Consider the following 54818-nt stretch of genomic DNA (forward strand, 5'->3'; position numbering starts at 1 on the left):
GCTTGCGCGCGACGGGATCGTACTTCTTCTTGACCAGCTTGTCGGTCATGGTGCGCGAATTCTTCTTGGCGACGTAGTAGAAGCCGGTGTCGGCCGAGGACACGAGCTTGACCTTGATGGTGACCGCTTTGGCCATGTTCAGAACCTCAGGAATGAAGGGAATCTGGAGCCGGCCAAATGGCCCGCGTTGGCCGGCAACCTAGCCAGAAACGGCCTGATGTCAAGATTTTAGGGCTCGAAAAGCACCCAAATCGGCCCGATCAGGCCTCGAAGAACCGGTTTTTAGGCCGCGGCAGGCCGAGATTCTCCCTCAAAGTGGGCCCTTCGTACTCTTTCCGGAAAATCCCGCGGCGCTGCAGCTCCGGGACCACCTTGTCGACGAAATCGTCGAGGCCGGCGGGCAGGAACGGGAACATGATGTTGAAGCCGTCGGAGCCGCGCCCGACCAGCCATTCCTCCATCTGGTCGGCGATGGTTTTGGCCGTGCCGACGAAGGATAGCCCGCCATAGCCGCCGACGCGCTGGGCGAGCTGGCGCACCGTGAGCTTGTCGCGCGCGGCGAGGTCGACCATCCGTTGGCGGCCGCTCTTGCTGGCGTTGGTTTCGGGGATTTCGGGAAGCGGTCCATCCGGATCGAAGCCGGAGGCATCCGTGCCGAGGATGACCGAGAGCGAGGCGATGGCGCTGTCGTAATGCACGCGGCTGTCGAGCAGCGCACGCTTCTCCCTGGCCTCGTCGACGCTGTCGCCGACCACGACGAAGGCGCCGGGGAGAATCTTGAGGTGTTCGGGATCGCGGCCGACCTTCTCCATGCGGCCCTTGATGTCGGCATAGAGTTTCTGGCTGTCGGCAAGGCTGCCGCCGCCGGTGAAGACTGCTTCCGCGGTCTCTGCAGCGAGCTGCCTGCCGTCCTCGGAGGCGCCGGCCTGCACGATCACCGGCCAGCCCTGGACCGGGCGGGCGATGTTGAGGGGGCCGCGCACTTTCAGATATTTGCCGTGATGGTCGAGCACATGCATCTTCGCGGGATCGACGAACACGCCGCTTTCGACATCGCGCACGAAGGCGTCGTCGGCAAAGGAATCCCACAGGCCCGTGACGACGTCGTAGAACTCGCGGGCGCGCTTGTAGCGCTCGGCGTGCTCCATGTGGTCGTCGAGGCCGAAATTCAGTGCCGCATCCGGGTTCGAGGTGGTGACGATGTTCCAGCCCGCACGTCCGCCGCTGAGATGGTCGAGCGAGGCGAAGCGCCGCGCGACGTGATAGGGCTCGTCGAACGTGGTCGAGCCCGTCGCGACCAGGCCAATCCGCCCGGTCACGGCCGACAGCGCCGACAGCAGCGTGAACGGCTCGAACGAGGTGACCGTGTGGCTGCGCTTGAGCGCATTGACCGGCATGTTCAGCACGGCGAGGTGATCGGCCATGAAGAAGGCGTCGAACTTGCCGGCCTCGAGCTTCTGGATCAGCGTCTTGATGTGGCCGAAGTTGAAATTGGCGTCCGGCCAGGCCCCGGGATAGCGCCAGGCGCCGGTGTGGATGCTGATCGGGCGCATGAACGCGCCAAGCTTGAGTTGCCGTTGTGCCATCGCCCGGTGTCCGTTCTTGGTGTCGTTCCGGAAGACATAGGCATGCCGCGGAACTCCGCCATCGGGGAAGGCGGGAAGATTATTTTGTTTTTGAGTGGCCGCTCAGCACATTCCCGTCATTCCCGGGGCGCGCGCGCCAACGCGCGAGCCGGAGGGACGGATCAGCTCAAAATATCCTTCTGCATCTTGCCGCCGTAGAAATGGAAGAACGGCACCGGCGCATCGTGGCGGAGCGGGCCGGTGGCGAGGCGCGCGTCGAGTTCGTTGAGCACGTTGCGCGTCATCGGATGCAGATCGGCGAGCGGCTTTGAGCCGAGCTCGACCCAGACCAGCTCGACCAGCTCGGCATCGGCATGGATGACGCCGTCGACGCGATGGGCGATCGCGGAGGCGTCCGCCGTGAAGAAGCGCGTGTCGAAGCGCTTGACGCGACCGGGCGGGGTGATCGCGCGCGCGATCAGGAACAGGCTGGACGGGTCGGGCAGCAGGCCCGCATCCGCGAACGGCCTCCAGGCGCCTTCGAGCTTGGCCTTCACCTCGGCTTTGCGCCCGAGGCAGAGACCGGTCTCCTCGCAGGCCTCGCGGATCGCGGCAATCGCCAGCGACTTCGCGCGCGAGGCGGGCGTCTTCGGACTGCCCTTGGCGAGATTGGCTTCAAGCTCGGCGGTGACGGGCGCCGCGCACGGCACGCGATAATCGTCCTTGTCGACGCGGCCGCCGGGGAAGACGAACTTTCCGGGCATGAACACCACGTTGTCGTGGCGCTTGCCGACCAGCACTTTTGGAATGGCTCCGCTGCGATCGACCAGGATCAGTGTCGCGGCATCTTTCGGGCGGAAATAGGGATGGTGATCGGCTTCCTTGCCCTCGTGGATCTTGGCCTTGTCGGCTGTCTGCGACGTATCCGTCATGTCCTCACCCAAACCACTTCTTGCTTACTTTGCTTACACCGGCGGAATACCATCCGTCGGGTTGTCGTCAAACCCATGCATGCGCAGAGCCCATTGCAATCCGACCACGGCTCCCTTCACCGGCTGCAGCAGTGCCAGCGAGGCGGCGAAGGTGAAGGGCAGATAGGCCGCGAAGCTGATCCAGACCGGCGTGGAGTAATTGGTCTCGATCCAGAGGACGGTGGGCACCACGATGTGGCCGACGATGACGATGACGAGATAGGCGGGCAAATCGTCGGCGCGGTGCGGCGTGACATCGAGGCCGCAGACCGAGCAATTGTCCGCGGTCTTGAGAAAGGCGCGGAACAGCTTTCCCTTGCCGCAGCGCGGGCAGCGGCCGCGAAAGCCGCGCCTCATCGCAGCAAAGACGTCGCGCTTCTCGACGAGGCCGGTCTCGCGGGTCCAGATCTTCGGCGCCGTGCTCACCATGCCTTGCCCTTCTGGCCCTTGCCCTTGCTTTTTCCCTTGGCTTTTTTGCCCTTCCCGGGCTTTTTCGGCCTGTCCGGCTTGCGCTTTTTGTCGGGGCTGCGCCCGGGATGCGCCTTGAACGAGGGGCGGCGCTGCGGACCGGAGGACCTGCGACCGCGGGGCGCGGTCTCACCGGTCGAGGACAGCAGCTCGAAGCGCAGCGCACCTGCGATGGGAGCTGCTTCGATCAGGCGGACGTCGACGACGTCACCGAGCTGATGCATGGTGCCGCTGCGTGTGCCGACCAGGGCGTGGCGGCCTTCGTCGTAATTGAAATATTCCGTGCCGAGGGATCGGATCGGGATCAGGCCGTCGGCGCCGGTCTCAGCCAGCTTGACGAACAGGCCGGCGCGCGTGACGCCGGAGACACGGCCCTGGAAGCTCGACCCGATGCGGTCGGCGAGGTGATGGGCGATCAGGCGGTCGACGGTCTCGCGCTCCGCTTTCATCGCGCGCCGCTCGGTCACCGAGATGTGGGCTGCGACTTCGCTCAACGTTTCCGGCGTCTCGGTGTCGGGCAGCGCGCCTTCGCCGAGGCCGAGCGCGCGAACCAGCGCACGGTGCACGACAAGGTCGGCATAGCGGCGGATCGGCGAGGTGAAATGCGCATAGCGGCGCAAATTCAGGCCGAAATGACCGTAATTCTCCGAGGAGTATTCGGCCTGCGCCTGGGCGCGCAGCACGACCTCGCTCACCAGCGGAAAGTGGTCGTGACCTTCGAGCTGCGCCAGCACGCGGTTGAACAGAGCGGGGCGCAACGCGCCGCCCTTTGCGAACGGAACGTCCAGCGTCGCCAGGAATTCCGCGAGCGCGTGGACCTTTTCCAGGGTCGGCTCGTCATGCACGCGGTAGATCAGCGGCAGCGATTTCTTCTCAAGCATCTCGGCTGCCGCGACATTGGCGAGGATCATGAACTCCTCGATCAGCTTGTGCGCGTCGAGCCTGTCGGGCACGACGACGCGGTCGACCGTGCCGTCACTCTTCAGCAGGATCTTGCGCTCGGGCAGATCGAGATTGAGCGGATCGCGCTCGTCTCGCGCGCGCTTGACGCAGGCATAGGCGGCATAGAGCGGCCTCAGGATCGGATCGAGCAGGGGGCCGGTGGTGTCGTCCGGCCTTCCGTCGATTGCGGCCTGCGCCTGGGCATAGCTCAGCTTGGCTGCAGAGCGCATCAGGATGCGATGGAAGCTGTGCGATCGTTTCCGCCCGTCCGGGGCGATGATCATCCGCACCGCGAGCGCGCCGCGCGGCTCGCCCGGCACCAGCGAGCACAGATTGTTGGAGATGCGCTCGGGCAGCATCGGCACGACGCGGTCGGGGAAATAGACCGAGTTGCCGCGGTCGAGCGCGTCGCGGTCGAGCGCGGTGCCGGGCCGCACGTAGAAGCTCACGTCGGCGATGGCGACATCGACGATGAAGCCGCCCTTGTTGTTGGGATCGGGATCCGGCTGCGCGTGCACCGCGTCGTCGTGATCCTTGGCATCCGGCGGATCGATGGTGACCAGCGGGACGTCGCGCCAGTCCTCGCGCCCCTTCAAATTGGCCGGCTCCGCCGCTTCGGCCTCGCGCTCCGCCGCGGGGCGGAATTGCAGCGGGATGTCGTGCGCGTAGATCGCGATCAGGCTGATCGCCTTCTCCGACTTGACCGAGCCGAGCTTCTCCTTGACGCGGCCTGACGCCAGCCCAAAGCCGCGCGAGCGGATGATGTCGACGCTGACGAGATCGCCGTCCTGCGCGCCGTGCGTCTCGGTCGGGGCGATGTTCAGCTCGCGGTCGGCGGACTTCTTGTCGACGGGGATGATCCGTCCGCCGCCCTCGGGCAGGCTGCGGAAGACGCCGAGGATGCGGCTCTTGGTCTTGTCGAAGACCTTGATGATGTGGCCGCGATAGGCCGGGCCTTCGGTTTCATCCGAGCGCTCAACGCGCAGCAGCGCGCGATCGCCAACGCCGGCCGCGGTGCCGGGCTTGGGCCGGCGCGGCATCGTGATGAGGATTTTTGGCGGTTCGCCGCTTTCGACTTCGTCCCATTCGGTGGGGGAGGCGACCAGCTCGCCGTCGGCATCGCGGCCGGTGATGTCGGCGACCAGCGTCGGCGGCAGGCTGTCCGGCTCTGAAATCGTATGGCGCTTCTTCTTGACGAGGCCGTCGTCGGCGAGCTCGCGCAGCATGCGCTTGAGCTCGACGCGATCGGCGTTCTTCAGGCCGAACTCGCGCGCAATTTCGCGGGTTCCGACCTTTCCGGGATTTGCCTTGATGAAGGCGACGATGGCTGCCCGGTCGGGAAAGCCACGGTCATTCTTGCGTTTCACTTAACCTCTATTTGGTGCCGGCACTCTTCTTGGCCGGAGCTTTGGCGCCAGCTGCCTTGGTCGGCGAAGTCTTGATGGCCGAAGTCTTGGCCGTCGACGACACGGCGGCGCGCGCCTTGCTGGTGGATTCGGATTTGGGTTTGGCCGCCTTCTTCGCGGCCGGCTTTTTGATTTTTGGCGCGGCGTCATCGCCGTCGGCGGCCTTCGCCGCAGCCTTCTTGGCCTTGGCCGGCTTAGCCGCCTTCTTCGGCTTCTTGCCGCCGCCCTTGGCCGCGCGCTCGTCGATCAGCGCGATCGCCTGCGGCAGCGTAATGGCGTCTTTCTCGATGTCGCTCGGGATCGTCGCGTTGACGCCGCCCGCCGTGACATAGGCGCCGTAGCGGCCGCCCTTCACCGTGACGGTGCCGAGGGTGGGATGATCGCCGATCGCCTTGCCGGGATCGGCGCCGAAGCGGCGGCTCGGGCCCTTGGCGATCTTCTCCGCGATCAGGGTCACCGCGCGGTTGATGCCGATGTCGAACACTTCGTCGCCGGCCTCGAGGCTGGCATAGGTCTTCTCGTGCTTCACGAATGGCCCGAAGCGGCCGAGACCCGCGGTGATCGGCTCACCGGTTTCCGGATGCTTGCCGATCTCGCGCGGCAGCGACAGCAGTTTGAGCGCAAGCTCGAGCTCGACATCTCCAGGGGACGTCCCCTTCGGAATGCCTGCGCGCCTCGGCTTCTCGCCCTCCGCATAATCCTTCTGCTCGCCGAGCTGGATGTAGGGGCCGAACCGGCCGGCCTTGACCCAGACATCGCGACCCGTATCAGGGTCCTGGCCGAGCGAACGATCGGCCGTTGCCTCGCCGTCGGCGGCGAGCTGACGGGTGTAGCGGCATTCCGGATAGTTGGAGCAGCCGACGAAGGCGCCGAACTTGCCGGCCTTGAGATTGAGCCGTCCGTTGCCGCAGCTCGGACATTGCCTGATGTCGCCGCCGTCGGTGCGCGCCGGATAGATGTGCTGTCCCAGCATGTCGTCGAGCACGTCGAGCACCTGCGCCACGCGCAGATCCTTGATCTCGTCGACGGCGCCGATGAAGCCGGTCCAGAAATCCTTCAGCACCTGCTGCCAGGAGATCTCGTTGTTGGAGATGCGGTCGAGCTGCTCTTCCAGATTGGCGGTGAAGTCGTATTCGACGTAGCGGGCAAAGAAGCTTTCGAGGAACGCGACCACGACGCGGCCCTTGTCCTCGCCGTGCAGGCGCTTCTTCTCGAGCTTGACGTAGCCGCGGTCCTTGAGGACCTGGAGGATCGAGGCATAGGTCGAGGGCCGGCCGATGCCGAGCTCTTCCATGCGCTTGACCAGCGAGGCCTCGGAGAAGCGTGGCGGCGGCTCGGTGAAGTGCTGGGTGACGGCGAGCGACTGCCGCTTCAGCGCGTCGTTGGGGCTCATCGCGGGCAGGCGGCGGGAGTCCTCGTCCTCCTCGTCGTCGCGGCCTTCCTGATAAAGTGCGAGGAAGCCGTCGAACTTGACGACCTGGCCGGTGGCGCGCAGGTCCAGCGTGCGGCCGCCGACCTTCGCCGTGATGTCGACCGTGGTGCGTTCCAGCTCGGCCGATTCCATCTGGCTCGCGATGGTGCGCTTCCAGATCAGTTCATAGAGTCTCGCCTGGTCGGATTCGAGCTTGCGGCTCATGCTGTCGGGGCGGCGCGACATGTCGGTCGGCCGGATCGCTTCGTGGGCTTCCTGGGCGTTCTTGGCCTTGGCCTGGTACTGGCGCGGCGCGTCCGGCACGTAAGCGTTGCCGTAATCCTCGCCGATCACCTTGCGTGCCTGGGTGATCGCGGACGGATCGATCTGCACGCCGTCGGTACGCATATAAGTAATGAGTCCGGTGGTCTCGCCGCCGATGTCGATGCCTTCATAGAGCCGCTGCGCGATGCGCATGGTGTGCGCCGGCGCAAAGCCATATTTGCGGCTGGCTTCCTGCTGCAGCGTCGAGGTCGTGAAGGGCGCCTGCGGATTGCGCCGGGCCGGCTTTGCATCGACCGCGGTCACTGCGTAGGCGGCTGCTTCCAGCGCCTTCTTGAAGTCTTCGGCTTCCGCGCCGGTGCCGATGTCGAGGCGCTGGATCTTCTTGCCGTCGGCGCCGACCAGACGTGCCTCGAAGGCGTCGCCGCGCGGCGTCAGCAGGGTCGCGATCAGCGACCAGTATTCGCGCGCGACGAACTTTTCGATCTCGAGCTCGCGGTCGCAGACCAGCCGCAGCGCCACCGACTGCACGCGGCCGGCCGAGCGGGCGCCCGGCAGCTTGCGCCACAGCACGGGGGAGAGGGTGAAGCCGACGAGATAGTCCAGCGCGCGCCGCGCCATATAGGCGTCGACCAGCGCACCATCGATCTGGCGCGGATGCTTCATGGCGTCCGTGACCGCCTGCTTGGTGATGGCGTTGAACACCACGCGCTCGATCTTGTGGTCCTTGATCGCACGCTTCTCTTTCAGGACCTCCAGTACGTGCCAGGAGATGGCCTCGCCCTCGCGATCAGGGTCGGTTGCGAGAATCAGGCGATCGGCGTTCTTGAGGGACTTGGCGATGTCGTTGAGCCGGCCGGCCGCCTTGGGGTCGACCTCCCAGATCATCTTGAAATTGGCGTCGGGATCGACGGAGCCGTTCTTCGCGGGCAAGTCGCGGACATGGCCAAACGAGGCCAGAACCTCGTAGGACGAGCCCAAATACTTGTTGATCGTCTTGGCTTTCGCCGGCGACTCCACAATGACGATATTCATGTAGTTCCAGTAACTTATGGGGAAATTTGGGGCCGAATTCGATGAGATTCGGGTCGGCCCTTTCGTCCCGAACATGGGTGGTGAGGCCCTCGCTGTCAAATCGAGGGGTGTTGAAAGCCATCCCGATGGGAAAAGTTTCATATCGAGAAAGTTGCAAATTACCACCTTTGAGTTGCGGCCGATGTCGGCGTAATGTTTCTGCGGGGCGATGGATTCGGGTGGGGGCTGGTGACTAAGCCAGGAAAGAAACGGGCGGGCGCCGCAGCGCGCGCGGCGGGAGGCTCGCGTCACGAGGAACCGGGGGAGGGCGGCGTCGAGGAGGCGGTCGCCTTCATCGCCGAGCAGGTCGGGGCACTGCGCAAGCTTGCCGAGCGGCACAAGCTGGACGTGCTGCATTATCTCCTGGGAATGACCAAGCTGGAGGCCGACGAGCATCTGCGGCTACGGAGCAAGCGCAAGCTGTCGTAGCGGCGAAGACCGAGCGGATCCGTCACGCACGCTCTCTTTCTCTCTCCGGAGTCGTCCTGGCGAAAGCCAGGACCCATACCGCGAGGTCCATCGACCTGAGCGCGGTGCCAATTCCGGGGGACGCGGCTTCGCCAAACTCCTCCTTGTGGTAATGGGTCCTGGCTTTCGCCAGGACGACGTTGGAGAGACAGCGCGCGCCCGCTGACCGCCGCGCGGCGGCGGCCGCGACTTCAGCGTGGTATCCGCGTCGGCAAGGTACCGCGGGCCCTTTTCCGTCAGCACATACGCCTGATAGGTGCTGCGCCCGCAGTGACGCTGGGGTTAGCCGTTGCGGCTTGCCATTTTGGCCAATCGCTGGCCGAGATATTCGGCCGTGCTGAGGTCGCTTTGAGGCAAGGTGCTGTCGACCAAATGCGTCGCAAGGCCAAGCTGGCTGCCCAAACGATTGCGGCCGCTCGGATCCTCCCCGCCCGGAATATCCAATCCGCACCACAGCATTCCGTGCTGCGCGGCCAGAATGGAAAAGTAGGACAGTGTGTGGAGTTGATCGCCGCTTGCGCAGGCGCCCGTGGTGAATCCGGCTGCGATCTTGTTGCCCCATTGCTGCCGGCTCCATCGATCGCTCGAAGCGTCGGCAAGCGCTTTGAATTGAGCGGCTGGTCCGCCCATGTAGGTCGGGCTGCCAAACGCAACTGCGTCGGCGCGGTCGATCGTCTCCAGTAAGCTCTCATTCTGGAAACGGCCTGACACGATGTCCTCGCCGGTGATGCGACATAGCGTGACCCGCGCCCTGCCATCCGCGCCGCGCGCAACCGCATGCGCCAGCTTCTCCGTGGTGCCGGAGATGGAAAAATAGACGATGGCGAGCAGGGGCATGGTGGTGCCACTTTGCGGTGTCCCCCATCTTTGACGCCGTCGATGGTTTGTACAAGCCCTGCCGCGCAACGTTCGCACTCTCTCCGGAGTCGTCCTGGCGAAAGCCAGGACCCATACCGCGAGGTCTGTCGACCTGAGCGCGGTGCGAATTCCGGGTGACGAGGCTTCGCCAAACTCCTCCTTGGGGTAATGGGTCCTGGCTTTCGCCAGGACGACGATGGAGAGACAGCGCGCCGCTATCCCGCCGACCGCCGCCGCGGCGCCGGCCGCGGTTTCAGCGTTGTATCGGCTTGCGTCAGCAATCGCCCATCCTCGGCGCGCAGCTCGAGCTTCTTCACCGGTCGGCCTTTCTCGCGATCGACCAGGATGGTCGCGATCTCCGACGGGCGATCGTCGAAGGCCTCGCTCCATTGCCGCAGGGCTACCAGGATCGGGAAAGTACCGCGGCCCTTTTCCGTCAACACATACTCCTGATAGGCGCTGCCGTCCGACGCGGGGGCCGTTGTCAGGATTCCGTGGTCGACCAGTGCGCTCAGCCGCGTCGACAAGATGTTTTTGGCCATGCCGAGCTTGTTCTGAAACTCGCCGAAGCGGCGCAGGCCGAACAGCGCCTCGCGGATGATCAGCACCGACCACCGGTCGCCGATCGCTTCCAGCGATCGCGCGATCGGACACGCATCGCCCTCGAAGCTCGTTCGTTTCACCATGGCCTGGTCCTTTCGCGATCGCACGGTCCTGTCGCCGATCACGCGCTCGTGTGGTTGCATCATAAAACCATATGTCCTAGATGGCAATCATAGTTTTATGATGCAACCACTGGAGGCGAACGTGAGACTGAAGAACAAGACGGCCCTGATCACCGGCGGCAATAGCGGCATTGGACTGGCAACGGCAAAGCTGTTCGTGGCCGAGGGCGCCAAGGTGGTGATCACCGGGCGCAACAAGGAGACGCTCGAGGCGGCCGCGAAGGAGCTCGGTCCGAACGCGCTCGCGCTGGCCGCGGACGCCACCGACATCGCCGCCACCGAAGCTGCGATCAAGAAGGGCGCCGAAAAGTTCGGCAAGTTCGACATCGTGTTCGCCAATGCCGGCATCGCCGGCGGCACGCCGCTCGGTTCGGCCACGCTGGAGGTCTTCGAGAAGGTCATCAGCACCAATCTGACCGGCGTGTTCTTCACCGTTCAGTCCGCGCTGCCTTATCTCAACGACAACGCTTCGATCATCCTCAGCGGCTCGGTGATCTCCGTGCTCGGCATTCCCGGCTATTCGGCGTATGGCGCCGCCAAGGCCGGCGTGCGGGCGATGGCGCGGATCATGGCATCAGAACTGTCGCCGCGCGGCATTCGCGTCAACGTGGTCGCGCCCGGTGCGATCCGCACGCCGATCTGGGGGCCTGCGACCGCGACGCCCGAAGCCGAGAAGGCGTTCGAGAAGCGGATCGCACTGACGACGCCGCTGGGGCGCATTGGTGAAACAGATCACGTCGCGAAGACGGTGCTGTTCCTCGCCTCCGACGATTCCGCGCATGTGCAGGGCCAGGAAATCTTCGTCGATGGCGGCGCGGTCGCCTCGCCGAGCGGCGCGCCGATCTATCGCGGCTGATCGATTGAAGTGAAAATTGAATCGGTCGGCGCGCGCAAACCGGTTGCGCCGGCCGGTTCCCACGCCTCGCGAGCTGTATTTTCTGAACCTTGCGTGAGGCGTTGAACCTTCGCTTGCGCTGCCAAGACACTTTTACGGGCAGGGTCACGAAGACTCATTTTCAAGGGAGCCCGATATGCCAAAGGCAGCTCGTATTATTTCCCCGATTTCAGCACCGCGTATTTACACCGAAAACTCCGCAGCTCCCGCCAAGCGTTCCGACACCTCCGAGTTCATCGGGATCGTTCTTTTCTCCGGCATCGGCCTGTTCGTTTCGCTGGTCGCCGTCATCCTGGGCATTCAGGGCGCCTGGTTCTAACTTCGCCGAGCGGGCCCCGTCGATCAGCCGCCGCTACTTGAGTTGCGGCGGCTGATGATTGACGCGTTCGCTCAGGCCGCGCGCAGCGTGGTCGCCGCCTCGAGCGCGCTTGCGAGCGACTTCTCGCGATGCTCCGGCCCGACCTGGATGCCGTCGGCACTGATGAATTCGGGACTGTGAATGCCCATGAAGCCGAACACGCCGCGCAGATACGTTTCCAGATGCTCCAGCGACGAGGCGGGCGAGCCAGCGCCGTAATAACCCCCGCGCGAGATCGCGAAGATCACGCGCTTGCCGCCGGCGAGACCCTGCGGTCCGTTGGCCCCGTAGCTGAACGTCTTCCCCGCCACCAGGATCCGGTCGATCCAGGCCTTGAGCTGGCTCGGAATCGTGAAATTGTACATGGGCGCGCCGATCACGACGATGTCGGCGGCAAGGAATTCGGCCAGCGCGGCCTTGCTGGCGGCGAGGTCGGGGCCGAGTTCCTCCGGGGCAGGCGCGCCTTGCGCGGCCGCGAGATGCGAACCGGAGAGATGGGCGAGCGGGCTCTGCGTCAGGTCGCGATAGACGATGTCGAGCGATGGCGTCGCCTGCCTGAGACGATCGACGATGGCGGCGGAGACCTGCCGGGAAACGGAGTGGGAGCCGAGCACGCTGGAGTCGATGTGGAGGAGTTTCATTCGGGATCACCCTGGTATAAGTTTGTAACCAGAGCTACATGAGTGACTATCGAAATCCCCGCAAGAACGCACCTTTTTGAGCCATGGGCACATCCCTGAAACCTGCGCACATCGATTTGCCTGCCACGCCGATGCCGGATCCCAACCATGCGGACTGCCGCGGCGTCGCCTCGATCCTCGCGCGCGTCGGCGACAAATGGAGCGTGTTCGTCATCATGATGCTGAGCGATGGGCCGAAGCGCTTCAACGAGCTCAAGCGCATGATCAACGGCATCTCGCAGCGGATGCTGACCTTGACGCTGCGCGGGCTCGAGCGTGACGGCCTGGTCACACGCACGATCTTCCCGACCATTCCGCCGCGCGTGGACTACGAGCTGACCGATCTCGGCCGCGGGCTGCAACAGCCGGTGAAGGCACTCGGCGAATGGGCGATCACGCATCAAGAGCAGATCGCCTCGGCGCGGACGCGCTTCGACAAGCGGAACACTCCTTAGAGCAGCGAGACCAAGCCTCCGCCGTGGCGTTCGAGCCGGCCGGCGAGTTCGAGCTCCAAGAGCACGGTGCGCACGATCGCTGGCGAGGCGCCGGACATCCGCACGAGATCGTCGATCGTGACAGGGGCAGGGCCGAGCAGGCCGGTGATCTGGTCGCGGTCGTGTCCTTGCGGATCGCTTTCGAACGGCTCGCTGCTGGGCTCGCTCGCGGTGCGCATCAGCGGCCGCTCCATGATCGGTGCGACAGCGTTGACGACGTCGGCGGCTTCGGTGACGAGCGTCGCGCCCTGCTTGATCAGATCGTTGGTGCCGGCGGCGCGCGGATCGAGCGGCGAACCCGGCACCGCGAACACTTCGCGCCCCTGTTCGGCGGCCATTCGCGCGGTGATCAGTGAGCCCGAGCGATGCGCCGCCTCCACCACGACGACGCCGAGCGCGGCGCCCGAGATCAGCCGGTTGCGGCGGGGGAAGTCGCGGGCGCGCGGCTCGTGGCCGAGCGGCATCTCGGAGATCGCGGCACCCTTGCGGTCGAGGATCGAGGCCAGCAGGTCGCCATGCTCCGGCGGATAGATGCAGTCATGGCCGCCGGCGAGCACGGCGATGGTGCCGCTCTCGACGCTGGCGCGGTGCGCGGCCTGGTCGACGCCGCGGGCGAGGCCGGAGATGACGACAAAGCCGGCTTCACCAAGTTCGCGGGCGAGCTGACCGGCGAATTTCAAGCCTGCACCGGAGGCGTTGCGCGAGCCGACGATTGCGATCATCGGCCGCATCAGCGTTGCATTGTCGCCGCGCACGGCGAGCAGCGGCGGCGCATCGTCGAGCGTTGCCAGCCGCGCCGGATAGCCGTCCTCGCCGGGCGCGAGCCAGGCGATGCCGAACTTGCGGCTCGCGGCGAGTTCGGCTTTCGCCTCGTCGGCGCTACAGATGCGCGCCGATCGCTGCGCACCGCCGCGGCGTGCGAGATCCGGCAGTCGCTCCAGCGCCGCGCGCGCCGTGCCGAAATGATCGACCAGCGACCGGAACGTGCGCGGCCCGACATTGTCGGACCGGATCAGCCGCAGGCGGTCGATCCTGTCGGCCTCGGTCAGCTCTACGCTGGGATTGATGGCGTCCACGGCAGCTCCTTGCATGCGTAGCATGGAACAACCTGAGGGCGTGGGCAATAGTGACGTGCGCTTGCGCGGCCTTGCGCCGATGCTAAAAGCGATCCCAATAAGAAGGGTATTGCCATGATCTCACTCGCCGATCTCCAGCGCCGCATCGAAGCGGGCGAACTTTCGCCCGAGGCCGCCATCGCGCAATCGCATGCGGCCATCGAGGCCAGGGAGAAGGACGTCCACGCCTTCGTCCGTCACGACAGCTCCGCGAAGGCGCAAGGCGCCGGGCCGCTGCGCGGCATCGCGGTCGGGATCAAGGACATCATCGACACCGCCAATTTCCCGACCGAGATGGGATCGTCGATCTATCGCGGCTGGCAGCCGCGCGCGGACGCGCCTGTCGTGATGATGCTGAAACGGGCGGGCGCCACCATCATCGGCAAGACCACCACCACGGCGTTCGCCTCGCGCGATCCGACCCCGACGCTCAATCCGCACAATCTCGGCCATACGCCGGGCGGCTCGTCCTCGGGCTCGGCCGCGGCTGTCGGCGCCGGCATGATCCCGCTGGCGCTGGGCACCCAGACCGGCGGCTCGGTGATCCGCCCCGCCGCCTATTGCGGGACCGCCGCGATCAAGCCGTCGTTCCGGATGCTGCCGACGGTCGGCGTCAAATGCTATTCGTGGGCGCTCGACACGGTCGGCCTGTTCGGCGCGCGCGCGGATGATCTCGCGCGCGGACTGCTCGCGATGACCGGCCGCACCGAATTCGCCGGCATCGTCCCGGCGAAAGCGCCGCGCATCGGCGTCGTCAGGCAGGAGTTCGCCGGCGACGTGGAGCCGGCCGCGGAGGAGGGGCTGCAAGCCGCGATCAAGGCGGCGACGCGGGCGGGCGCCAGCGTGCAGAACATCGATCTGCCGCAAGCGGTGCAGGAGGCCTGGCGCATTCATCCGATCATTCAGGACTTCGAGGCGCATCGCGCGCTCGCCTGGGAATTTTCCGAACGCCACGACGAGATCGCACCGATGCTGCGCGCCAGTCTCGATGCGACGGTCGGTCTCACACCCAGGGACTACGACGACGCACGCCGGATCAGCCGTCGCGGGCGTCGCGAGCTTGGCGAGTTGTTCGAGGGGTTCGACGTGCTGCTGACCTATTCGGCGCCGGGCACGCCGCCGGCCAAGGAGCTCGCGAGCACCGGCGACCCCCGCTACAACAGGCTGTGGACGCTGATGGGCAACCCTTGCGTCAACGTGCCGGTGCTCAAGGCCAATGGCCTGCCGATTGGCGTGCAGGTGATCGCGCGGTTCGGCAACGACGCGCATGCGCTGGCGACGGCGTGGTTCCTGGAGCGGGCGCTGGCGAAATCAGGCTAGCGCAGGTTCGAGGGCGACGGTGCGCTGGCCGGATGCGGCCGGCGCTGCGCTGTGATCGGTACCTTGCTTGAGCCAGCGACCGGCGGCCTCGCGGCCGCTCCGGTGCAGCGCGCGAATGAAGCCGCGGCCGAGATCGGTGGACGAGCGCTGCGCCAGGCCGTCGACGAAATCCTCTGCGGCGATCCTGGAGAGCCGCAACGACGATGCGGCCTGCGATTGCGCCCATTCAATCGCCGCGATCTCGGCATTGAGGGCGGCGTTGGCCGCGATCTGGTCCAGCCTGCGGTCGATCGCGGCGAGCGTGATCGGCACGTAGCTGTCGCGCGCCGGCGTGACCTGGACCAGCAGGATTTCGGCGCTCGTCGTGTCCTGCAGGAGCCGCAGCAGGGGCGGGTTGCCGCCGAGGCCGCCGTCCCAATAAGCCTCGCCATCGATCTCCACCGCGCAATGAACCAGTGGTGGACAGGTCGAGGCCAGCGCGACGTCTGCGGTAATCACGTCGTTGCGGAAGATCTGCTGCTGGCCGTCGCGGATCCGGGTTGCTGCGATCAGCAGTTTCGGGCAGCGCGGGTCGCGCAAGGCGGAAAAGTTGATGTCGCGCGACAGCGCCTGCCGCAGCGGATCGAGGTCGAACGGATCGAACTGGCCGGAGCGTAGCGTCGGACCGAACGCGACCGAGCTTCCCGCCGGCGAGAAGCCGCCGATCAGCATCAGCGATCGGAACGAGGCCTCGTGCATCAGCCGGATCCAGAACCGGTTCAGCCGCGCGCGGGCGCCTTCACGGCCACCCTCGGCGAAACCGGAGGCGAGCAGCAGTGCGTTGATGGCGCCGGCGCTGGCACCGCTGATGGTCTCGATCGCGATGGATGGCTCTTCCAGCAGCCGCTCCAGCACGCCCCAGGTGAAAGCGGCGAAGGTGCCGCCGCCCTGAAGCGCCAGCGACAGTTTTTGCGGCGGCCATGGGTTGGCGCGGAGCCGCGCGGGTGCAACTGGCGCCGCAGCGATCACGGCCTCAACTGTCAGAGGAGCTTGCGCGATGCGAGCAGGCGGCGGCGCTGGTGGCGCAACGGGCAGAGGCTTGGGAGCAGGAGCCGGCGAGGGCCCAGCGGACCAGATATCCGTCGTCGAGAGCAGCCGGCTTGCTGCGGTGCAGGCAGCACCTCGCAAATCGCCATCGTCTTGCGCGCTGACAATCTTCTCGCTCATTCTGAGCAACCGCTTAGAGCCATGCCCACGATCAGGGCCAAGGCCTGGAACCCGTTCGTCCATACAGCCGTGATTCGGCTGCAAGTTGCGAACACCATTTGCGATATAACGCAGAAGGGGTGCCGCGGTATCCGTGGATTCCCGGCTTATGCCTTCTCGCCGATGCGGCTTTCCTTGCCCGATTGCAGCCGCTTGATGTTCTCGCGATGAGCGTAGAACAACAGCAGCGTCAGCACCGCCGCCAGCGCGGCGAGCGCGGGTTGGCCGAACCATAACAGGAACAGCGGGGTGATGAACGAGGCCACCAGGGCCGAGAGCGAGGAATAGCGGGCGGTAAAGGCAGTCGCCAACCAGAGCAGGCAGAACACCACCGCGGCCGGCCAGAACAGCCCGAGCATGATGCCGATATAGACGGCGACGCCTTTGCCGCCTTTGAACTTGAGCCAGACCGGGAAGAGATGGCCGAGGAAAGCGCCAAGCCCGGCCAGCATCGCGGCATTGGGACCGGCGATGTAGCCGGCGATCACCACCGCCACGGTGCCCTTGAGCGCGTCGAACAGCAGGGTCGCGGCGGCAAGGCCCTTGCGCCCCGTGCGCAGCACATTGGTGGCGCCGATGCTGCCGGAGCCGATCGAGCGGATGTCCTGGGTGCCGCCGAGCCTGGTCAGGATCAGCCCGAACGGAATCGAGCCGAGCAGGTAGCCAATGGCGAAAGCCACCGGCAGAAACAATTCAAGCGCCATGTCTGCAAATTCCCTGGCTGCAGCTCCGCACGTCAGACATGCTCGTACACCGTCCGTCCGCCGACAATGGTGCGCACCACGCGGCCTGTAAAGCGGGCCTCGTCGAACGGGGTATTCTTGCAGGGCGATTTGAGGTCGGCGGGATCGACCACCCAGGGCACATCGGGGTCGATCACGATGACGTCGGCGGGGCTGCCCGTGCGCAGGGTTCCGCCAGGCAAGCCCAAAATCTCGGCCGGCCGGGTCGACATCGCCCGGATCAGCGTCTTGAGGTCCAGCTCATCATTGTGCACGAGGCGAAGGCCCGCCGGGAGCATGGTCTCCAGGCCGATGGCGCCCGGGGCTGCTTCCGCGAAAGGCAGGCGCTTGACCTCGACGTCCTGCGGATTGTGGTCGGACATGATGACGTCGACGAGGCCGGAGGCGACGGCGGCGACCAGCGCGCGGCGGTCGTCCTCGGTGCGCAGCGGCGGCGACAGCTTCAGGAACGAACGGTAAGGGCCGATGTCGTTCTCGTTCAGCGCAAGGTGGTTGATCGAGGCCGAGGCGGTCACGGCGAGGCCGGCGTCGCGGGCGCGCTTGAGCACGTCGAGCGACTCGATGCAGGTCAGTGAGGCCGCGTGATAGCGACCGCCGGTGAGCGCGACCAGGCGCATGTCGCGCTCCAGCATCACGGCCTCCGCCGCGTTCGGGATGCCCATCAGGCCGAGCCGCGAGGCGAACTCGCCCTCGTTCATCACGCCTTCGCCGACGAGATCGCGATCCTCGGTGTAGTGCACGATCAGCGCGTCGAAATCGCGCGCGTAGGTCAAGGCGCGGCGCATCACCTGCGCATTGATCACGCTCTTGTCGCAGTCGCTGAAGGCGATCGCGCCGGCCGCCTTGAGCAGGCCGAACTCGGTCATCTCCTCGCCGCGCATGCCCTTGGTCAGCGCCGCCATCGGCTGGATGTTGACGATGGCGGTGTCACGGGCGCGACGCATCACGAAGTCCACCGTCGCCGAATTGTCGATCACCGGCAAGGTATCGGGCTGGCAGATGATGGTGGTGATGCCGCCGGTCGCAGCCGCCTGGCTCGCGGAGGCAAAGGTCTCGCGATGGCTGAAGCCGGGCTCGCCGACGAAGGCGCGCATGTCGATCAGGCCGGGTGCGACGATCTTGCCGGCGCAGTTGACGACGTCGGTGCCCTCGGGGACGCCGGCAGCGCCAATGCCGCGGCGGGCCTCCCGGATGATGCCGTCGGCAATCAGGACATCGCCGGGGCCGTCGAAATCCCTGCTGGGGTCGACGACGCGGGCGTTGGCAAGCAGGATGGGTCGGCGGTCGGTCAACATGAGCATCACGCGTTCGGCAGGTTGCGGGCGAGCGCTTCCAGCACCGCCATGCGCACGGCCACGCCCATTTCCACCTGTTCGCGGATCAGGGACTGCGCGCCGTCAGCAACCGCAGTGTCGATCTCGACGCCGCGGTTCATGGGGCCGGGATGCATGACGAGGGCGTCTGGCTTGGCGTAGGCGAGCTTCTTCTGGTCCAGCCCGAAATAATGGAAATACTCGGAGGTCGACGGCACGAAAGAGCCGTTCATGCGCTCGCGCTGGAGCCGCAACATCATCACGATGTCGGCACCGTTGAGCCCCTCGCGCATGTCGCGCGCGACCTCGACGCCCATCCGCTCGATGCCGGGCGGCAGCAGCGTGGAGGGGCCGACGACGCGGACGCGGGCGCCCATCGCGTTGAGCAGGATGATGTTGGAGCGGGCGACGCGCGAATGCAGCACGTCGCCGCAGATCGCGACCACGAGGCCTTCGAGCCGGCCCTTGTTGCGGCGGATGGTCAGCGCATCGAGCAGGGCTTGCGTCGGATGCTCATGCGCGCCGTCGCCGGCGTTGATCACGGAACCGTCGACCTTGCGGGCCAGCAGTTCCACCGCGCCCGAGGCGTGATGGCGCACCACCAGGATATCCGGGTGCATGGCGTTGAGCGTCATGGCGGTGTCGACCAGCGTCTCGCCTTTTTTGATGGATGAGGAGGACACCGACATGTTCATGACGTCGGCGCCCAGCCGTTTACCGGCGAGCTCGAACGAGGATTGGGTCCGGGTGGACGCCTCGAAGAAGAGGTTCACCTGCGTCCGTCCACGCAGGACGGTGCGCTTCTTGTCAACCTGGCGGTTGAGCTCGACATATTCTTCGGACAGGTCGAGGAGGCCGGTGATGTCGGCCGCGGAAAGGCCCTCGATGCCCAGCAAATGCCGGTGGCCGAGGACGAAGGTCGATTTCGATGTCATTAAAGCGAGAGCTATAGGCGGGGATGGCCGGGGGGGCAAGGGCCAAAGCCCGGGCGGGGAGTTATCCCCCGACACTTGCCGGAGGGAGGGCTCCGCCCGCCCGTGTTCGGGGCTACCGCTTTGCGCTAGACTCGCGCCATTCGTTGCGTCACGGGCCGGAGCATGACGGGCATGCGGTATTTTAATCGACTGGTGCGCAATGCTGCTGCGCTGGCGGCGGTTTGGCTTGTCGGCGTGGCGACACCGGCGCTGGCGGAGAAGCGCGTGGCGCTCGTGATCGGCAACGACCTCTATCCTAAGCTCCCGCCGGACCGTCAATTGAAGAAGGCGACCAATGACGCAACCACCATCGCGGATGCGCTGCGATCACTCCGTTTTGAGATCGTGCTGGGGACCAACCTCGGCCGCCAGGGCATGATCGACCGGCTCGCGGATTTCACCGCGCGGCTCGAGCCGGGCGATACCGCTGCCGTGTTTTATGCGGGGCATGGCGTTGCGATCGCCGGTGTGAACTACCTCGTGCCGAGCGATGTGCCTGCTGTCACCGAGGGCGCTGAAGCGCGGGTGCGCGGCGCCTCAATCGCGGAGCCCGATGTGATCGCGGAGCTCCAGGCGAAGTCGGTGCGCGTGGCCTTCGTCGTCATCGATGCCTGTCGTGACAATCCGTTTCCGCGCGCCGCGGGTCGTTCGATCGGGAACACACGAGGGCTCGCTGATGCCCGGCCCGCGCGCGGGATATTCACACTCTATTCGGCGGGGATCGGCCAAACCGCGCTCGACCAGCTCGGTAGCAACGACACGGCTCATAATTCGGTGTTCACGCGGATATTCGTCGAGCAGCTGAAACGGCCCGAGCTGCATCTCGGAGATCTCGCGGTTGAGGTGCGCGAACGCGTGGCAGCTCTAGCGCTGATGGCGACCGATGGCGGCGGCCAACCCGCGCCGCACGAGCAAACACCGGCCTATTACGACCAGACCCTCGGCGGGCGCATCTATCTCTGGGCGCCGCTGTCGTCGGAGCGGCCAGTGGCGGGCATGCTGGTGAAGCCGCAGGCCGGGCCTGCGGTCGCGGAGCGCGCGACCATGCGTCCACCGCGCCCTTCCGCGCCTGGTGAAAGCTGCGCCCGCAGCGGCTTTGAAACTTATTGCGTCAGTTCGATGCTAAAGCCGCAATTCGGCAATTCATACGGCGCGACGAACCTGTTTGACGCCTCGACGGGGACGGCCTGGGTCGAGGGCGCGCCAGGCAACGGTATTGGCGAATGGGTCACGGTCGAGTTCGAAACCCTGCGGCGGGTCAAATCGATCCATGTGCAGAACGGCTACCAGAAGAGCCCCGACATATTTGCCAAGAACAACAGGGTTCGCCAGCTCCGCGTGTTGTTCTCCGGCGGCGAGTCGCAGATCTTCATCCTCGACGACAAGCTGTCGGCGCAGCTGCTGGGATTGCGCTCGCCAATAGCCGCCTTTTGGCTGAAATTCATCATCGACGACGTCTGGGCCGGCAATAAATACACGGATACCGCGATCACAAAACTTCTGGTCAACTCGGATACGGTGCAATGACCGCAAAGACTGGGATCGCGGCGCGCGCAGCGCTTATTGGGCTGCTTGCGACGTCAGCCCTCGCGCCGGTGCGGGCACAGACATTGCCCGGCGGTTTCGTCTATTTGCGCGACATCGACCCCAGCATCATCCAGGACATCCGCTACGCCACCGCGAACAATTTCGTCGGCCGTCCGCTCGCCGGCTACGGCGCCGGCGAATGCGTGGTGAAGCGGGAGGTGGGCCTGCGGCTGAAGGCGGTGCAGCAGGAACTGGCGGCGCAAAATCTCTCGCTGAAGATGTTCGACTGCTACCGGCCGGCGCGGGCCTCGCTCGACATGGTCAAGTGGTCGCAGAACGGCCACGAGACCGCCGCCGAGCGGCGCTACAATCCCAAAATTCCCAAGACCGAGCTGTTCCGCCTCGGCTACATCGCAAGCCGCTCGCAGCATTCGACGGGTGCTGCGCTCGACCTCACGCTGGTCGATCTCAAGGCCGACAATTCAGGCAAATACGACCCGTCAAAGGCCTACGCCGACTGTACCGCGCCGGTCGAGTCGCGCCCGCCCGAGGGCAGCGTCGACATGGGCACCGGCTATGACTGCACCGACGTGAAAGGGCACACCGCCGCACCGTCGATCAGTCCGGACCAGCGCGCCTGGCGCAAGCGGCTCGTGGCAGCGATGGCGAGGCAAGGCTTTGTGAACTATGCGAAGGAGTGGTGGCACTTTTCACTGCCGGGGGCGGGAGGGGCGGCCTATGATTTCCCGATCCAGCCCCGGCGGAACTGATTCCGCGCCGAGGACACGAGATGACCCAGCCCAGCTTCGCGACCCACGAGGTCTTCAACCAGTCACCGCCGTTCGAGGACGTCGATCTGTTCGCCGTGGACCAGCCGCTGGTCGCGGCGGTCAGGACCAATGGCGGCGCGGCTGCGGAGCGGGAACTATCCGAGTTCGGCAAGCATTGGGGCTCGGCTGCGATGGCCGACCGGGGGTGCGCCGCAAACGAGAACACGCCGAAGCTGCGCAGCTTCGATGCCAAGGGCAATCGGCGCGACCAGGTCGAGTTTCATCCGGCCTATCATGAACTGATGGCTCACAGCGCCCGGGCCGGCGTGCACAATTCGACCTGGACCGCGGATGGAAGACCCGCGGGCGATGCCGCCGAGGTCGTCCGCGCGGCAAAATTCTACATGGCCGCGCAGGTCGAGACCGGCCATCTCTGCCCGATCACGATGACGCGCGCCTCCGTGGCGGCGCTGGCGATGCAGCCTGATCTGCTCGCCAGGGTGATGCCGGTGCTGTCGACGAAAAGCTACGATCCCACCTTCGCGCCGTGGTGGGAGAAGCGCGGCATGACGCTCGGCATGGGCATGACCGAGAAGCAGGGCGGCACCGACGTGCGCGCCAACATGACGCGCGCGGTGCGCGACGGCGATGCCTACCGCATCACCGGCCACAAATGGTTCATGTCGGCGCCGATGTGCGACGCCTTCCTTGTGCTGGCCCAGGCCGACCAGGGACTGACCTGTTTCTTCATGCCGCGCTTCGCGCCGGATGCGTCGGTGAACGCGATCCAGTTCCAGCGGCTGAAGGACAAGCTCGGCAACCGCTCCAATGCGTCGTCCGAGGTCGAGTTCGTCGGTGCCTATGCGGAAGCCGTCGGCGACGAGGGCAAGGGCATCCGCACCATCATCCAGATGGTGCAACTCACCCGGCAGGATTGCGCGATCGCCTCGGTTGGCCTGATGCGCTCGGGGCTCGCCCACGCGCTGCATCACGCCCGGCACCGCAGCGTGTTCCAGAAACATCTGGCCGATCAGCCCTTGATCCAGGCCGTGCTCTCCGACATGGCCTTGCACGTCGAAGCAAGCACAGCCTTGGTGATGCGGCTCTGCCGCGCCTTCGATCGGACGCCGCACGATCCGGCGGAGGCCGCCTACATGCGGCTGCTGACGCCTGCGATCAAATACTGGACCTGCAAGAGCGCGCCGCCGTTCCTCTACGAAGCCATGGAATGCCTCGGCGGCAACGGCTATGTCGAGGACGGCATTCTGGCGCGGCACTACCGGGAGGCGCCGGTCAACGCGATCTGGGAAGGTTCGGGCAACGTCATGTGCCTCGACGTGCTGCGTGCGCTCTCGCGCGAGCCGGAGGCGGCGATGGCGGTGCTGCAAGCGCTTGCTGCCGAAACGAACGGTCTGCCAGGGGCAGGTGATGCCGTCTCGTTCATCGGCAAGACTTTCCGACGCTCGGACGGCGAACGCGTCGCGCGCCTTGCGGTCGAGAAGCTGGCGCTGCTTGCGGCCGCCGCCGCCCTCAACGGCGTGTCACCGCGTCAAGCCGAACTGTTCGCCGCCACGCGCCTCGCCACGAACCACGCCAGCATGTACGGCGCGGTCGATCTCGAGAGCGGCGATGTACGCGCGCTGCTGGAGCGGGCGCTGCCGTGAGCCTTCCTAACGAAAGCGCTTTAATGGACTCTCTCAATCCCGATCAGCCTCCGCTCACCGAGACGCCGGCGCCACCGCGGGTCTGGAAATTCTGGGGCACGGCACTGTGGGGCATCGCTATCTTCGCAGCCATGTTCGTCGGGCAGATCGGGGCCATCGTCTATCTGGTCTGGGTCGCCCGCGACCCCATCGACCTCGCGTCGATGCAGCACGTCGGCGGCGAGCCGGCGTCGCTCGCGTTGTCGGTCACGATGGGCCTGCCGGCGACGCTGGTCGCCGTGTGGCTGGCGATCCGCATCAAGAAGGCCTCCTTCGTCGACTATCTCGCGTTCTATTGGCCGTCCTGGAAGCAACTCCTGTTCGGCGCCGTCGGGCTGATCCTGATCGTGGTGGCCTGGGAGACGATGTCGCGGAGTCTCGGCCGCGAGGCGACGCCGGGCTTCATGACCGATCTGTTGAAATCCGGCCGTGACAAGGGCGCCGCCGTGATGCTGCTGTTCGCCTTCAGCGTGGCGGCGCCGATGTCCGAAGAGGTTTTGGCGCGCGGCTTTCTCTACCGCGGCTGGTCGGCGAGCTTCCTGCGCGTCCCCGGCGCGATCATCCTCTCGTCGCTGGTGTGGACGGTCGTGCACCTGCAATACGACCTGTATTTCCTCGCCGAGGTCTTCTCCATCGGCCTCTGGTTCGGCTACATGCGCTATCGCAGCAACTCACTGTGGCTCACGATCGTGCTGCATGCGCTGAACAATCTGACGGCGGTGGTGCTGACGATGTGGTTGGGGAGCTGAGGCCCCATACTCCGTCATTGCGAGCGAAGCGAAGCAATCCAGAATCTTTCGGCGGAGACAGTGTCTGGATTGCTTCGTCGCAAGAGCTCCTCGCAATGACGAGTTCTAGGCCACCAGCGCGATCGCGATCGGCATGGTGATCGCCGCCAAAATCGTCTGCAGCGTGATGATCTGCGCCAGTAGCGGTGCATCGCCGCCCATCTGGCGGGCCAGCACATAGGCGCTGGTCGAGGTCGGCACCGCGGCACAGATCGCGACGATCGCGAGGCTGTCGCCGGACAGTCCGAACCAGACGGCGAGCACCAGCGCGATCACGGGCATCAGCACCAGCTTGAACACCACGCCGATAGCGGCACCCGTGCTGGGGCGCAGCAGGCCTTCAAGATGCAGGCCGGCGCCGGTGACGAGCAGGCCGATGGCGAGCGAGGAGCGGCCAAGTGCGTCCGCCACCTCATGCCAGATCTTCGGCAGGGGCAGATGGATGACGTTGACGACGAGCCCGATCACGCAGGCCCAGATCAGGGGATTGCGGACAACCGTCATGACAACGGTGCGCGCGGATTGCTTCTCCGGCGCTGCGTAGTGGGCGAGCACCGCGACGCTGAGGACGTTGACCAGCGGAATGATCGCCACCATCGCAACGGAGGCGAGCGCCAGCCCGACCTCGCCGAACATATTGGCGGAGACGGACAGCGCCACATAGGTCTGCCAGCGGATCGCGCCCTGGAAGATCGAGGTGAAGGCGGGGCCGTCGATATCGAGCCGCGACAGGGCCGGGCGGAGCGCGAGGCAGAGCAGCGACATCGCGAGCGCCGAGAGCAGCAGCGCGCCGCCGACGCCTGCGACCGGGACCCTGGACAGGTCGGCCTTCACCAGCGTCTGGATCAGCAGCATCGGAAACAGCACGAAATAGGTCAGCCGCTCCAGCCCGTTCCATTGCGTATCGAGCCGCATCAGCGTGCGCTTCAGCACCACGCCAAGCACGATCAGGATAAAGACGGGGAGGAGCGCCGCGATCACGACGGCCATGGATCAGTCAGGCCCCGGGGCTGCGCGCAGATTGGCGAGGCGGTCGAGCGCGCCTTGCAGGATGAAGATCGCGGCGTGCTCGTCGATCACTTCGGCGCGCTTGGCGCGGCTGACGTCCATGCCGATCAGTTCGCGCTCGACCGCGGCGGTCGACAGGCGCTCGTCCCAGAGGCCGATCGGCAGCGCGGTCAGGCCGGCGAGGTTGCGGGCAAAGGCCCGGGTGGATTGCGCGCGCGGGCCCTCGCTGCCGTCCATGTTGATGGGCAGGCCGAGCACGAAGCCGACGGCCTTGCGTTCACTGGCAATCGCGAGCAGCCGAGCGGCATCCTGCTTGAACGCCTTGCGCTGGATCGTCTCGACTCCGGTCGCCAACCGGCGGTCCGGATTGGACACGGCAACGCCGATGGTCTTGGTACCGAGATCAAGGCCGACCAACCCGCCGCGTTCGGGCCAGTGGGTTGCAGCATCGACGAGAGGCAGGATAAGAGCCGGCATGGTGTTAGCGCATATCACGCGTCGCGCTACGGAGTGAACCCGGAACATGGATGCGCTGACATTATTCGGCTTGTTCGCCGTGACAGCCATGCTGGTCACTTACGCTCTGGAAGACCGCAGCCACTGGTTCGTGCTGCTGTTCGCAATGTCCTGCGTGCTCGGTTCGGCTTACGGCTTCCTGCAAGGGGCCTGGCCGTTCGGCGTGGTCGAGGCGATCTGGGCCGTCGTGGCGCTGCGGCGGTGGCATCTCAGGCCGGAGAGATAGGCCGGGCGAGGGCATCTGCGGACTGCAGGCTCCTCGCCCGGTATCGGATCAACGGATTGCGATCGGGTTGATCATTGCCTGCACGCCGCCGGTCCAGCGCGGCTGGCCCAGCACGAACAGGAATTCATAGCCCTTGTCCCGGGCGAGCGCGGCCGTATCCATGTTCTCGAGAATGTAGGTCCCGTTCATCGCGAGCAGGATCTGGTGCACCTCGAACACGTTCTTGGACTCGAACGGCAGCACCTCAAGCGCCCAGGTGTCGGCACCGATGGCGACGACACCCTTGCTGGTCAGGTATTTTGCGCCTTCGACGCCGAGACGGGCTCGCCCGCCGAATAGCGCTTGTCGTCCTTCCCGATCAGGCTGAGCCAGCCGGTGTGGAAGATGACGACGTCGCCCTGCCGGATCTCAACGCCCTGCTTCTTGGCGACCTCGTCGATCTCCTTGACGTTGAAGGCGGTACCTTCCTTCACGATGTCGGTGCCGTAATAGGCCGCCATGTCGAGCAGCACGCCGCGGGTCACGATCGGCGGGACCTTCTCGATCCCGAGCTTCTTCAACCCGTTCGGGTCGGCGAAGTCGGCGAGCTTGTTGCCGTTGTAATAGACGTGCTCGACGCCGAGATGGCCGAGGCCGTCGATCTGGCTGCCGATGCCAACCCAGGTGTCGAGGATGTCGTCATTGTAGGTGGCCTTGTTCGGGCCCAAACCCGGGATGCCGGCCTGTCCGGGTTGCACGATGGTGAGCTTGAATGCGCGCGGCGGATAGGCGGGCGTTTGTGGTGTAACGGGAATGCCGAGTGCGTAGGTCTTTCCGGTCTTCACCAGAGATGCAGCCTTCAGCACGAGTTCGGGCGTCATGTAGTTGGCGGCACCGATCTCGTCGTTCGGTCCCCATTTCGACTTGGTCCAGTCCTGGGCGCTTGCTGTTTCGATCGTCGCAGACAACGCGGCGACACAGCACAACACGAGCGTATTGCGCATCGATAGTCCTCCCGATGTTTTTGCCGATGTTTGGCTTCGTTATGATTTCGCGCTGGCCAGTCGCTCATCCTAACGTAGAAAAGCCGCGGGCTTCAAAACTTTTCGCGGTGCTATGCTGCGGCAGCTGAACGCAGCATCCGGCTATGCGCAGCGTCGATTGAATCGAGTACGACAGATTTGTGACAGTGAATTTCGCACGGTGGAACGCGCTGGTATTCAGGCCGCGATGACCTCGTCGTCTTGCTTGAGGCAGGCGGCAAACCCGTTCAGCGCGCTGGTTTGATGTGCGGCACGACGCTGGATGAAGAGCGTCTCGACCTGCGCGTGCGAATGGCTCAGCGCGTGGATCGACACGCTGCCGTTGATCGCACTGCGTTCGACCACGGCGCGCGGCAGCAGCGTCACGCCCATGTCGGCGGCGACACAGCCGATCATGCCGTCGAGCGTGCCGAGCTCGAAGCGTGCGGCCGACGGCCAGCCGAACTCGACAAAGATCTGTTCCAGCCGCTGCCGGTAGGTGCAGCCGGTGCGGAACGCCAGCGCGGTTGGACCGGATTCCGGCGTGCCGGCGCGCAGCTCGGCGAGCGTGGCCCAGCGCCGCGCGCTGACCAGCACCAGCTCTTCGCGGAACGCGCTTGTCGCGGTGAGATCTGCATGCGCGATCGGACCTGCGACGAAGGCGCCGTCGAGCGTGCCTTCGAGCACGCAAGCGACGAGGTCGGCGGTGGGCGCGGTGCGCAGGCTCAGCCGGACGGCGGGAAAGCGGCGATGAAAGTCCGCGAGCAATGGCGGCAGCCGCACCGCCGCGGTCGTTTCCATCGAGCCGATCGCGAGCGGTCCCTTGGGCTCGCCGTCGTCGCAGGCGGCGAGCACGGCCTCGCGCGCTAGTGCGGACATCCGTTGCGCGTAGGGCAAGAGGCGCTTGCCCGCGCCGGTCAGGGTCATGCCGCGGCTATGGCGTTCGAACAGCGGCGTGCCGATCTCGGCTTCCAGCGCCTTGACGCGCTGGGTGACGTTCGACTGCACCGTGTTGAGCTCTTCGGCAGCGCGGGTGATGCCCCCGGTACGGGCGACGGCAGCGAAGGTCTGGATGTCGCTGAGTTCCATAATATCGTTTCTCTTTTGAGATGGCAGCGTTCGCAAGAATTCAATTTTAGAGAATGGTATTCGCGCCTAGTCTCGGTGTCCAGACCTGGGAGGAGCCATGCCGATCGCGACGTCGTTGACCACGCTATTGGAGATTGAGCATCCGATCCTGCTGGCGCCGATGGACGTCGTGGCAGGCAGCCGCCTCGTGGCGGCGGTGAGCCGCGCCGGCGGCTTCGGCATCCTGGGCGGCGGCTATGGCGAGAGGAAGTGGCTGGAGCAGGAGATTGCCAAGCTCGCTGGCATGAAGGCGCCGTTCGGGATCGGCTTCATCACTTGGAGCCTCGCCAAGCGACCCGAACTTCTCGATATCGCGCTCGCCGCAGACCCGTCCGCGATCATGTTGTCGTTCGGCGATCCCGCACCCTTTGCGGCGAGCATCAAATCCGCCGGTGCTCGCCTGATTTGCCAGGTGCAGGACGAGACGATGGCGCGGCAAGCGCTCGATGCGGGCGCCGATGTCCTGATCGCACAGGGGACGGAGGCCGGCGGTCACGGCGCTTCGCGCACCACGATCGATCTCGTGCCGGCAATCGTCGATCTTGCCGCGGGTCGTGTGCCGGTGGTGGCGGCCGGCGGTATTGCCGACGGGCGGGGACTTGCGGCTATGATGATGCTCGGTGCAAGCGGCGTGCTGCTCGGCACGCGCTTCTACGCGAGCCAGGAGGCCGATGGCGCAGAAGAGGCCAAGCGGCGCATCTGCGCGGCAGATAGTGGCGCAACGGTGCGGGGCATCATTTTCGATCTCTCCCGCAACAATGTCTGGCCCGCGCCGTTTACCGGCCGGTGCCTAGTCAACGATCACGCCAGACGCTGGATCGGCCGCGAGGTCGAACTGATGCAGAATGTCGCCGCAGTCGGGCCCGACTATGCGGCTGCGAAGGCCGCCGGGAATTTCGACATCGCCGCGGTGATCGCGGGTGAGGCGGTCGGCCTGATCCATGATATTCCACCGGCCGCTGAAATCGTCGAACGTATCGCGACCGAGGCCGGGCAACTGCTAGCCGGCCGGCGGAATTCCAGCGTGTCCGCCTAAACTGCGAGAGAACAACCATGTGGCCGAACCGTCGACTGATCGATCTCTTCAAGACCGAATTCCCGATCGTGCTAGCGCCGATGGCTGGCGTGATGGACGCGGAGCTGGTGATCGCCGTTGCGCAAGGCGGGGGGCTCGGCTCGCTGCCGAGCGCGATGTTGTCGCCGGAGAAGGCGCGCGAGCAGGTCAACATCATCCGGCAGCGCGTCTCCGCGCCTGTGAACATGAATTTCTTCTGCCACACCCCGGTCGAACTCACGGCCGAGGCGGAGGCGCGCTGGAAGCAGCGCCTCGCGGGCTACTACAATGAGCAAGGCCTCGATCCCGCCGCACCCATCAATGCCGCAAACCGCGCGCCGTTCGACGCCGGCTTCTGCGAGGTCGTGGAGGAGCTGAAGCCGGAGATCGTCAGCTTCCATTTCGGCCTGCCGGAGGCCGCGCTGCTCAAGCGGGTCAAGGCAGCAGGATGTCTCGTCATCTCCTCGGCGACGACGGTGAGGGAAGCGGTCTGGCTCGAGCAGCACGGCGCTGATGCGGTGATCGCACAAGGTGCGGAGGCCGGCGGCCATCGCGGCATGTTCCTGACCGACAAGATCTCGGAACAGCCCGGCACCTTTGCGCTGGTGCCGCAGGTGGTCGACGCGGTGAAGGTCCCGGTGATTGCGGCGGGCGGCGTTGCGGATGGCCGCGGCATCGCGGCGGCGTTCGCGCTCGGCGCGGCAGGCGTGCAGATCGGAAGTGCCTATCTGCGCTGTCCGGAATCCAAGGTCAGTGCGGCGGCCCGCGCGGCGCTCGCCGAGGGACGGGATGATTCCACCGTCATCACCAATGTCATGACCGGGCGGCCGGCGCGCGGCGTCCAGAACCGCCTGATGCGCGAGGCCGGCCCGATTTCGCCGGACGCGCCGCCATTTCCCCATGCCGCAACGGCGCTGGGACCGCTGAAGGCGGCTGCCGAAAAGCAGGGCAGGGTGGATTTCACAAATCTCTGGGCCGGGCAGGCCATCGCCCTCGGCCGCGAGGTCCCGGCGGCCGAACTGACCCGCGATCTCGCCAAATCGGCCCTGGCGCGCCTGCGCCAGATGGCTGGTTAGATTCCCGCCGCCGGTTGCGGCGCAAAAGCGGCCTCTGCTATACGGCACATAGGTTTTGCCGTGAGAGGCCTTATATAATGTCCGTTGACGCCGCTACCGTCCGCCGCATCGCGCATCTGGCGCGCATTGCGGTTTCCGAGCGCGAGGTTCCGCATCTGCAGGGCGAGCTCAATGCCATGCTCGCCTTTGTCGAGCAGCTCTCGAAAGTCAATGTCGAGGGCGTGGAGCCCATGACCTCGGTCACCCCGATGCAGATGAAGAAGCGGCAGGATGTGGTCAATGACGGCGAGATCGCCGACGATATCGTTGCCAACGCGCCCGCGACCGAGGGTCACTTCTTCCTGGTGCCGAAAGTGGTCGAGTAATTCTTAGGACCAAGTCCGATGTGCATGCTTTGCGACGACGAGAAGGCCTATCAGGCCTACATGAACTATCTCGACAAGATGGAGCGGCAGGGCAAGGCTGCCGATCCCAATGTCGCCGTCAATGCCGTGCTCGACGAGATCGAGGCGGCTGCGAAAGCGGCCGCCAAGAAAAACGTCACGCAAGACGACCCGGCCAACGACAAGTCCCTGTCTCCGTTCTTCTGCAGCCCGATCAATAAATGACCGATTTGACATCGCTGACGCTCGCCGAGGCCCGCAAGGGCCTCGCGGCCAAGACTTTCACGTCGCTCGAGCTGACCGACGCGCATCTGAACGCGATCGAAGCCGCGCGCGTGCTCAATGCTTTCGTCATGGAGACGCCGGACCAGGCGCGGACCATGGCGCGCGAAGCGGACACCAGGATCGGGAAGGGCGATGCGGGGCCGCTCGCCGGCATTCCGCTCGGCATCAAGGACCTGTTTGCGACCAAGGGCGTGCGCACCACGGCGTGCTCGAAAATCCTCGGCAATTTCGTGCCGACTTACGAGTCCACGATTACCTCGCAGCTGTGGCGCGATGGCGCGGTGATGCTGGGCAAGCTCAACAATGATGAGTTCGCGATGGGCTCGTCGAACGAGACCTCGTGCTTCGGCCCGGTCGGCAATCCCTGGCGGCGTGATGGCTCCAACACGACGCTGGTGCCGGGCGGCTCGTCCGGCGGCTCGGCTTCCGCCGTGGCGGCTCTGCTCTGCATGGGCGCGACCGCGACCGACACCGGCGGCTCGATCCGTCAGCCGGCGGCGTTCACCGCGACCGTCGGCATCAAGCCGACCTATGGCCGCTGCTCGCGCTGGGGCATCGTGGCCTTTGCCTCCTCGCTCGACCAGGCCGGTCCGATCGCGCGCAGCACGCGCGATGCCGCGATGCTGCTGCGCTCGATGGCCGGTCACGATCCGAAGGACACGACCTCCGTCGACATGGCCGTGCCGGACTACGAGGCTGCGATCGGCAAGTCCGTGAAGGGCATGAAGATCGGCATTCCCCGGGAATACCGGCTCGACGGCATGCCGGCCGAGATCGAAAAGCTTTGGGAAGCGGGCGCGGCCTGGCTGAAAGCGGCCGGCGCCGAGCTCGTCGAAGTGTCTCTGCCGCACACCAAATACGCCCTACCGGCCTACTACATCGTGGCCCCGGCGGAGGCGTCCTCGAACCTCGCGCGCTACGACGGCGTGCGCTTCGGCCTGCGCGAGCAGGGCCGGAACATCAACGAACTCTACGAGAACACCCGTGCAGAAGGTTTTGGCGCCGAGGTGAAGCGCCGCGTCATGATCGGGACCTACGTGCTCTCGGCCGGCTATTACGACGCCTATTATTTGCGCGCCCAGAAGGTGCGCACGCTGATCAAGAAGGACTTTGAGGACTGTTTCGCCAAGGGCGTCGACGCGATCCTGACGCCGGCGACGCCGTCGGCGGCCTTCGGCATCGGCGAGAAAGGCGGCGCGGACCCCGTCGAGATGTACCTCAACGACATTTTCACGGTCACCGTGAACATGGCGGGCCTGCCGGGCATCGCCGTGCCCGCCGGCAAGGACGCGCAGGGCCTGCCGCTCGGCCTGCAACTGATCGGCCGTCCCTTTGACGAGGAGACGCTGTTCTCGCTCGGCGAGGTGATCGAGCAGGCCGCCGGCCGCTTCACGCCGGCGAAATGGTGGTGAATGTCGCGGCTTTCATCGCGAGCCTCGGCGGAGCTACGCCGGCGCCGGACCTGAACGCGCCGCTCGCCGGTCTCTGGTGGGCTGCGAAGGGCGACTGGGACCAGGCGCACAGAATCGTTCAGGACGACAATGGTCGCGACGCCGCCTGGGTGCACGCCTATCTGCACCGCGTCGAAGGTGATCTCGGCAATGCCGGCTACTGGTACCGTCAGGCCGGCCAGCCCACGGCAAATGGTTCATTACAGGCAGAGTGGGAGCGGATCGCTGCCACGCTGCTCGGGAGCAAGACATGAGCACGGCCACGCACAAGCTTCTCAAGGGCTCAACCGGTGACTGGGAGATGGTCATCGGCCTGGAGGTCCACGCTCAGGTGACGTCGAGCGCGAAGCTGTTCTCCGGAGCCTCCACCGCGTTCGGCGGCGAGCCGAACTCGCATGTGTCGCTGGTCGACGCGGCGATGCCTGGCATGCTGCCCGTCATCAACGAGGAATGCGTCAGGCAGGCTGTCCGGACCGGCCTCGGGCTGAACGCGCAAATCAATCTGCGCTCGGTGTTCGACCGCAAGAACTATTTCTATCCGGACTCGCCGCAGGGCTACCAGATCAGCCAGTACAAGTCGCCGATCGTCGGCGAAGGCGAGGTCGTGGTCGAGCTGGATGGCGGCAAGACCGCCACGATCGGCATCGAGCGGCTGCACCTGGAACAGGACGCCGGCAAATTGCTGCACGATCAGTCGCCGACCATGTCCTATGTCGATCTCAACCGCTGCGGCGTGGCGCTGATGGAGATCGTGTCGAAGCCCGACATCCGCGATGCCGAGCAGGCCAAGGCCTATGTGACCAAGCTGCGCTCGATCCTGCGCTATCTCGGCACCTGCGACGGCGACATGGAGAAGGGATCCTTGCGCGCCGACGTCAACGTCTCCGTGCGCAAGCCCGGCGCGCCGCTGGGCACCCGCTGCGAGATCAAGAACATGAACTCGATCACCTTCATCGGCCAGGCGATCGAGTACGAGGCCAGGCGCCAGATCGAAATCCTCGAGGAGGGCGGTGCGATCGACCAGGAGACCCGGCTCTACGACCCCAACAAGGGCGAGACGCGGTCGATGCGGTCCAAGGAAGAGGCGCACGACTATCGCTACTTCCCCGATCCCGACCTGCTGCCGCTGGAGTTCTCGCAAAGCTTCGTCGAAGAGCTGAAGGCTGATCTGCCTGAGCTGCCGGACCAGAAGAAGACGCGCTTCGTCGCGGATCTCGGCCTGTCGGCCTACGACGCCAGCGTGCTGGTCGCCGAGCGCGAGAGCGCGGTGTTCTACGAGACCGTGCTGGAGAAACTCGCCAACCGCGCGCGCGACGGCAAGGTCGCCGCGAACTGGGTGATCAACGAGCTGTTCGGTCGTCTCAACAAGGAAGGCCGGGATATTACGGACTCTCCGGTCGATGCCGCACAGCTCTCGGGAATCATCGACTTGATCGGCGAGGGGACCATCTCCGGCAAGATCGCCAAGGATCTGTTCGAGATCGTCTGGCAGGAGGGCGGCGATCCCCGCGCGCTGGTCGAAAGCCGCGGAATGAAGCAGGTCACGGATCTTTCGGCGATCGAAAAGGTTGTCGACGACATCATCGCGGCCAATCCCGACAAGGCGGCGCAGGTCAAGGACAAGCCGCAATCACTCGGCTGGTTCGTCGGCCAGGTGATGAAGGCATCCGGCGGCAAGGCCAACCCGCAGAGCGTCAACGAGCTGCTCAAGTCCAAGCTCGGCATCTGACCTCGCACGTTCGAACGAGGTGACGGACAGGCGTCGTCACCTCGCTTTCGGTTCGCGATGCGACGCTCGCGCGCATCCTCCGCGACGAACTTCATCCGCATCGAACGCGATACGCCGACCGAATCGCCGTCACGCGATTCGCGCAAAACGGCGACTTGCACGCGCTCTGACGAGCGCTCGCGCCGTTAATCATGAAAATATTTTCGTTGCCAAAAGTCGCGACTCAGAGTCCGCGAAGCGCCTTCGCGAGGCGCTCGCGCGATCGGCAGGATGCATCGTTGCAACGATCGCGCGCGATGCACGCGTGCAAGAAAATACTTGCTGCATAGTGTTTTTCTACAATCGCATCTTTTGCAACGGTCGATGCCGCGGGCACTCTTTGCGATCGCGAGCACACCTCATGCAGTCCGTTTGCATCGCGTTCGCCAGCGCAGGCGCGTTTCGGCGTCAACACTTCTTTAAGCGAGACGCTGTTTTTTTCGTTGTGTTGGTGTATTCGGGATGAGTGTGCACTCGATCCCCGACTGCATGCAGCGATTAAGCCATCTCACACATCGGAGGGCAACATGGCCAAGAAAGCTAAGAAGGCAAAGAAGGCGAAGAAGGCGAAGAGCGCAGTGAAGAAGACTGCGAAGAAGACCCGCAAGGTCGCCAAGAAGAAGTAACTTCGCTTTTTGAAGTTGCCGGCTCCTAGAGAGCCGGCACGTCATCAGCGCCTCTCAAAAGGTTCTGGTCGACGATAGAGGGTGTCGGCGAGACATCAGGTCAACGGTCGGATCGTTCTCTTCGCGGGTTCGCTCGCTAAGCCCGGTCCGGCAGAAGAAACAAGTTTTCTTCGTTCGGTGCGGTTCTCCGTAAGGGCTCCGCAATTTCACAGGCGGTCTTCGGGCCAACGTGGAATCTGGTCCTGACGTGTTCGCCGACGCCCTCGTTCTCTTGAGGCCGGGGTATTGCCGGCATTCCCATATCTCGACATTGCTGATCTGACCGCGGCGTGGCCGTTCTGCTCTTGAGCAGTCAGGCTCTCGTATATGACGTCTCAGCGACGCCTGGGCGAGCGCCTCGTCCTTCGAGACGACCGCTTCGCGGCCTCCTCGGGAGGAGGCTCAGCTGCATCCATCTGCGTTGAGCTGCCGCATCCTCATCCTGAGGGCCCGCCGGAGGCAGGCGGGCGTCTCGAAGGATGGCCGCAGTCGAGCTTCCAGCCACATGTTTCTTCATAAGCGCGCCCTGCTTGAGCAGGGAGGCTGCGGCGCACTTGCACGCCGTTCGCGCGCCGCTTCTCCATCCGCGGTGTCATCGCCCGGCTCCGACCGGGCGATCCAGTACGCCGCAGCTTCTCGTGAGACCATTGCTGTCTCTGGAATACTGGTGACGACAGCGGGCGGGGACACAACAGGACGCGCTCACCGTGCGCGATGGTTATCGTTCTCCCAAAATCCCAAGGTAAACCGAATCTGACGAATTACAGAAGTGCCTGCAAAACCGGGACTTCTTGCATTTGTCGTGCGCGCGTGGCGCGGGCGCGTTTACGTCTGCTTCATCGCGATACTTAAACTGCCATTCAAATTTGCCCGCCATCATTACCTCCAACAAGCCGGCAAACGGCACGGGCAAAAAGCCTCGGGGATGAGTTGAACAGTTGATTGGACGGGAGCCGCGCTCGGGGGACGAGGCGGCACAAAGAAAAAAGGGGATGCGTTATGTTTCAGGGTACTTTCGATCTGGAGACCGCGACGCCGATCGACGCAGGCGCGCTTTCGGACGTGCTGTTCGAGCGCGGCCTCTACTGGGCGAGCGGACGATCCGGTCTCGTCGATCTCGTCGCCGCGCACAAATGGTTCAACCTCGCCGCGCTCAAGGGCCGCAAGGACGCCGTGACGCTGCGCCAGGAAGTCGCTGGGCAGATGTCGGACGCCGATATCTCGGCGGCGCAGCGCGAGGCGAGGGCGTGGGTCTCCGCCCACTGAGCGGCGAATCACGTTCCCGGCCGTCGTTTCGCAGGTGAAGCTGATTTGTGCTGAATCAGGTTCCCTCGTGGTCAGCCACCGGATTCGGAGCGGCATGAGGCCACCGTCGCGTGTCAGGTGAAGGAACGCACAGATCTCGGATTCTGCCGCGGAGTGGCGGAGAGGGAGGGATTCGAACCCTCGATACAGCTTGAGACCGTATGACGCTTTAGCAAAGCGTTGCCTTCAGCCACTCGGCCACCTCTCCGGTGCGAGCCTTATGCATCTAATTACTTGGCCTGGTCAATTTGGAAGCGTGTGTTTTTGCTCGAATATTCCCAGCGAATTCCGAAACCAAGCGGTTTGCTCCCGGGGCGAGAACGTAACGCCGCGATAACGGACACAAAGCCGGAGGTTCTGGCGCTTGTATTAAGCGTGGTTCTGGCGTGGACAAAGGCTCCCGTCATCCACATAAACGATTGATTTTGCTCTCAGATTGGATCGGATGGCTCGCGCGGGGGACGACTGCCTTCATCGGGATAACTCGCTCGCCGACCGAGGAGCCGCCCTGTCGCGCCAGGCGTCGCCGCAATCAGGAAGAGTCTGTCCTGGCGCGCTTTCGGTCGGAACGGCGCCCGGGAGATCAAGCGGGGAAGGCTGCCGGGCTGGCACGCTTCGCTCGTCCCTCGACCGCCCGGCTACCTGCAACGGTCTCATCTTGCAATGGGTTGGCCAAGGTGAAGTTTTCACCGATCTCAATCGCTAGGACGAGGCGCTTGCCGCCTTCGACAAGGCGCTCTCGATCAAGCACGACATCGAGGGGGCCTGGAGTGGCCGGGGCAATGTCTTTACCGAGCTCGGGCGCTATGACGAAGCTTTCATCGGCTTCGACAAGGCGGTGTCGATCAGGCCTGACCTCGAGGGCATCGAGGGTTGCGTCTTCTTGCGAAGATGAACCTGTGCAATTGAGACAACCTGGACGAAGAGATCGGCCATTTGATTTTCGCAAGCATCCGGTCGGGTACCTCACTGCCGAGACCTTCGAGAGTCACGATCCCGACCGTTTCGAGACGTCCACGTTTTCAATCGGCTCCCGACGACAACAGCGATCTGCGCGAGCGCCTTGAAAACTCATTTCATCGCTGTGTCGATTGCGAGCACGAGCTCGACGACGGTGAAGTCCTGTAAGCGATCGACGATGTGCGGGTCGATATTCTTGTCGATTTTGCCGGCCATACGCACAATGCCGGGCTCTCCTTGTTTGCGTCCAGTCCGGCTCCGATCGCCGTCAACTATCTTGGGTTCGCGGGAACGTGGGGGAGCAGGGAGCTCTTCGACTACATCATTGCCGATCCAATCGTGCTGCCAGATCAAAACAGCCAATTCTTCGACGAGTAGGTCGTTGGTTTGCCCGGCAGCTTTATGCCGCGGGATAATCACGTCGGGACAATCGACCGTGCTGCGCCCAATCGGGTCCATCACGATTTGCGGCAGGAATGGACAGTGTTTTGTTGCTTCAACAATGCCTGCAAAATCCAATCCGGCTGTCTTTGGCTCCTGGATGAATATCTTGAAGAGCGTGGGCCAGTTGGTCTGGTGGCTGTTCCGACGTGGGCGAGATCGCAAAATCGAATCTGCGGAAGAAAGCCGAGGGCCGGGGCGTCGATCGAGATCGCCTGGTGTTTGCAAGGCGCGTTGCGTCTTCACGAGGCTATGTATCAACGATATCAGGCCGGCTTGCCGCCGGAACATATCGATGTTCAAGCGCGCGGATGAAGACGACCGTCGCGGCCGCTGATTAGTCAGGCCGGCCAGTTCCCGAAGGGGGGAGCGCGCCGAGTCCCAAGTTGAATCCACGATTCGGACGCCTCAGACCCACAGCAGAGCGTCTCCACGGATGTGCGGGGCCGGTGTCGGAACTTTTGACGCAAATGAAACCTGTCTAAAAAAGATAATGGATTCAAGGTGTTACAAAGCCGTCCGGATCACATCTGCGTGTTATTTGTGCAACACCCGTCGGAAAACACGCTCCATTGGCTCGTTCTGAAGCGTTCTGTTGTTGTGTGTGCAAGGGCGTTCGGTAATTGTGACTGAGCGACGGAGGGGGGCATCCCGAGGTCGTCCCGTCTTAGGTGGTTCGCTTAAGTCCCTCGCGTTCAGCGGGTGTGTCCGAAGGCGCGAAGCGACTAAGCGGTGAATTTAAGGGACAAGGGAACCAACCTTAGGGTGTCTTCACCCAGCGGATCCGGAACCTTCCCTATGGCAAACTTGGAGGTTTAACATGAAGTTGGTTAAGAGCCTTTTGCTCGGTTCCGCGGCGGGTCTCATCGCCGTTGGCGGAGCGCAGGCAGCCGATCTCCCCGTAAAGGCCAAAGCGGTCGAATACGTGAAGATCTGCTCCCTGTACGGTGCGGGTTTCTACTACATCCCCGGCACCGACACCTGCATCAAGCTGGGTGGTTACTTGCGCGCTGACATGGTTTTGGGCGGCGCCGGTGACTATGGCTTCAATCAGAGCCAGGGCGCCGCGGCGCCTGCGTCGGCTGGCAACGGCGGTTCGAACAACCGTCTGACGAACTACTTCTACAGCCGCGCGCGTCTGGACTTCAATATCGATACCCGCACGGCGACCGAATACGGCGTTGTTCGTACCTACGCCGACACGATCTTCACCTATGATACCGGCACGGTCAACGGCAGCAACCCGGCAGCGTTCGCTGGTGCCGCTCCGTCGCTCGGCCTCTACCATGCGTTCATCCAGTTCGCTGGCTTCACCTTCGGCCGCACGGTCTCGATCTTCGATGCCCCGTGGCAGAGCTATCCGGCTGGCGGTCCCGATTCCATTCCGGGCGGCTCCAACCACGTGACCGGTATCAACCAGGTCGCTTATACGGCTGACTTCGGACAGGGCATCACCGCTTCGATCGCCCTGGAAGACCCGACCACCCAGTCCAACGGCCAGGGCAACCTGTGGAACGTCAACGCTGCCAACGCGGCGACGTTTGTTCAGGGCATCTACGGCAACAACGGCTGGGGTGGAACGCGTTCCCCGGACATCGTCGGTGCGGTCCGTGTCGACCAAGCCTGGGGTCTGTTCCAGCTGTCGGCCGCCGCGCATGACCTGCATCCTGGCTACTACGGCACGACGGAACCCACCGGTCACCCGTCGGACAAGTGGGGCTGGGCTGTGCAGGGCGCCTTGTCGATCAAGAACATCCCGACCGGCGCTGGCGACTCGCTCAACTTGCAGGCCGTCTACACCGATGGCATGTCCAGAGAGAACTTCCAGATCCTGTTCCCGCAGGCCTTCTTCATGTACAGCGGTTCGGGCATCGCGTACCAGAGCGTCGGTTTCGCTGGTATCTCTGACGGCGTGTTCAGCACTGCCGGCGGTGGCATCGAGACGACCAAGAGCTGGGGCGTTCGCGGTGGCTTCACCCACAACTGGAGCCCCTTCTGGGCGAGCGGCATCTACGGCGGTTATGCTGCTTTGAGCTACAGCACCACTGCCAAGGGCATTATCTGCGCGAACTTTGCTGCCCTCGGCCCCTCCGCTGGTGCGACTTGTAACCCGGACTTCAGCTTCGGTGTTGTTGGTGTCAACACCGTCTGGACCCCGGTCAGAAACCTGGCGTTCACGGCCGACCTGAGCTACTCGCGTCTTGATCAGAAGTACTCCGGTACGGTCAGTGGTGCGAACACGGCGGTTGCTACTGCTGCGAAGCCCGTGGCGGTGTACGAGCTGAAGGATCAGAACTCTCTCACTCTGCTCCTTCGCGCTAACCGCACCTTCTAAGATCAATCTTCGGATTGGTTAGAGACCCCGGCAGGAAACTGCCGGGGTTTTTATTTGCGGGCCGTGCACCGAGTACCTAAATGGTAAATCGTCGAGAGCACGGTAAGGGAGCTTCTGGTCATGACCATTTCGTCGACATGGGGACGGATGCTGAGCGTGCTCGCCGGGACATCAATGCTTGCCGTGATCGCGCCGGCAGCTGCCGCGCCCTTGGACTCCAGCTATCCAGTGTGCCTCCAGCAATGGGAGTGGGGCGGCAGCAGCAAGACGTACTGCGGTTACCGGTCATGGGAGGATTGCCAGGCTTCTGCACGGGGATTGCCGGCGATGTGCCTCACGAACCCATATTGGTCACAGCCAACTTCAGTTCGCCCACCTCACCGCCGGTACGTCCCCGACAGGATGTGGTGAGAAACGACCTGCGCTCAAGGAAGCGGGGCGTCGGCTTGCCTGCGAGCTGCGCCCTCTCGACGAGCGGATAGCGCTTGTTCCCATCGCCATGTGGTCTGCACAGTAACGGAATTTTGCCAAGCCTGCCGCATCACGGCCCCGGGATCGGCTTCATCGACGGAGGCTATTCCACGCTGCCGGCGCCGCGGCGCAAATCGGCCTCGATCTGCAACCGCGTGCCGCCGCCGAAGCGAGCGCGGTAGACCTGAAGGTTCTCCATGATCCGCTGCACATAGTTGCGCGTCTCGGAGAACGGGATCAGCTCGACCCAGTCGACCGCATCGACTTTGGGGTCGCGCGGATCGCCGTAGCGATCGATCCACTTCTTCACACTGCCTCGGCCGGCATTATAGGCGGCGAAGGTCATGATGTAGGAGCCGCGGTAATCCTCGAGCAGCCCACCGAGCTCGGCCGAGCCGAGCGTGGCGTTGTAGGCCGAATCGTTCTTCAGACGTCCCAGATCGTAGGTCCCGCCGTGCCGCTTGCAGACGTAGCGCGCGGCGTCCGGCGTCACCTGCATCAGGCCATAGGCCTGTGCCGGCGAGACCACACGGGGATTGAAGGCGCTCTCCTGCCGGGCGATGGCGTAGATGATGCTGCGCTCGACCTCGGGGCCGACCGGCGTGAACTGCGGAATGCCGTTGACGGGATAGGCATAGAAATCGAACGGCAGGCCGCGATTGAGCGCGGCCTTGCCGAGCAGCAGCATGCCGCGCGCGTCGTTGTGGCGCTGGGCGAGCTCGCCAAGGCCAGCAAGCGCTTCGGGATCGCCGTTCTCGCCCATGTCGGCGAGCAACGGTATCGCCATCTCGCGCTCGTCGAGTTCGTAGAGCAGCTGCGCGGCGCGCACGATCTCCAGCCGTTCGGCACCGCGGCTGCGCGGCGGAGCGTTGAGCTCGATCTGCGGCAGGCCGAGCTTGGCGCGTGCGAGCTGGCCGTAATAGCTGGTGGATTGCTCGGCGGCCCGCGCGTAGGCGTTGCGCGCCTCCTGCTGACGGCCTGCAGCTTCGGCGGCGCGGCCCTGCCAATAGCCGGCGCGCGCCAGCGTGGTCGGATTGACGCTGCCGATCCCGATGCGGGCAAAATGCTGGGTGGCGGCCGCGGGATCGTTGAGGAAGCGCAGCGCGATCCAGCCGGCAGTGAACTCCTGCTCGGTCTTGTAGATGTCGCGCGAGGGCAGGGCGGCATCGCGCGCGATCAGATAGGCGCTGCGGAATTCCTCGGTGTCGATCATCTTGCGCGCCAGGAGACGCCGCTCGATCCACCATTCGTCGAGATTGTAGAGCCGGCCCGGATCCTTCGGTGCCGACAGCATGAGCTGGGCGGCCTCCGCAAATTTCTCCTCGCGGCGCAGCAGCTGGATCTTGCTGAAGATGAAGCCGGGATCTCCGTGCAGCTCGCGCGGCACGGCTTCGAGCAGCGCACGAGCGTTCGGAGCTTTCTTGAGGGAGGCGATGCGAGCCTTGGCGAGTGCGACATAGCCGGCGCCTAGGCGCTTCGCAGCACGTAGTGCGGCTTCGTTCTCGCTGCCGTAGAGCAGCGTGTCCATCCGCGCTTTCTGATCGCCGGGCGTCAGCAGCGCGCCGAACTGGTCGAGTGCGTTGTTCTCGGTCTCTTCCGACATCGGGTCGCTGCGCCAGGCATCGCGTACCAGACGTTCGGCGTTGGCGCGGTCGCCGCGCGCCAGCATCGCCTTGGCGAGCGTGAAGCGGCCCTTGGCGGACACGGGGGATTCGTTCTCGAACCACGACCACGCGACGGAATCGTCGCGCCTGTCGTCCCACATCGCGGCCTCCAGGCGCCGGCGCAGGAAGGTCTGCGAGGGCCAGCTCGGATTGGCCGACAGGAAGGCGCGGTAGCGCTCCACAGTCGCGCCATTGTCCTCGCTGCGCAGGATGATCCATTCCGCGAGTTTTCGCGCGACGGGATCCGAGATCGTGGCCGCGGCATTGGTGGCCTCGCCCGCCTTGCGCTTGCGCACGAGCTCGATCACGGTCTCCAGCGTGTCCTTGTCGGCTTGCGACGTCGAGGAGGTCGCAGCGACCGCAGCCGGTGTGACCGGCTTGCGCGGGGCGGCATGCTGGCGGGTCGCCGGAGCCAGGACCGGAGCAGCGACGGGCTTGGCAGCGGCCGGGGCGGTCGGTCTGACGGTGGCCGTCGCCGCCGGCGCGGGTGCCGTCTTCGGGGCCGAGCCACCAGAAGTCGGCTGAGATTTCGGCGCGGCAGCCGTAGGCTTCAGCTTGTCCTTCGCAGGTTCCTTGCCTGCGTTCTTGCCAGCATCCTTGCCGGCGTCCTTGGCAGACTTCTTCGCGGCATCCTTGGCGGGGGCACTGGTCGCGCCCTTGCTTGCGCCCTTACTTGCCCCCTTGGCGGCGTCTTTCGAAGTTTCCTTGCCGGTTCCCTTGGGCGCGCCCTTCGCAGCATCCTTGGCGGCTGGCTTGGCGGCGGGTTTGGCGGCTGGCTTCGCGGTTTCCTTCGCGGTCTCCGCGGTTGTCTCATTCGATTTGGCCCAGGCGGCGCAGCCGGCCGACAGCCCTGCCATCAGGCACACGATCAGACCGGTGGATCGCCATGCGGCGCGCGGAAAGGAGATCACGGCGTTTCGTCGCCCCGAATCAGTCAATTGGCTCAAGACCCAGCTGTACAAGATCTGGCTCTATTTGATTGAATATGCGGACAAAATACCAACAGCCGCTTACCTTTGCCCGGTTTGCACCACCACCGCGGCAAAATCGCGGCCTAAAGCCGTGCGTCACACCGAAGCGGGTCTTTTACCGACGGGATAGACCCGATATGAATGCGGCTTGCTCGAGATCGCCGCGTACGGAGGAAGTCCATGGCAGCCAAGACAAAATTCCGGGGATCGTTCACCGCCTTGGTCACGCCGTTCAAGAACGGCTCGCTGGACGAGGCGGCGTTTCGCTCCCTGGTCAACTGGCAGATTTCAGAGGGCACCAACGGCCTGGTCCCGGTCGGCACCACCGGGGAGAGCCCGACGCTGAGCCATGACGAGCACAAGAAGGTCGTCGAATGGTGCATCGAGGAGGCGAAAGGCCGCGTGCCTGTCGTTGCCGGCGCCGGCTCCAACTCGACCAAGGAGGCGATCGAGCTCGCCCAGCACGCCGAGAAGGCGGGCGCGAACGCGGTTCTGGTCGTGACGCCCTACTACAACAAGCCGACCCAGGAAGGCATGTACCAGCACTTCAAGGCGATTAACGACGCGATCGGGATTCCGATCATCATCTACAACATCCCGCCGCGCTCGGTGATCGACATGTCGGTCGACACCATGGCGCGGCTGTGGGAGCTGAAGAACATCGCCGGCGTCAAGGACGCCACCGCCAGCATGGTCCGCGTCTCGCAGCAGCGCGCGGCAATGGGCGAGGACTTCAACCAGCTCTCGGGCGAGGATGCGACCATCCTCGGTTATATGGCCCATGGCGGCCATGGCTGCATCTCGGTGACCTCGAACGTCGCGCCGCGGCTGTGCTCGGAGTTCCAGGCCGCCTGGGCGAAGGGCGATCATGCCACCGCGCTGAAGCTGCACGACAAGCTGATGCCGCTGCACAACAACCTCTTCATCGAGAGCAATCCGGCGCCGATCAAGTACGCGCTGTCGCTGCTCGGCAAGCTGGACGAGACGTTGCGGCTGCCGATGGTGCCGGTCACCGAGCCGACCCGCGTTGCCGTGCGCAGCGCGATGGTTCATGCCGGCCTCATCAACTGACGCGCTAGCGGATCGGGGAGCTTTTATGGCGATCGAAGAAAGAGGCACGCGGATGCTCACGGAGTTCCGCGAGTTCGCCATGAAGGGCAACGTCGTCGACCTCGCGGTCGGCGTCATCATCGGCGCGGCCTTCGGCGCCATCGTGACGTCGCTGGTCGGCGACGTGATCATGCCGATCATCGGTGCGGCCACCGGCGGTCTCGACTTCTCGAACTACTTCACGCCGCTTTCGAGCAAGGTCACCGCCGCAAATCTCGCGGACGCGAAAAAGCAGGGCGCCGTCTTGGCTTGGGGCAACTTCCTCACGCTGACGATCAACTTCATCATCATTGCCTTCGTGCTGTTCCTGGTGATCCGTGCCATGAACAAGTTGAAGCGCAAGGACGAGGCGGAGCCTGCCGCTCCGCCGAAGCCGTCGGCCGAGGTCGAGCTGCTGACCGAGATCCGCGATCTCCTCAAGAAGTCTTGACGCGCGGGCTTCATCCAAACTGTTAGCGTCCTCGCGCATCTCGATCAGGTTTGTCTCCCATGGCCGACAAGAACGAACGTCCGATCAAGGTCATGGCGGAAAATCGCAAGGCCCGCTTCAACTATGCCATCGAGGATACGATCGAGGTCGGCATTGCGCTGACCGGCACTGAGGTCAAGTCGATCCGCAACGGCAAGAGCACGATCGCGGAATCCTACGCCGATTCCAAGGACGGCGAGATATGGCTGATCAACGCCACCATTCCGGAATATCTCCAGGGCAACCGCTTCAACCACGAGCCCAAGCGGCCGCGAAAACTGCTGCTGCATCGCAAGCAGATCAACAAGCTGATGGGCGCGGTCGACCGCGAAGGCATGACGCTGATCCCGCTCAAGCTTTACTTCAACGAGCGTGGTCGCGCCAAATTGCAGCTCGCGGTTGCAAAGGGCAAGAAGCTGCACGACAAGCGCGAGTCCGAGAAGAAGCGCGACTGGAGCCGGGAGAAGGGCCGCCTGATGCGGGCGAGGGGATAGCGGGATGACTCAGAGAAACCTGCTCGAGGTCGATTGGACCCGGATTCCCGCCCCCGCGGATGATGGCGGCGCCGCGCACCTGAAAGGCCTGCCGCTGCCGCCGGTCAGCCTGCTTGCCACTGACGACACCTCAGTCGCGCTGTCGGCACTGCGTGGCCGGACCGTGGTGTTCGCCTATCCGCGCACCGGCGAGCCCGGCAAGATCGCGCTGGTCGACGATTGGGACATGATCCCGGGCGCGCGCGGCTGCACGCCGCAGACTTGCGCGTTTCGCGATCTGTTCGCCGAGCTGAAGGCCGCCGGCGCCGCGCAGGTGTACGGCCTCTCGACCCAAAGCAACGCATACCAGACCGAGATGGCCTCGCGGCTGCATCTGCCGTTCCCGGTGCTCTCGGACGAGAAGCTGGCGCTGACGCGCGCCCTGAATTTGCCGACCATGGAGGTCGCGGACCTGACGTTGATCAAGCGCCTGGCGCTGATCGTCGACGACGCCAGGATCACGCATGTGTTCTATCCGGTGTTTCCGCCCGACCGGAACGCCGGCGATGTCCTGGACTGGCTGAAGGCCAATCCGGCCAGGGGCTTGTCTAAGGATTAGTCGAGGTCGGCCTTCACCTTCGCGAACACGGAGCGGAACATGTCCGGCGTCAGCACGCGGGTGTTCGTGTTGTAGCGGGAGCAGTGATAGCTGTCGTACAGGCTGAATGCGCCGGCCTGATGCACGGCGCCGTGGCCGAAGGGGGCTTGCGATCCCTTCAGGTTCAGCGGCTTGAGCACGGTGTCGTGCGCAATGCGCCCGAGGGCGACGATCGCGCGCAGGTTCGGCATCGTTGCGAGATTCGCCGCGAGGAACTGCCGGCAGGTGTTGATCTCGACCGGCAACGGCTTGTTCTGCGGCGGCACGCAATGCACCGCATTGGCGATCCGGCAGTCGACCAGCTTCAGGCCGTCGTCGGGACGCGCCTGATATTGGCCCTTGGCGAAGCCGTATTCGAGCAGCGTGGCGTAGAGCAGGTCGCCGGCATAATCGCCGGTGAAGGGACGGCCGGTGCGGTTGGCGCCCTGCATCCCCGGCGCAAGGCCGACGATCAGCAGGCGCGCCTTGATGTCGCCGAAAGGCGCAACCGGTGCATTGTGCCACAATGGCTCGCGCGCGCGGTTCGCCTCGCGAAAGGCGACCAGGCGCGGACAGAGCGGACAGTCACGGTCGGGGACGAGGCTGAGAGGCTGGCGGCTTGACCGGGCCGCCTCACTCCTCGAAGTCGTCATCGCCCCTCGCCGGCGCCATCGTGGTCGCGCGCTGGAGGAACTGCGGGGCGTGGTGGCGCGCCTCGCGGTCGCCGCGGTCACGCGGGGCGGGGCGTTCGGACGGGTCGCGGCCGAGCTTTGACTGCAGCTCGACGAGGTCGGTGAAGACGTCGGCCTGGCGGCGCAGCTCGTCCGCGATCATCGGCGGCTGGCTGGCGATCGTGGAAATCACGGTGACCCGCACGCCGCGGCGCTGAACGGCCTCGACCAGAGAGCGGAAGTCGCCGTCGCCCGAGAACAGCACCATCTGGTCGATGTGCTCGGCGAGCTCCATGGCGTTCACGGCGAGCTCGATGTCCATGTTGCCCTTGACCTTGCGGCGGCCGGAGGCGTCGATGAACTCCTTGGTCGCCTTGGTGACGACGGTGTAGCCGTTGTAGTCGAGCCAGTCGATCAGCGGCCGGATCGAGGAGTACTCCTGATCCTCGATGATCGCGGTGTAGTAGAACGCCCTAAGCAGCGTCCCGCGGCTCTGAAACTCCTTCAGCAGGCGCTTGTAATCGATGTCGAAGCCCAGAGTTTTCGCCGTCGCGTAGAGATTGGCTCCATCGATGAAGAGCGCGATCTTGTCGGTAGAGGAAGGTGACATTCAGTTTGCTCGCGTAGAGTTCGTGATTGATCGTTTATTGTTGGCGCGGCGACAGCAAGCCGCGCACTTCTAAAGTCCCGCCGAAACCCGTCGAAACCGCAAATCCGGAGAAGTCGGGGCAATCAAGGTATAGTTATGGCCAACTTGCATAGACCCGGCGCTGCCGTCGCCGGCAGACCGCGAAACCACCCATCCCAGCCCCAATGTGGGGGTAGCAGAGCCGTTTGGCGAGGCCAAATCACAAATTGGCCTTGCGAAACCCTCCCGGCCCCTATAACTAGCGGCATTCATCCACATATTTCGTCCCACCCACAACGGAGCGACAGTCGATGGCTCGCGTCACCGTAGAAGATTGTATCGACAAGGTCGACAACCGGTTTGACCTGGTCCTGCTGGCCGCCCACCGCGCCCGCATGATTTCGTCTGGTTCACAACTAACGGTTGACCGCGATAACGACAAGAACCCTGTTGTGTCTTTGCGCGAAATTGCAGAGACCACCATTTCGCCGGAAGACCTCCGCGAGGAGCTGGTGCACTCGCTGCAGAAGTTCGTCGAGGTCGACGAGCCCGAGCCGGACACTGTGCCGCTGATCGGTTCCGCCGGTGCAAGCGTGGATGCAGACGATACCGAAGTCGCGGTTGAGCGCATGACGGAAGAAGAGCTCCTGAAGGGTCTCGAAGGCCTCGCGCCGCCCGAGGAGCAGCCCGAGGAAGACGAGTAAATCGTCCCGTCGCTCTCATCGACTTCTTTGTGATCTGATCAAAGGCCCGAACCGTCGTTCGGGCCTTTGCTTTTGTTGGCGTTTTCGTGGTTACCATAGCGTCGTCGGTTCGCGCCTGTCCCTGTCACTGAATTGATCGGACACGCGCGCGATCGGAGCTAAGATGTATACAACGGGCCGTGTCGTGGTCCGTTTGAAGGCAGGACGGCATGGTATATCGACGCCGCACACCAACGCAGATGCAGGCCGCAACCGAATCGGTTGCCGTGGCCCCGACTGCGCCGGTGGCGCGCCCGGCGAAGCCTCGCGCCCGCATGATGCGTCAATATGACCTCGTCGAGCGCGTCAGGTCCTACAATCCCAACACCGACGAAGATCTGCTGAACCGCGCCTATGTCTACGCCATGAAGGCGCACGGCTCGCAGACCCGCGCCTCGGGCGACCCGTACTTCTCCCATCCGCTCGAAGTGGCGGCGATTCTCACCGACCTGAAGCTCGACGACGCCACCATCGTGGCTGCGCTGCTGCACGACACGATCGAGGACACGGAAGCGACGCGGGCCGAGATCGACCAGATCTTCGGGCCCGAGATCGGCGCGCTCGTCGAGGGCCTGACCAAGCTGAAGCGGCTGGAGCTGGTGTCGCGGGAGGCCAAGCAGGCCGAGAATCTGCGCAAATTGTTGCTGGCGATTGCCGACGACGTCCGCGTGCTCCTGGTGAAGCTCGCCGACCGCCTGCACAACATGCGCACGCTGGACTTCGTGCCGACGGAATCGCGACGGCGCATTGCCGAGGAGACGCTCGATATCTATGCGCCGCTGGCCGGGCGCATGGGCATGCAGGAAATGCGCGAGGAGCTGGAGGACCTGTCGTTCCGGACGCTCGACCCGGAAGCCTATTCGGTGGTGATGCAGCGGCTCGATGCGCTGGCCGAGCGCAACCGCAATCTGATCGGCGAAATCGAGGACCAGCTCTCCAACAATCTGCGCCACCGGGGTCTTGGGGCGCGGGTCTATGGCCGGCGCAAGAAGCCATTCTCGATCTGGACCAAGATGGAGCGCAAGTCGGTCGGCTTCGAGCAATTGTCCGACATCTTCGGCTTCCGCGTCGTCGTCAACGACATCGAGGCCTGCTATCGCGCGCTTGGCATCGTCCACACAAATTGGCCGGTCGTGCCCGGGCGATTCAAGGACTACATCTCGACGCCGAAGCAGAACGACTACCGCTCGATCCACACCACCGTGATCGGCCCCGGCAACCAGCGGGTCGAGTTGCAAATCCGCACCGAGGCGATGGACCAGATCGCCGAGCGCGGCATCGCCGCGCACGTGTTCTACAAGGAAGGCGTGGGCTCGCCGACCGAATTCCTCAAGCGGGAGTCCAATGCGTTCGCCTGGTTGCGCCACACCATCGGCATCCTCTCGGAGAGCGCCAACCCCGAGGAATTCCTCGAGCACACCAAGCTCGAGCTGTTCCACGACCAGGTGTTCTGCTTCACCCCGAAGGGCAAGCTGATCGCGCTACCGCGCCACGCCAACGTGATCGACTTCGCCTATGCCGTGCATACCGACGTCGGCAACAGCGCGGTGGGCTGCAAGATCAACGGCCAGTTTGCGCCGCTATCCTCGGAGCTCCAGAACGGCGACGAGGTCGAGGTGCTGACCTCCGAAGCGCAAGCGGCGCCGCCGTCGGCCTGGGAAACGCTCGCGGTCACCGGCAAGGCGCGCGCCGCGATCCGCCGCGCCACCAGGACTGCGGTGCGCGATCAATATGTCGGCCTCGGCCGGCGCATCGTCGAGCGCCTGTTCGAGCGCGCCAAGATCGAATACGCCGACGACAAGCTCAAGGGCGCGCTGCCGCGACTGGCACGAACCTCGATCGAGGACGTCATGGCGGCTGTGGGACGCGGCGAGATCAAGGCCTCCCACGTCGCGCGTGCGATGTATCCCGACTACAAGGAGGAGCGCATCGCGCGCTACGGCGTCAAGAAGGGGCTTGCCGCCAAGCTCAAGGAGAAGTCGTCCGAACCACCGCGCAGCCCGGTCGCGATCCCGATCCGCGGCATCAATTCCGACCTGCCGGTGAAGTTCGCGCCGAACGGCGGCGCTGTGCCCGGTGACCGCATCGTCGGCATCGTCACGCCGGGCGAGGGCATCACCATCTACCCGATCCAGGCGCCGGCCCTGAAGGATTTCGAGGAAGAGCCGGAGCGCTGGCTCGACGTGCGCTGGGACATCGAGGACTCCGCGCCGCAGCGCTTCCCGGCCCGTATCAAGGTCGAGAACGTCAACGAGCCCGGTGCGTTGGCGCAGATCGCGACCGTGATCGCCGAGCACGACGGCAACATCGACAACATCAGCATGCAGCGCCGCTCACCGGATTTCACGGAGACGACGATCGATCTCGAAGTCTACGATCTCAAGCATTTGAGCGCGATCCTGGCCCAGCTGCGCGCGAAGGCGGTCGTCGCCCGCGCCGAACGTGTTAATGGATAGACGCCTTCCGTCTTGTCTATTCCTATGATTCCGTGAGTCCTGAAATGCCTGCACCTCCGCTCCGCCTCGGCGTCAATGTCGACCATGTCGCGACCCTGCGTAACGCGCGCGGCGGCCGCAATCCCGATCCGGTGCGCGCGGCGCTGCTGGCGATCGAGGCCGGCGCCGACGGCATCACCGCTCATTTGCGCGAGGATCGCCGGCACATCCGCGACGAGGACATGGCGCGGCTGAAAGCCGAGATCTCCAAGCCGCTCAATTTCGAGATGGCGGCGACCGAGGACATGATGCGCATTTCGCTCGCCACCAGGCCGCACGCGGTGTGCCTCGTGCCGGAGCGGCGCCAGGAGGTGACGACCGAAGGCGGGCTCGACGTCGTCGGCCAGCACAATGCGCTGGCGCCTTATATCGCGCGGCTGAACGATGCTGGCATCCGGGTGTCGCTGTTCATCGCGGCCGATCCCGCCCAGGTCGAGATGGCAGCGCGGCTGCGCGCGCCCGTGATCGAGATCCACACCGGCGCCTGGTGCGACGCCGTCGTCGACGGTCACGCCGACAAGGCCGAGGCCGAATGGCGGCGGATCGTGGCAGGGGCGAAGCTGGCGAGGGAAGCGGGGCTGGAGGTTCACGCCGGACACGGGCTGGACTACGCGACGGCGGAGACGATCGCCGGCTTGCCGGACATCATGGAGCTCAACATCGGCTACTACATGATCGGCGAAGCCCTGTTCGTTGGTCTCGCCGAGACGGTGCGCAGCATGCGCGCGGCGATGGACCGCGGCCGGAGCCGGGCATGATCATCGGCATCGGCTCCGATCTGATCGACATCACCCGTGTCGGCAAGGTGATCGATCGCCATGGCGAGCGCTTCCTCGACCGCATCTTCACCGCGGCGGAGCGGGCCAAGGCGGAGCGGCGCGCCAAGAACGAGAAGATGGTGGTGGCAACCTACGCCAAACGCTTCGCCGCCAAGGAGGCCTGTTCCAAGGCGCTCGGCACCGGCATCAGGCGCGGCGTGTGGTGGCGCGACATGGGGGTGGTCAACCTGCCGGGAGGGCGGCCAACCATGCAATTGACGGGCGGGGCGCTGGCCCGGCTCCAGGCCCTGACGCCGGAAGGGTTCGCGGCGCAGATCGACCTGTCCATCACCGATGACTGGCCGTTGGCACAGGCCTTCGTCATCATTTCCGCCGTGCCGCTGGCCAAACCCTGACGGCACTCCGATCATTTTATAATTCGCATTCAAAATCAAACGCTTATGCAGTTTTGATGCGATCCTTGATTGCGTGGCCTCCGACAACCGTCTAAAAGTCCGCGGACGCAAATCAGGCTGGGCGAATTCGGCTTTACGCCGGAATTGGCCCTCATTATCAGAATCAGGACAATCTCCTTGGGCCGCGAGCGATGGGCTGCTCGCGCGAGGAGGGCGCGCTGTGACCGCCCGCCGGAATTGAGAGAGCAATGAGCGTGACTTCAGGAACGAAAACTGAGAGCGGCGTCGGCGAAACGATCCGGGTCGTGATCCACGCTCTCCTGATTGCGCTGGTGATCCGCACCTTCCTGTTCCAGCCGTTCAACATCCCATCCGGCTCGATGAAGGCGACGCTGCTGGTAGGCGACTATCTGTTCGTCTCGAAATATTCCTACGGATACAGCCACTACTCGATCCCGTTCTCGCCGCCGCTGTTCTCGGGGCGGATCTGGGGCTCGGACCCGAACCGCGGCGACATCGTCGTGTTCCGCCTGCCGAAGGACGATTCCACCGACTACATCAAGCGCGTGATCGGCCTTCCCGGCGACCGCATCCAGATGCGGGACGGGCTGCTCTACATCAACGACACGCCGGTCGAGCGGCAGCGCATGAGCGAATTTGTCGGCGAGGACCCCTGCGGCGCCGAAGGCAGCGGCGTCTCCCGGGTGAAGCGCTGGAAGGAAACGCTCCCGAATGGCGTATCCTACGAGACGCTGGACTGTGCCGACAACGGCTACGTGGACAACACCAACGTCTACACCGTGCCGACCGGCCATTTCTTCATGATGGGCGACAACCGCGACAACTCGACCGACAGCCGCTTCCTTGGTCAGGTCGGCTACGTGCCGAAGGAGAATTTGATCGGGCGCGCCCAGATGATCTTCTTCTCGATCGCCGAAGGCGAGCATGCCTGGATGTTCTGGCGCTGGCCGTGGGCGGTGCGCTGGAATCGCTTCTTCAAAATCGTCCGATGAAAGACGAAGCCAAGGACATCGCGACCCTGCCGACCGAGGCGCAAGCGGGCCCCGACGGCGAAGCTGCGACCAAGAGCCTTGAAAGCAAGACGCCTGAAAACAAGACGCCTGCGAAGAAGAAGCGGGTGCGGAGCAGCAAGGTCAGGGGCTCGGATGCGAATGCGGGGCTCGAGGCACGCATCGGCTACAGCTTTGCCGATCCGAACCTCTTGATGCAAGGCATCACGCATGTCTCCGCGCTGAAGTCTGGGCGCAAGCGCGGCGACAGCTATCAGCGGCTGGAATTCCTCGGTGACCACGTGCTCGGGCTCGTCGTCTCCGACATGCTCTATCACACCTTCCCGAACGCCGACGAAGGCGAGCTGTCCAAGCGACTTGCCGAACTGGTGCGCAAGGAGAGCTGCGCCGATGTCGCCAAGTCGCTCGGTCTGCTCGACGACATCAAGCTCGGCTCGGTCGGCTCCAGCGCCGACGCGCGCCTGCGCAAGAGCGTACTTGGCGACATCTGCGAGGCCGTGATCGGCGCCGTCTTCCTCGACGGCGGCTACGCGGCGGCGGCCGATTTCGTCAAGCGCAACTGGACGGAGCGCATGCACAAGCCGCGACGTCCCTTGCGCGATCCCAAGACCGTTCTCCAGGAATGGGCGCAAGGCAAGGGATTGCCGACGCCCGTATATCGCGAAGTCGAGCGCACCGGCCCGCATCATGATCCGCAATTCCGCGTCGCGGTCGATCTTCCGGGACTCGCTCCGGCGGAAGGCATCGGCGGCAGCAAGCGCGCGGCAGAGAAGGTGGCAGCTTCAGTGATGATTGAACGTGAAGGCGTTGGCGGCGGCAATGACGGTTGAAGCAAGCGGCGAGGCGCCCACTGCTACGCGCTGCGGCTTCGTCGCGCTGATCGGCGCGCCCAACGTCGGCAAATCCACGCTGGTCAATGCGCTGGTCGGGGCCAAGGTCACGATCGTTTCGCGCAAGGTGCAGACCACGCGCGCGCTGATCCGCGGCATCGTGATCGAGAACAACGCACAGATCATCCTGGTCGATACGCCCGGCATCTTCCTGCCCAAGCGCCGGCTGGACCGCGCCATGGTCTCGACCGCCTGGAGCGGCGCGCATGACGCCGACCTCGTCTGCGTGCTGCTGGATGCCAAGGCCGGCATCGACGAGGAAGCCGAGGCGATCCTCACCAAGGTCGCCAGCGTCAAGCACGAGAAGATTTTGGTCATCAACAAGGTCGACCTGGTCCAGCGCGAGAAGCTGCTGGCGCTGGCGCAGGCCGCCAACGAGCGCATGGCCTTCGCAAAGACCTTCATGATCGCGGCGATCTCCGGCGACGGCGTCGACGACCTCCGGCATACGCTGGCCGAGATCGTGCCGCCGGGGCCGTTCCTCTATCCCGAAGACCAGATGTCGGACGCGCCGATGCGGCAGCTTGCGGCCGAGATCACCCGCGAGAAGATCTTTCGCAAGCTGCACCAGGAATTGCCCTACCAGTCCACCGTCGAGACCGACAAGTGGGAGGAGCGCAAGGACAAGTCGGTGCGCATCGAGCAGACGATTTTCGTCGAGCGCGAGAGCCAGCGGAAGATCGTGCTCGGCGCGGGCGGCGCCACCATCAAGTCGATCGGCGCGGACTCGCGCAAGGAGATCGGCGAGATCCTGGGCGTGCCGGTGCACCTGTTCCTGTTCGTCAAGGTGCGCGAGAACTGGAGCGACGATCCCGATCGCTACCGCGAGATGGGCCTGGAATTTCCCAAAGAATAACCAAGAAAAGATCGGTTGGCGATGAGCGTACCCAGCAACGTACGGCGCTTCGAAGCGTTGCTCTATGCATCGTTGATGCTGGATGCCTTGTCGATGGCGGTGCAGGACCGCACGCCGAATGCCGAGATGACCGAACAGATGATCATGACGTCGACGCTGCTTGCCGGCGGCATGATCCTGCTGCTGGTCTATTTCGTCCGGCTGGCCGCGCGCGGGCGCAAGAACTGGCCGCGCTGGGTACTGGCTGCAGCACTCGTGCTATCGGTGATCTCGCTCGGCCAGATCATCGGCCAGAAGGGCATGGAACTCGACAGCGCCATCGAGATCGTCTCCTGCGTGCTGACGGCGATGGGATTGTATTTCTCATTCCGCGGCGACGCGCAGGGCTGGTTCAACGCGTGAGGCCGTGTCGGGTGGATTGGCGGCGCGCAATTCACCTTCCAGGAGTGCATCCGCGATTGGCCGATTAGGCCTTCGGCCAATCCGCCCTACGATTGAAGACCGGAATCCGCTAGACTTCACCGATGGAATGGACCGACGAAGGCATCGTGCTGGGGGTGCGGCGGCATGGCGAGAGCAGCGCCATCGTCGAGCTGCTGACCCGCGCGCACGGCCGCCATCTCGGTCTCGTCCGCGGCGGCGCCGGCTCGCGGATGCGGCCGCTGCTGCAGCCCGGCAACAGCCTCAGCGTGGTGTGGCGGGCGCGGCTCGATGAGCATCTCGGCACCTATGCCATCGAGGGCCTCAAGCTGCGGGCGGCGACGCTGCTGGGATCATCCCACGGCGTCTACGGCATCACCCATCTCGCCTCGATCGCGCGGTTGCTGCCGGAGCGCGA

55 protein-coding genes, 1 tRNA gene and 1 pseudogene (2 of these 57 cut by a window edge) are annotated in these 54818 nt (G+C 64.7%); 34 read left to right on the plus strand and 23 right to left on the minus strand.

Annotated elements, in window-relative coordinates; translation table 11 throughout:
• The 6 genes from rpmG to topA all read right to left on the minus strand — a co-directional run.
• Positions 1-136, minus strand: the 5' portion of a protein-coding gene (rpmG, locus tag AC0L2J_RS18510) for a 50S ribosomal protein L33 (protein ID WP_007603295.1). The gene continues 32 nt to the left of window position 1, outside the view; the window shows 136 of its 168 coding nt (coding positions 1-136); the start codon lies at positions 134-136; its stop codon lies beyond the left edge, outside the window.
• A 124-nt stretch (positions 137-260) separates the two neighbouring features.
• A complete protein-coding gene (locus tag AC0L2J_RS18515; RefSeq protein ID WP_473392858.1) occupies positions 261-1586 on the minus strand; it encodes an LLM class flavin-dependent oxidoreductase in 1326 nt (441 codons plus the stop codon).
• A 161-nt stretch (positions 1587-1747) separates the two neighbouring features.
• Positions 1748-2497 carry an NUDIX hydrolase gene (locus tag AC0L2J_RS18520; protein ID WP_007611242.1) on the minus strand — a complete coding sequence of 250 codons (750 nt, stop codon included), beginning with the start codon at positions 2495-2497 and terminating at the stop codon, positions 1748-1750.
• A gap of 33 nt (positions 2498-2530) precedes the next feature.
• Entirely contained in the window at positions 2531-2965 is a 435-nt protein-coding gene (locus tag AC0L2J_RS18525) for a DUF983 domain-containing protein (protein ID WP_007611241.1), read from the minus strand.
• A complete protein-coding gene (rnr, locus tag AC0L2J_RS18530; protein ID WP_473392866.1) occupies positions 2959-5313 on the minus strand; it encodes a ribonuclease R in 2355 nt (784 codons plus the stop codon). The genes AC0L2J_RS18525 and rnr overlap by 7 nt, the downstream gene beginning before the upstream one ends.
• A 7-nt stretch (positions 5314-5320) precedes the next feature.
• Positions 5321-8080: a type I DNA topoisomerase gene (gene topA / locus AC0L2J_RS18535; protein WP_473392869.1), complete on the minus strand. Its 2760-nt coding sequence runs from the start codon at positions 8078-8080 to the stop codon at positions 5321-5323.
• Between the two features lie 228 nt (positions 8081-8308).
• On the opposite strand from topA, the gene AC0L2J_RS18540 reads away from it, so the two are divergent.
• Positions 8309-8548: a hypothetical protein gene (locus tag AC0L2J_RS18540; protein ID WP_473248022.1), complete on the plus strand. Its 240-nt coding sequence runs from the start codon at positions 8309-8311 to the stop codon at positions 8546-8548.
• A gap of 321 nt (positions 8549-8869) precedes the next feature.
• Here the strand turns inward: AC0L2J_RS18540 and AC0L2J_RS18545 are convergent, their stop codons facing one another.
• Both AC0L2J_RS18545 and AC0L2J_RS18550 read right to left on the minus strand, forming a co-directional pair.
• Complete coding sequence (locus AC0L2J_RS18545) at positions 8870-9424, minus strand: flavodoxin family protein (protein ID WP_063996052.1); 555 nt, start codon at positions 9422-9424, stop codon at positions 8870-8872.
• Positions 9425-9660: 236 nt separating this feature from the next.
• Positions 9661-10131 carry a winged helix-turn-helix transcriptional regulator gene (locus tag AC0L2J_RS18550; protein ID WP_473392984.1) on the minus strand — a complete coding sequence of 157 codons (471 nt, stop codon included), beginning with the start codon at positions 10129-10131 and terminating at the stop codon, positions 9661-9663.
• A gap of 121 nt (positions 10132-10252) precedes the next feature.
• Here AC0L2J_RS18550 and AC0L2J_RS18555 point away from each other — a divergent pair, with 121 nt between their 5' ends.
• Together AC0L2J_RS18555 and AC0L2J_RS18560 are read left to right on the plus strand one after the other, a co-directional pair.
• The gene (locus tag AC0L2J_RS18555) at positions 10253-11026 is read left to right on the plus strand and encodes an SDR family oxidoreductase (protein ID WP_007611234.1); all 774 of its coding nucleotides are present in this window, start codon (positions 10253-10255) and stop codon (positions 11024-11026) included.
• A 175-nt stretch (positions 11027-11201) separates the two neighbouring features.
• A complete protein-coding gene (locus AC0L2J_RS18560) occupies positions 11202-11384 on the plus strand; it encodes a hypothetical protein (RefSeq protein WP_007611232.1) in 183 nt (60 codons plus the stop codon).
• A gap of 71 nt (positions 11385-11455) precedes the next feature.
• Here AC0L2J_RS18560 and AC0L2J_RS18565 read toward each other — a convergent pair whose 3' ends face one another.
• Positions 11456-12064, minus strand: a complete 609-nt coding sequence (locus AC0L2J_RS18565; RefSeq protein WP_063996053.1) for an FMN-dependent NADH-azoreductase — start codon at positions 12062-12064, stop codon at positions 11456-11458.
• 83 nt (positions 12065-12147) lie between these two features.
• Here AC0L2J_RS18565 and AC0L2J_RS18570 point away from each other — a divergent pair, with 83 nt between their 5' ends.
• Positions 12148-12558 carry a winged helix-turn-helix transcriptional regulator gene (locus tag AC0L2J_RS18570; RefSeq protein ID WP_473248018.1) on the plus strand — a complete coding sequence of 137 codons (411 nt, stop codon included), beginning with the start codon at positions 12148-12150 and terminating at the stop codon, positions 12556-12558.
• Here AC0L2J_RS18570 and dprA read toward each other — a convergent pair.
• The gene (dprA, locus tag AC0L2J_RS18575; RefSeq protein ID WP_473392877.1) at positions 12555-13697 is read right to left on the minus strand and encodes a DNA-processing protein DprA; all 1143 of its coding nucleotides are present in this window, start codon (positions 13695-13697) and stop codon (positions 12555-12557) included. The two genes, AC0L2J_RS18570 and dprA, sit on opposite strands and share 4 nt — an antisense overlap.
• Before the next feature lie 90 nt (positions 13698-13787).
• Between dprA and AC0L2J_RS18580 the strand changes: the two genes are divergently transcribed.
• Positions 13788-15032: an amidase gene (locus tag AC0L2J_RS18580; protein WP_473392881.1), complete on the plus strand. Its 1245-nt coding sequence runs from the start codon at positions 13788-13790 to the stop codon at positions 15030-15032.
• On the opposite strand, the gene AC0L2J_RS18585 is transcribed toward AC0L2J_RS18580, so the two are convergent.
• The 4 genes from AC0L2J_RS18585 to AC0L2J_RS18600 all read right to left on the minus strand — a co-directional run bounded on the left by AC0L2J_RS18585 (position 15024) and on the right by AC0L2J_RS18600 (position 19268).
• Entirely contained in the window at positions 15024-16238 is a 1215-nt protein-coding gene (locus AC0L2J_RS18585) for a patatin-like phospholipase family protein (protein WP_473392884.1), read from the minus strand. The genes AC0L2J_RS18580 and AC0L2J_RS18585 overlap by 9 nt on opposite strands.
• 146 nt (positions 16239-16384) lie before the next feature.
• Positions 16385-16981: a glycerol-3-phosphate 1-O-acyltransferase PlsY gene (gene plsY, locus AC0L2J_RS18590; RefSeq protein ID WP_007611223.1), complete on the minus strand. Its 597-nt coding sequence runs from the start codon at positions 16979-16981 to the stop codon at positions 16385-16387.
• Between the two features lie 32 nt (positions 16982-17013).
• Positions 17014-18315 (minus strand): dihydroorotase, encoded by a 1302-nt coding sequence (locus AC0L2J_RS18595; RefSeq protein ID WP_035974174.1) that lies wholly within the window; start codon positions 18313-18315, stop codon positions 17014-17016.
• Positions 18316-18320: 5 nt separating this feature from the next.
• Positions 18321-19268, minus strand: a complete 948-nt coding sequence (locus AC0L2J_RS18600) for an aspartate carbamoyltransferase catalytic subunit (RefSeq protein ID WP_007603315.1) — start codon at positions 19266-19268, stop codon at positions 18321-18323.
• A gap of 171 nt (positions 19269-19439) precedes the next feature.
• Between AC0L2J_RS18600 and AC0L2J_RS18605 the strand changes: the two genes are divergently transcribed.
• From AC0L2J_RS18605 to AC0L2J_RS18620, 4 genes are read left to right on the plus strand one after another with little or no spacing between them, the layout of a single operon-like run.
• A complete protein-coding gene (locus AC0L2J_RS18605) occupies positions 19440-20834 on the plus strand; it encodes a caspase family protein (RefSeq protein WP_473392891.1) in 1395 nt (464 codons plus the stop codon).
• Positions 20831-21604, plus strand: a complete 774-nt coding sequence (locus AC0L2J_RS18610) for a M15 family metallopeptidase (protein WP_007611220.1) — start codon at positions 20831-20833, stop codon at positions 21602-21604. The genes AC0L2J_RS18605 and AC0L2J_RS18610 overlap by 4 nt, the downstream gene beginning before the upstream one ends.
• A 20-nt stretch (positions 21605-21624) precedes the next feature.
• On the plus strand, positions 21625-23268 hold the full coding sequence (locus AC0L2J_RS18615; protein WP_473392897.1) for an acyl-CoA dehydrogenase family protein: 1644 nt from the start codon (positions 21625-21627) through the stop codon (positions 23266-23268).
• A gap of 23 nt (positions 23269-23291) precedes the next feature.
• Entirely contained in the window at positions 23292-24056 is a 765-nt protein-coding gene (locus AC0L2J_RS18620; RefSeq protein WP_063996061.1) for a CPBP family intramembrane glutamic endopeptidase, read from the plus strand.
• Positions 24057-24161: 105 nt separating this feature from the next.
• Here the strand turns inward: AC0L2J_RS18620 and AC0L2J_RS18625 are convergent, their stop codons facing one another.
• Both AC0L2J_RS18625 and ruvX read right to left on the minus strand, forming a co-directional pair.
• Positions 24162-25085 (minus strand): AEC family transporter, encoded by a 924-nt coding sequence (locus AC0L2J_RS18625; protein ID WP_473392904.1) that lies wholly within the window; start codon positions 25083-25085, stop codon positions 24162-24164.
• Between the two features lie 3 nt (positions 25086-25088).
• Positions 25089-25580 (minus strand): Holliday junction resolvase RuvX, encoded by a 492-nt coding sequence (gene ruvX / locus AC0L2J_RS18630; protein ID WP_007603328.1) that lies wholly within the window; start codon positions 25578-25580, stop codon positions 25089-25091.
• Positions 25581-25626: 46 nt separating this feature from the next.
• Here ruvX and AC0L2J_RS18635 point away from each other — a divergent pair, with 46 nt between their 5' ends.
• A complete protein-coding gene (locus AC0L2J_RS18635) occupies positions 25627-25845 on the plus strand; it encodes a hypothetical protein (protein ID WP_007611216.1) in 219 nt (72 codons plus the stop codon).
• Between the two features lie 48 nt (positions 25846-25893).
• Here the strand turns inward: AC0L2J_RS18635 and AC0L2J_RS18640 are convergent.
• Positions 25894-26828, minus strand: a pseudogene (locus AC0L2J_RS18640) (cyclase family protein).
• A gap of 216 nt (positions 26829-27044) precedes the next feature.
• A complete protein-coding gene (locus tag AC0L2J_RS18645; protein WP_473392908.1) occupies positions 27045-27935 on the minus strand; it encodes a LysR substrate-binding domain-containing protein in 891 nt (296 codons plus the stop codon).
• Between the two features lie 97 nt (positions 27936-28032).
• Here AC0L2J_RS18645 and AC0L2J_RS18650 point away from each other — a divergent pair, with 97 nt between their 5' ends.
• The 8 genes from AC0L2J_RS18650 (at position 28033) to AC0L2J_RS18685 (ending at position 35922) form a co-directional block, all read left to right on the plus strand.
• On the plus strand, positions 28033-29010 hold the full coding sequence (locus tag AC0L2J_RS18650; RefSeq protein ID WP_473392912.1) for an NAD(P)H-dependent flavin oxidoreductase: 978 nt from the start codon (positions 28033-28035) through the stop codon (positions 29008-29010).
• Between the two features lie 17 nt (positions 29011-29027).
• The gene (locus AC0L2J_RS18655) at positions 29028-30104 is read left to right on the plus strand and encodes an NAD(P)H-dependent flavin oxidoreductase (RefSeq protein WP_473392916.1); all 1077 of its coding nucleotides are present in this window, start codon (positions 29028-29030) and stop codon (positions 30102-30104) included.
• Positions 30105-30181: 77 nt separating this feature from the next.
• Positions 30182-30469, plus strand: coding sequence for an Asp-tRNA(Asn)/Glu-tRNA(Gln) amidotransferase subunit GatC (gene gatC, locus AC0L2J_RS18660; protein WP_473392920.1), 288 nt, complete (start codon positions 30182-30184; stop codon positions 30467-30469).
• A gap of 18 nt (positions 30470-30487) precedes the next feature.
• Positions 30488-30712, plus strand: a complete 225-nt coding sequence (locus AC0L2J_RS18665) for a hypothetical protein (protein WP_473248009.1) — start codon at positions 30488-30490, stop codon at positions 30710-30712.
• The gene (gatA, locus tag AC0L2J_RS18670; protein ID WP_473392924.1) at positions 30709-32184 is read left to right on the plus strand and encodes an Asp-tRNA(Asn)/Glu-tRNA(Gln) amidotransferase subunit GatA; all 1476 of its coding nucleotides are present in this window, start codon (positions 30709-30711) and stop codon (positions 32182-32184) included. The genes AC0L2J_RS18665 and gatA overlap by 4 nt, the downstream gene beginning before the upstream one ends.
• Complete coding sequence (locus AC0L2J_RS18675; protein ID WP_473392928.1) at positions 32175-32477, plus strand: hypothetical protein; 303 nt, start codon at positions 32175-32177, stop codon at positions 32475-32477. Before gatA ends, AC0L2J_RS18675 begins: the two co-directional genes overlap by 10 nt.
• Entirely contained in the window at positions 32474-33952 is a 1479-nt protein-coding gene (gatB, locus tag AC0L2J_RS18680) for an Asp-tRNA(Asn)/Glu-tRNA(Gln) amidotransferase subunit GatB (protein ID WP_063996068.1), read from the plus strand. Before AC0L2J_RS18675 ends, gatB begins: the two co-directional genes overlap by 4 nt.
• A gap of 1703 nt (positions 33953-35655) precedes the next feature.
• Positions 35656-35922 carry a hypothetical protein gene (locus AC0L2J_RS18685; RefSeq protein ID WP_007611206.1) on the plus strand — a complete coding sequence of 89 codons (267 nt, stop codon included), beginning with the start codon at positions 35656-35658 and terminating at the stop codon, positions 35920-35922.
• A gap of 154 nt (positions 35923-36076) precedes the next feature.
• On the opposite strand, the gene AC0L2J_RS18690 is transcribed toward AC0L2J_RS18685, so the two are convergent.
• A tRNA-Ser gene (locus AC0L2J_RS18690) sits at positions 36077-36169 on the minus strand.
• A 546-nt stretch (positions 36170-36715) separates the two neighbouring features.
• Here AC0L2J_RS18690 and AC0L2J_RS18695 point away from each other — a divergent pair.
• Complete coding sequence (locus tag AC0L2J_RS18695) at positions 36716-36856, plus strand: hypothetical protein (RefSeq protein WP_371449428.1); 141 nt, start codon at positions 36716-36718, stop codon at positions 36854-36856.
• A gap of 176 nt (positions 36857-37032) precedes the next feature.
• On the opposite strand, the gene AC0L2J_RS18700 is transcribed toward AC0L2J_RS18695, so the two are convergent.
• Entirely contained in the window at positions 37033-37608 is a 576-nt protein-coding gene (locus AC0L2J_RS18700; RefSeq protein ID WP_473392934.1) for a hypothetical protein, read from the minus strand.
• 574 nt (positions 37609-38182) lie between these two features.
• On the opposite strand from AC0L2J_RS18700, the gene AC0L2J_RS18705 reads away from it, so the two are divergent.
• A complete protein-coding gene (locus tag AC0L2J_RS18705) occupies positions 38183-39697 on the plus strand; it encodes a porin (protein WP_473392938.1) in 1515 nt (504 codons plus the stop codon).
• A gap of 147 nt (positions 39698-39844) precedes the next feature.
• Positions 39845-40108, plus strand: coding sequence for a DUF3551 domain-containing protein (locus tag AC0L2J_RS18710; protein WP_157234155.1), 264 nt, complete (start codon positions 39845-39847; stop codon positions 40106-40108).
• Positions 40109-40271: 163 nt separating this feature from the next.
• Here the strand turns inward: AC0L2J_RS18710 and AC0L2J_RS18715 are convergent, their stop codons facing one another.
• On the minus strand, positions 40272-42689 hold the full coding sequence (locus AC0L2J_RS18715; RefSeq protein ID WP_473392994.1) for a lytic transglycosylase domain-containing protein: 2418 nt from the start codon (positions 42687-42689) through the stop codon (positions 40272-40274).
• A 294-nt stretch (positions 42690-42983) separates the two neighbouring features.
• Between AC0L2J_RS18715 and dapA the strand changes: the two genes are divergently transcribed.
• Genes dapA through AC0L2J_RS18735 form a run of 4 tightly spaced genes read left to right on the plus strand, consistent with a single transcriptional unit; the run spans position 42984 to position 45474 of the window.
• Complete coding sequence (gene dapA / locus AC0L2J_RS18720; protein ID WP_007603384.1) at positions 42984-43874, plus strand: 4-hydroxy-tetrahydrodipicolinate synthase; 891 nt, start codon at positions 42984-42986, stop codon at positions 43872-43874.
• Between the two features lie 52 nt (positions 43875-43926).
• Positions 43927-44343: a large conductance mechanosensitive channel protein MscL gene (gene mscL / locus AC0L2J_RS18725; RefSeq protein WP_035975062.1), complete on the plus strand. Its 417-nt coding sequence runs from the start codon at positions 43927-43929 to the stop codon at positions 44341-44343.
• 59 nt (positions 44344-44402) lie between these two features.
• A complete protein-coding gene (gene smpB, locus AC0L2J_RS18730; RefSeq protein ID WP_007603387.1) occupies positions 44403-44876 on the plus strand; it encodes an SsrA-binding protein SmpB in 474 nt (157 codons plus the stop codon).
• 4 nt (positions 44877-44880) lie between these two features.
• On the plus strand, positions 44881-45474 hold the full coding sequence (locus AC0L2J_RS18735) for a peroxiredoxin (protein WP_473392942.1): 594 nt from the start codon (positions 44881-44883) through the stop codon (positions 45472-45474).
• On the opposite strand, the gene AC0L2J_RS18740 is transcribed toward AC0L2J_RS18735, so the two are convergent.
• Together AC0L2J_RS18740 and AC0L2J_RS18745 are read right to left on the minus strand one after the other, a co-directional pair.
• A complete protein-coding gene (locus AC0L2J_RS18740; protein WP_007611191.1) occupies positions 45471-46145 on the minus strand; it encodes a uracil-DNA glycosylase in 675 nt (224 codons plus the stop codon). The two genes, AC0L2J_RS18735 and AC0L2J_RS18740, sit on opposite strands and share 4 nt — an antisense overlap.
• The gene (locus AC0L2J_RS18745; protein ID WP_007603390.1) at positions 46126-46773 is read right to left on the minus strand and encodes a LabA-like NYN domain-containing protein; all 648 of its coding nucleotides are present in this window, start codon (positions 46771-46773) and stop codon (positions 46126-46128) included. The genes AC0L2J_RS18740 and AC0L2J_RS18745 overlap by 20 nt, the downstream gene beginning before the upstream one ends.
• A 329-nt stretch (positions 46774-47102) precedes the next feature.
• Here AC0L2J_RS18745 and rpoZ point away from each other — a divergent pair, with 329 nt between their 5' ends.
• The 9 genes from rpoZ to recO all read left to right on the plus strand — a co-directional run.
• Complete coding sequence (gene rpoZ, locus AC0L2J_RS18750) at positions 47103-47495, plus strand: DNA-directed RNA polymerase subunit omega (protein WP_007603391.1); 393 nt, start codon at positions 47103-47105, stop codon at positions 47493-47495.
• Positions 47496-47704: 209 nt separating this feature from the next.
• Positions 47705-49990, plus strand: a complete 2286-nt coding sequence (locus tag AC0L2J_RS18755; RefSeq protein WP_007611189.1) for a RelA/SpoT family protein — start codon at positions 47705-47707, stop codon at positions 49988-49990.
• Between the two features lie 44 nt (positions 49991-50034).
• Positions 50035-50787, plus strand: coding sequence for a pyridoxine 5'-phosphate synthase (locus AC0L2J_RS18760; protein ID WP_473392948.1), 753 nt, complete (start codon positions 50035-50037; stop codon positions 50785-50787).
• Positions 50784-51203 carry a holo-ACP synthase gene (gene acpS, locus AC0L2J_RS18765; protein WP_007611179.1) on the plus strand — a complete coding sequence of 140 codons (420 nt, stop codon included), beginning with the start codon at positions 50784-50786 and terminating at the stop codon, positions 51201-51203. The genes AC0L2J_RS18760 and acpS overlap by 4 nt, the downstream gene beginning before the upstream one ends.
• A 248-nt stretch (positions 51204-51451) precedes the next feature.
• On the plus strand, positions 51452-52216 hold the full coding sequence (gene lepB, locus AC0L2J_RS18770; protein ID WP_007611177.1) for a signal peptidase I: 765 nt from the start codon (positions 51452-51454) through the stop codon (positions 52214-52216).
• Entirely contained in the window at positions 52213-53064 is an 852-nt protein-coding gene (gene rnc / locus AC0L2J_RS18775; protein WP_007611172.1) for a ribonuclease III, read from the plus strand. Before lepB ends, rnc begins: the two co-directional genes overlap by 4 nt.
• A complete protein-coding gene (era, locus tag AC0L2J_RS18780; RefSeq protein WP_007611165.1) occupies positions 53054-53980 on the plus strand; it encodes a GTPase Era in 927 nt (308 codons plus the stop codon). The genes rnc and era overlap by 11 nt, the downstream gene beginning before the upstream one ends.
• A 21-nt stretch (positions 53981-54001) precedes the next feature.
• Positions 54002-54382: a hypothetical protein gene (locus AC0L2J_RS18785; protein WP_007611164.1), complete on the plus strand. Its 381-nt coding sequence runs from the start codon at positions 54002-54004 to the stop codon at positions 54380-54382.
• 122 nt (positions 54383-54504) lie between these two features.
• Positions 54505-54818, plus strand: partial view of a DNA repair protein RecO gene (gene recO / locus AC0L2J_RS18790; RefSeq protein ID WP_007611162.1) — the 5' end (the start) only. 439 nt of this gene lie beyond the right edge of the window; only the first 314 of its 753 coding nucleotides appear in the window; its start codon is at positions 54505-54507; its stop codon lies off the right edge, out of view.

It is taken from the genome of Bradyrhizobium sp. MV1.5 (assembly GCF_055807615.1).

What these genes read in the sequence shown, in the direction of transcription:
- gatB (WP_063996068.1), top strand. Translation starts at nt 32,474, where the DNA reads ATGAGCACGGCCACGCACAAGCTTCTCAAGGGCTCAACCGGTGACTGG.
- AC0L2J_RS18550 (WP_473392984.1), bottom strand. Translation starts at nt 10,131, where the DNA reads ATGGTGAAACGAACGAGCTTCGAGGGCGATGCGTGTCCGATCGCGCGA.
- plsY (WP_007611223.1), bottom strand. Translation starts at nt 16,981, where the DNA reads ATGGCGCTTGAATTGTTTCTGCCGGTGGCTTTCGCCATTGGCTACCTG.
- AC0L2J_RS18615 (WP_473392897.1), top strand. Translation starts at nt 21,625, where the DNA reads ATGACCCAGCCCAGCTTCGCGACCCACGAGGTCTTCAACCAGTCACCG.
- rnc (WP_007611172.1), top strand. Translation starts at nt 52,213, where the DNA reads ATGAAAGACGAAGCCAAGGACATCGCGACCCTGCCGACCGAGGCGCAA.
- AC0L2J_RS18665 (WP_473248009.1), top strand. Translation starts at nt 30,488, where the DNA reads ATGTGCATGCTTTGCGACGACGAGAAGGCCTATCAGGCCTACATGAAC.
- rpoZ (WP_007603391.1), top strand. Translation starts at nt 47,103, where the DNA reads ATGGCTCGCGTCACCGTAGAAGATTGTATCGACAAGGTCGACAACCGG.
- acpS (WP_007611179.1), top strand. Translation starts at nt 50,784, where the DNA reads ATGATCATCGGCATCGGCTCCGATCTGATCGACATCACCCGTGTCGGC.
- AC0L2J_RS18580 (WP_473392881.1), top strand. Translation starts at nt 13,788, where the DNA reads ATGATCTCACTCGCCGATCTCCAGCGCCGCATCGAAGCGGGCGAACTT.
- ruvX (WP_007603328.1), bottom strand. Translation starts at nt 25,580, where the DNA reads ATGCCGGCTCTTATCCTGCCTCTCGTCGATGCTGCAACCCACTGGCCC.
- AC0L2J_RS18620 (WP_063996061.1), top strand. Translation starts at nt 23,292, where the DNA reads ATGGACTCTCTCAATCCCGATCAGCCTCCGCTCACCGAGACGCCGGCG.
- AC0L2J_RS18735 (WP_473392942.1), top strand. Translation starts at nt 44,881, where the DNA reads ATGACTCAGAGAAACCTGCTCGAGGTCGATTGGACCCGGATTCCCGCC.
- dapA (WP_007603384.1), top strand. Translation starts at nt 42,984, where the DNA reads ATGGCAGCCAAGACAAAATTCCGGGGATCGTTCACCGCCTTGGTCACG.
- AC0L2J_RS18625 (WP_473392904.1), bottom strand. Translation starts at nt 25,085, where the DNA reads ATGGCCGTCGTGATCGCGGCGCTCCTCCCCGTCTTTATCCTGATCGTG.
- dprA (WP_473392877.1), bottom strand. Translation starts at nt 13,697, where the DNA reads ATGCTACGCATGCAAGGAGCTGCCGTGGACGCCATCAATCCCAGCGTA.
- AC0L2J_RS18565 (WP_063996053.1), bottom strand. Translation starts at nt 12,064, where the DNA reads ATGAAACTCCTCCACATCGACTCCAGCGTGCTCGGCTCCCACTCCGTT.
- AC0L2J_RS18635 (WP_007611216.1), top strand. Translation starts at nt 25,627, where the DNA reads ATGGATGCGCTGACATTATTCGGCTTGTTCGCCGTGACAGCCATGCTG.
- lepB (WP_007611177.1), top strand. Translation starts at nt 51,452, where the DNA reads ATGAGCGTGACTTCAGGAACGAAAACTGAGAGCGGCGTCGGCGAAACG.
- AC0L2J_RS18745 (WP_007603390.1), bottom strand. Translation starts at nt 46,773, where the DNA reads ATGTCACCTTCCTCTACCGACAAGATCGCGCTCTTCATCGATGGAGCC.
- AC0L2J_RS18595 (WP_035974174.1), bottom strand. Translation starts at nt 18,315, where the DNA reads ATGTTGACCGACCGCCGACCCATCCTGCTTGCCAACGCCCGCGTCGTC.
- AC0L2J_RS18685 (WP_007611206.1), top strand. Translation starts at nt 35,656, where the DNA reads ATGTTTCAGGGTACTTTCGATCTGGAGACCGCGACGCCGATCGACGCA.
- AC0L2J_RS18520 (WP_007611242.1), bottom strand. Translation starts at nt 2,497, where the DNA reads ATGACGGATACGTCGCAGACAGCCGACAAGGCCAAGATCCACGAGGGC.
- AC0L2J_RS18645 (WP_473392908.1), bottom strand. Translation starts at nt 27,935, where the DNA reads ATGGAACTCAGCGACATCCAGACCTTCGCTGCCGTCGCCCGTACCGGG.
- AC0L2J_RS18785 (WP_007611164.1), top strand. Translation starts at nt 54,002, where the DNA reads ATGAGCGTACCCAGCAACGTACGGCGCTTCGAAGCGTTGCTCTATGCA.
- AC0L2J_RS18740 (WP_007611191.1), bottom strand. Translation starts at nt 46,145, where the DNA reads ATGACGACTTCGAGGAGTGAGGCGGCCCGGTCAAGCCGCCAGCCTCTC.
- AC0L2J_RS18755 (WP_007611189.1), top strand. Translation starts at nt 47,705, where the DNA reads ATGGTATATCGACGCCGCACACCAACGCAGATGCAGGCCGCAACCGAA.
- AC0L2J_RS18760 (WP_473392948.1), top strand. Translation starts at nt 50,035, where the DNA reads ATGCCTGCACCTCCGCTCCGCCTCGGCGTCAATGTCGACCATGTCGCG.
- AC0L2J_RS18610 (WP_007611220.1), top strand. Translation starts at nt 20,831, where the DNA reads ATGACCGCAAAGACTGGGATCGCGGCGCGCGCAGCGCTTATTGGGCTG.
- AC0L2J_RS18560 (WP_007611232.1), top strand. Translation starts at nt 11,202, where the DNA reads ATGCCAAAGGCAGCTCGTATTATTTCCCCGATTTCAGCACCGCGTATT.
- AC0L2J_RS18710 (WP_157234155.1), top strand. Translation starts at nt 39,845, where the DNA reads ATGCTGAGCGTGCTCGCCGGGACATCAATGCTTGCCGTGATCGCGCCG.
- topA (WP_473392869.1), bottom strand. Translation starts at nt 8,080, where the DNA reads ATGAATATCGTCATTGTGGAGTCGCCGGCGAAAGCCAAGACGATCAAC.
- era (WP_007611165.1), top strand. Translation starts at nt 53,054, where the DNA reads ATGACGGTTGAAGCAAGCGGCGAGGCGCCCACTGCTACGCGCTGCGGC.
- AC0L2J_RS18715 (WP_473392994.1), bottom strand. Translation starts at nt 42,689, where the DNA reads ATGGCAGGGCTGTCGGCCGGCTGCGCCGCCTGGGCCAAATCGAATGAG.
- AC0L2J_RS18585 (WP_473392884.1), bottom strand. Translation starts at nt 16,238, where the DNA reads ATGAGCGAGAAGATTGTCAGCGCGCAAGACGATGGCGATTTGCGAGGT.
- AC0L2J_RS18655 (WP_473392916.1), top strand. Translation starts at nt 29,028, where the DNA reads ATGTGGCCGAACCGTCGACTGATCGATCTCTTCAAGACCGAATTCCCG.
- mscL (WP_035975062.1), top strand. Translation starts at nt 43,927, where the DNA reads ATGCTCACGGAGTTCCGCGAGTTCGCCATGAAGGGCAACGTCGTCGAC.
- gatA (WP_473392924.1), top strand. Translation starts at nt 30,709, where the DNA reads ATGACCGATTTGACATCGCTGACGCTCGCCGAGGCCCGCAAGGGCCTC.
- gatC (WP_473392920.1), top strand. Translation starts at nt 30,182, where the DNA reads ATGTCCGTTGACGCCGCTACCGTCCGCCGCATCGCGCATCTGGCGCGC.
- AC0L2J_RS18650 (WP_473392912.1), top strand. Translation starts at nt 28,033, where the DNA reads ATGCCGATCGCGACGTCGTTGACCACGCTATTGGAGATTGAGCATCCG.
- AC0L2J_RS18705 (WP_473392938.1), top strand. Translation starts at nt 38,183, where the DNA reads ATGAAGTTGGTTAAGAGCCTTTTGCTCGGTTCCGCGGCGGGTCTCATC.
- AC0L2J_RS18570 (WP_473248018.1), top strand. Translation starts at nt 12,148, where the DNA reads ATGGGCACATCCCTGAAACCTGCGCACATCGATTTGCCTGCCACGCCG.
- smpB (WP_007603387.1), top strand. Translation starts at nt 44,403, where the DNA reads ATGGCCGACAAGAACGAACGTCCGATCAAGGTCATGGCGGAAAATCGC.
- AC0L2J_RS18525 (WP_007611241.1), bottom strand. Translation starts at nt 2,965, where the DNA reads ATGGTGAGCACGGCGCCGAAGATCTGGACCCGCGAGACCGGCCTCGTC.
- AC0L2J_RS18600 (WP_007603315.1), bottom strand. Translation starts at nt 19,268, where the DNA reads ATGACATCGAAATCGACCTTCGTCCTCGGCCACCGGCATTTGCTGGGC.
- AC0L2J_RS18605 (WP_473392891.1), top strand. Translation starts at nt 19,440, where the DNA reads ATGCGGTATTTTAATCGACTGGTGCGCAATGCTGCTGCGCTGGCGGCG.
- AC0L2J_RS18545 (WP_063996052.1), bottom strand. Translation starts at nt 9,424, where the DNA reads ATGCCCCTGCTCGCCATCGTCTATTTTTCCATCTCCGGCACCACGGAG.
- AC0L2J_RS18515 (WP_473392858.1), bottom strand. Translation starts at nt 1,586, where the DNA reads ATGGCACAACGGCAACTCAAGCTTGGCGCGTTCATGCGCCCGATCAGC.
- AC0L2J_RS18675 (WP_473392928.1), top strand. Translation starts at nt 32,175, where the DNA reads ATGGTGGTGAATGTCGCGGCTTTCATCGCGAGCCTCGGCGGAGCTACG.